Here is a 52,150-nt window from a genome sequence, read left to right as displayed (position 1 = left end):
CGTCAACAACCACGACGCTCACTGCCACCAGCCAGGACTGGACGCAGACACCGCGCAAGCCCGCACGCAAGGCAGCGAGCCCGTCAACAACCACGACGCTCACTGCCACCAGCCAGGACTGGACGCAGACACCGCGCAAGCCCGCACGCAAGGCAGCGAGCCCGTCAACAACCACGACGCTCACTGCCACCAGCCAGGACTGGACGCAGACACCGCGCAAGCCCGCACGCAAGGCAGCGAGCCCGTCAACAACCACGACGCTCACTGCCACCAGCCAGGACTGGACGCAGACACCGCGCAAGCCCGCACGCAGGGCAGGGAGCCCGTCAACAACCACGACGCTCACTGCCACCAGCCAGGACTGGACGCAGACACCGCGCAGGCCCGCACGCAGGGCAGGGAGTTCGTCGACGGCCATGGCGCTCACTCCTACGAGGCAGAGGGCTGGACGGAGGCCGGGCGCAGGCCGGCGCCCGGCGCGCGGCGCGCGCCCAGGTGCCCGGCACCGGGCCGCGCCGCACCACGCACCGCACCCGGGTACGCACCCAGATGCGCGGCCGGGAGCCCGGCCACGTACGCGCCCGGATACGCACCCGCCCCCGGATACGCGCCCGGGTGCGCGGCCGGGTGCGGGGCGGGGTCGGCGCTCTGGGGCGGGCGCAGGCGCGCGTAGCGGCTCTCCTGGACCTGCGAGAGCAGGCACACCGCGTGGGCGATGGACACCAAAGTGGCGTGGTGGTGCCAGCCGCGGAAGGAACGCCCCTCGAAATCGCTGACCCCCACCCTCGCGCTCACCTCACGCTGGTCACGGTGGACCTGCCGGGTCAACTGCGCGGTACGGAACACCTGCGCGGCAGGCTGGTGGACCGCATTGGACAGCCAGAACTCGGTAGGCCGCGCACCGCCCCGATCACTCCACGCCCCCAGCAACAGCAACCCGGGCCCGGTCGCCGGGCCCGCGCCCGCCACCGGCGGCAGGTGCACCGCCACCGCCGCCACCGGCGCCACCCGACGCCGGTGACGGGCCGCGTCCATCCACTCCACCGGCCGCCCCTGACCACGCAGCGAATCGACCAACCGGCGCGCGGAGACCCAACCGCCACCGAACGGCACCTGACGCGGATCGGCCGCCGCCACCGGAAACGACCCACCCACCCGCAAAACGAACGGCACCCCCGACCCGTCCAACACCGCGGCGACCTGCTCCAGGTCACCGTCACCCACATCCATCAGCACCGGACGCGCACGCGCACCCCACGCGCGGGTGACCTCCAACACCTGCGCCAACGCGCCCTGGACCGGCGAACACCCCTCCACATCCTCAGGAATCCCCACCCGGCTGCGCCGCCCCGGATCAGCAGTCCACGCATCCGGCAACGCCAGACCCCACTCCACCGGAAAACTCGCCTCCCGGCACACCATCCACACCCCGTAGGCCTGCTGACAGTTCGACACCCGCCCCAGATGCGGCACGAACTGCCGCTCCACCCCCACCGAACGACCCCCCGCCTTGGGAATGAACAACCTCTCCACCACCCACGCCAACGGCTCCACCCGCTGCTGCAGATACCCGGCCAACGACCGGCGCACCGGCCTCCAGTCCCACGGCGACTTACTGATGAACTGCTGCAGACCCTGCTCCGCACCCACACCCGCACCCGCCGCGATCCGACGCATACTCTTGCGCCCCTCCACCGTCAACAACCCACGCACATACACCTCAGCCCAACGCCGCTGATCACTACGCGCCAACGACCCGAACACCACTTGACACAAGTCACCCAAAATGTCAGGCGAAACCCAACCCGGACCCTCCACCGAAGACCAGCCATCAACCACAACAACCCCCCGGCACCCCAACCCACAACCAACCCCGACCGAACCCACCAACACACTCCATGACACCACCATAGACACCCCCACCACCCCCCAGTCAACTCACAGCAGACAAATTGTCATCCAGACAGTCAACCACGAGAGCGGAACACACCACTCCACCCGGGAACAAGGCCCCGACCCGAAACCGACACCAACAAACACACAAGAACACACCCCCAACAGCCGACCACACGCGCAGCGGCCGGCCGGGCACCAGACCCCGCACCCACCAGCCCCCCAGCGACCCGCCGGCCGGCGGCTGGTCGGCCGGCCGACCGGCCAGCCGCACCGCCACCCAGCCACCCGGCCACGGCACGGCCGCCCACCCGGACACCACCCAGCCGCGCACGACCCAAAAGACCCGGAACCCATGCCCCACAGGTCATTGGGCTATGCAGCGTGAGGGGATGCAGCCACCGCAGGAGCACCACAGGCAGCCGCGGGACCCGCACAACAAGCCCGGCGCCGCGCCCGGCCGCCACCGCGAGAGACGCAGCAGTGCGCGAGTGCCTGCAGGAGACCGGCGTCAACACCGTCCCGCAGCGGCTGACATCCATAGACGCCGCGCCCCCGCCCACCTACCCCAACGGCGATCAGGCCCAGTACCCGCGAACCCGCCCTCCGCAGCCGCGCCACAGGCGGCCAGGCCCGGGCCAACGACGCGGAGGCTGTGGAGGTGGCCTGGCACCCGCTCGCCGATCTGCCTGTGCTGGACGCACCCGATCAGCGCCGGCTCAACCACGCCCCGCCACTGCACCGGCCCAGCAGCCTTTCACTTTCACCCCCACTCCCGGGACTGCGCCCGCTGACTGACTGGCGGTCCGAACCGGCAGAACCCGGTGGTGAGCTGATCGTCGAGGGTGGCACGGGACGGGCGTCGCGGGCACGCGGACGGTCAAGGAGCAGCGGTCGGTGCCGGCGTGCGCATTCGCGTGCCCAGGCCCGCCGATCAGCAGGCGGCGCTCGCGCCGCTGGAGACGGTCGACACGGCAGACCTCGACGCCGTCGCCTTGCCCTCCGCTGTGCTCACGCACAATCGGCGCCTTGATCCGAGGTTCGCGATGAACGGGGCCTGGGTGCCCGAGCACCGCCGTCTCGGGGTGCTCGGACCGGTGATGCCACTCCCCCGCCGAACTGGATCCTCAACACCTCCACGGTCGGCGCCGAGTACCACAGACACCCTGCGGCTCGGCCGCGGATCCCGCTCCGAAGCGTCTCAGTCCTCGCCCCGCACCAGTGGCTGCCGAGGCCACCGGGACGTCCCCACGCGAGCAGTACAGCGCAACAGCGTCCACCTTGAACTGCGGCAGGCAAGTCCCTCCTCGCCCACGAGGACTCCGTACGTCGTCTCAAGATTTTTTTCTTGAGCGTCTCAAATAGCCGGTCAGCGCCTTGAGACAGTGGGACAGGCGACGTGGCATGCGGCCACTCGTTGCGTCGGGGCCGCGCGGTGCACCAGTCTTCTGGAAGACGTCAGCGATCGTGTGCTGCCGCGGACCATCACCGCTGCTCCGGGCCGCCACAACACGCCACGACTCTCCGGCAGCCCGGGACACCGGACGGCGTTCGCCCCCCGCATCACTGCCAGCGTCCGATCAAGCGCCCTCTCCCCTACGCGGGAGAGCGGACCCAAGCCAGATTGCGTCCGACCGGCAGACCCCCCGGTCGATCCCCATGCACCAAGGAGAAACACGTGGGCATCAAGAACAACATCGCCAAGAGCGCGGCGGCCGCTGCCATAGCGGCCACAACCCTGGTCAGCATGACCGGCGCCGCCAACGCCAGCACCAACGCCTCCGACATCGGCGACGGCTACCCCAACAACACCCACGGGGTGTGGTGCCTTCAGGAGAGCCTGAACTGGTTCCAGGCCCACTCGAACGACAAGCACCAGTACCCCTATGCCATCTCGAACCTCGCCCAAGACGGAATCTGGGGCCCCCAGACGAAGCAGGCCGTCACCACCTTCCAGAAGGACCTGAACAGCGGCCCCGGCGGGGGCCTGGCCCTCAGTGAAGACGGAATCGTGGGCCCCCAGACCGGGAACGCCGTCGTCGCCTACGGCGACACCGGCTACACCTTCGGCTACTGCTTCCAGTACCTGCCCACCCTCTACAACTGACATCAAGTCATGCCCCGCACCACTTCCCACACGACCCGGCGAGCCCGGTCACCCCTATCACGCCAACCGCTGCGACCAAAACGAATTCGACGGCCAGGATCGCAAAACCGGCAACAACCCAACGAGGGACAAGACTTGAGCATCAAGTCGAAGACGACCAAAAGCGCCGTGGCCCTGACACCGGCCGGGTCGGCCCTGTTCGTCCAGACGGGACCCGCCAGCGCTTCGAGCAGCGCCCCCTACACCGGCGACGGCCACACGAACAACACCCACGCCGTCTGATGCCTCCAAGAGAGCCTGAACTACTTCGAGAGCCACTAGTCCGACACCCTGGACGGCCCTATGCCGCACATGAACCCGACGCTGTCCCAGGACGGCCTCTGGGGGCCCGACACCAGGGCCGCCGCGGTCGCCTTCCAATACGACGCCAGCAAAGCCCTGCAACTCCAAGGCATCACCATAGACCGCGCAGTGGGCCAACACACAGGCGACGCAATCGTCGAACTCGGCGACTACGGCTACACCAACCCCAACAACGGATACTGCTTCCAGTACCTACCCACCAGCTACAACTGACCCCCCGCACAGCCGGGGACCAGCTACAACTGACCCCCCGCACAGCCGACCGAACCGACACCGCCCCACACCGCAGCCACTGACTCGCCGCTGCCAGGACCACCGCGCCACAAGAGACAAAACACCGCCTCACTACAGCCCCACACCCGGCCCGGACCAGCACCACAACCCCCGACGCCCCGTCACCACACCGCCGACAGGGCGACACCACCCGCAGAGCGCAACACTTGAGCGCGTAGGGCGTCTTGAGCCGTCGAGCCGACCCAAGCAGCCAAGAACCCGCAGCAGCACCGCCCCCTTGCCCCGAACGCGACACACCGACACACCCTGACCCACCACAACACCCGCGCAGCCCCGACCGCACCAGAAATCCCCTACGAGACACACACCACCACCACCACCCACAACGAAACCGGGAACACCACCAGCCGCCCCCCGATGAACCCTCCGAACCAGGCCACCGCCAAACCCAACAACTGCCCGCCCACCGACCACACCACCGCCTCCCGGCCCCATTCGCCCCCAACCCGCACCACACCGTCCGCACCGCCCACACTGCCCCCCCACAGCCCACCAGGACACTCGACTGCGTGGGTGCAACTACGGTGACGGAAGCCCGCTGCCCCTCGTCGCCGCTCAGCGAGCCCAGCGCATCGACGAACCGTTCCCCGGCGGCCGGAGCTACCACCAGATCTTCAGGGCCACCGACACGTTCCTCCACGGCCTCGCCGCCGGATGGGACGGCAGCAGAATCCTGGTGATCGCCCACTGAGCCAACCGACGGGCACTGGAACACCTGCTCACCGGAGGACCGTTGGAAGACGTCCTCGACTCGCCGCCCGCCCAGCACCCAGGCCGGCACTACACACCGCCTGCCGACCGGCCCGCCCCAACCCGGTGAACCTAGCGGTCAGAGCACTACCGTCCCCCCTCGCCGGTCTCACAGGCCTCGTACACCCGCAAAGCTGACGCACCGCCATAATCACAGGCAGCCGAACACCAAGATCCCAGACAGAGTCAAGCTCAGAGTCAAACTTATCGGATCCAGGGGGCCCTGTAGGTGCCGGTGTCGGCCAGGAAGGCGGTGAAGTCCTCGGCGGCCCACTCCTCGGCGATCTTGCCGTGGTCCAGCCGGTAGAGGTCGGTCGCGTCCCAGCGCACCGCTCGCCCGCTGGCGGGGATGCCCAGCAGAGGCCCGGTCTGCGTGCCGGTCACGACCAGTCGGACCACCACCTCGTCGCCCTGGCCGACGATGTCCTGCTGAGCGGCGTGCAGGTCCGGGAGCGAAGTCACCACGGTGGTCATCAGACCGGTGACGTTGTCGCGTCCGGCGACGGTGCCGACCGTGCCGCCGTGCCACTGCATGTCCGCGGTGAAGTACCTCGCCGCATGGTCGCCGTGGTGTCCGTTGAGGACGTCCCGCATGAACGCCTCCACCACTGCCTCGTTGGCCCGGACTTCTCCGGACTCCCGGGCAGGGAATGCTCCGGCCGTCCGTCCGGCGCTCTGGGTGCTGGTCGTCTGTGCGTTCGCCGCGGAGCCCGTGACCGTCAGGCCGCCGACGGCGACCGCGGCCAGGGCCGCTCCCAGGGCGATGCGTTGCCGCTTGTTCATGACGCTCTCCTTGGTCCTGCTCCCCGGTGCCGGGTCGCTGATCCGTGTGGTGCGTTCCATGTGCTCGGCGTGCGGCGGCGTGAAGCCTTCCGGCCCGCAACCGCCTGCCTCGCCGATAACTTTAACACTCAAGTCATATGAGAGCGCAAGAGCTCGACCAAACCCTGACTATCTAGTTCAGCGACGCCATGGCCGCTTGCTTCAACTTGACTGTTCATGTAAATGCAGCTTGCTTCGGTCACCCGGACGACTCTGCGCAGGCAGTGGGAATGACGGGGCCCCGCCGCACGGGGTGCGGCGGGGCCCGATCGGGGCTGTGTCAGCGCGCCGGCGAGTCGATCCGTTGCACGATCCGCTCGGCGTCCTGGCCGAGTCGGCGCAGCCGCTCGGCGGACAGGCTGTTGATCACCAGGTGGCGCACGAACGCCACGTGGCCCGGCGCGGCCTCCTCCAACTTGTGCATCCCGGCCGGCAGCAGGATGGCGTTGGTGAAGCGCCCGTCGGACGGGTCCGGTTCGCGCCGCAGGTAACCGCGCGACTCCAGGCGTTTGACCAGGTGGGACAGGCGCGACAGGGACGCGCTGGTCCTCTCGGCCAGCTCGCTCATCCGCATGGTCCACTCCGGCGCCTCGGCCAGCATCGCCATGGTCATGTATTCGATCATGCTCAGATCGGCGTCGCGCTGGAGTTGGCCGTCGATGGCCCAGGGCAGCCGGGTGATCAGCCGGACCACCGACAGCCATGAGCTGAGCTCGCCCGGCGTGAGCCACAGGTCCCCGTGGTCATCGGTCTGCGACGCGTGCTCGGTCGTGGTCATTTGGCGAGAGTACCAGTCCCTTCTGATGTTCTGCCTCGGGTGGCAACTTTAACCGTCAACCTGAAATCCGCGATCCCCTGCGCTCCTGGGCATTGGTCGCCGGTGGGTGCCTGTTCGTCAGTTGACCCTTCAAGGATACTTGGCCGGACGTCGGCCCGGCCAGCGTACTGTCGGCCGCGACTCTCAGTTCGCGAGATCGGCGTGCATCTCCCAGACGAGGATTCCGGCAGGGGCGAAGGCGCTAACCCGCTGACCGCCGGTCGCCGTGAACCGCGCGGCGTCGCCCGCGGCAAGCGCGCCGGCGCCTTCCAGGTCGACCGAACCGCTGGTGACGAACATGTGCAGGTACGGCACCTCAGGCAACTGCACAGGCTGTCCGGGGTTCAGCCGGGCCGCGTACACGGCCGCACGACGGTTCCCGAAGCGGACGGCGGCGGCACCGTCGTGCTTGGCCATGCCGGAGGCCACGGCGACCAGGCCGAGTGCAGGATGCCGGCGCCGGCGCTCATCCGCTGAGCGAGGCCCGGGTAGATGACGCCGCAGTTGCCGGTCGAGTCCTGATGCACTCGAGCACCCAGGTGACGATCTCCATGTCCTGATGCGGATGGGTCTCGAAGCCGGTCCCCGGCTGAATGACGTCCTCGTTGTGGACCAGCAGCAGGCCGTGGTGGGTGTTGCCCGGATCGTAGGGCTGCCCGCCCACCCAGAAGGAGTGCCTGCCGTGCAGCCAGGAGAGCCTGGCCTCCGATCGGTCGCCGGTGCGGCGCACGTCGACCAGTGGTGTCTGTGTCGTGCTCATGGGGCGCATCCATTCCGATTGCCAGTGGGGGCAGATGGGCCCGGACTGCGGGCAGGGCGGGGCAGATTAACATGAATATTCAAGTTGTCCAATCGATCTTGCATCGGGCTGATTGGCGGTCTGTAGTGCGTGAACCGCGCGTCGACGTAGGACGCTCTGAGTTGACGATTCAAGTCAGATGGGTCTAGGGTCGATTTGTGTGCATGTTGGAACCTCGTCACCAGGTACGTCGGTAAACCGAAGAGCGGGCGCCGCCACGGTCGCCCGCACTGACGATCAAGACAGGAGGCCAGCCGGCCATGAAAATCACACTCACCGGAGCAACAGGGTTCATCGGATCGCACGTCCTCACCGAACTGCTCGACCACGGCCACCAGGTGACCGCGCTCGTTCGCGACGCCGCCCAGGCGGACGCGGTCGCCGCGAAGGGCGCCACCTCGGCCGTGGTCGACCTCTACGATCGGCCAACGCTCGTGCGCCTGCTCGGCGACGCGGACGGGGCCGTCCACACCGCCAGTCCCGGGGACGCCACGAGCGCGGACCTGGACTCCGCCGTGGTCGACGCGGTGATCGACGCCTACGCCGGCACCGGCAAGCCCTACCTGCAGATCAGTGGCCTGTGGGTCTATGGCGCCAATCCCTCGATCAGCGAGGAGTCCGCCTTCAATGCCCCCGCGCTTGTGGCCTGGAAGGAGCCGATCGAGCGGCGGGCGCTCGAGGCGAAGGACCTGCGCACGGCCGTCATCGTCCCCGGCGTCGCCTACGGCGACGGCGGCGGAGGGATCCCCGGGCTGCTGCTCGGCTCGCCGCGGGACGAGGCCGGAAATTTGATCATGGTCGGCACCGGGCGGCAGCGCTGGTCCACCGCGCACGTGGCCGACCTGGCGGAGGTCTTCCGGCGGGTTCTGGAGGACGACTCGGCGCGTGGCTACTACGTGATCGGCGACGGCCGGAACCCGACGGTGGCCGAGCTGACCGAGGCTGCCGCTGTCGCCGTCGGCGCCGCGGGAGCGGTCCCCGGCTCCGACGACGAGGCGCGGGCGCGCCTGGGCGACTACTTCGCCGAAGTCCTCCTGCTCGACCAGGCCGCCGTTGCGACCAGGGCTCGGACCGAGCTGGGCTGGTCTCCGTCGCGTCCGTCGCTCGTCGAGGAGTTCCGCAACGGCAGCTACCGCAGGTGACCACGCCCGGGTCGGGCGCCGATGCGCAGGACCCGCTGCGCGCTCCGATCATGGTGCCCCCGGCAGGCCGGGGGCACCATGATCACTGCGAGGACGGTCGCTCAGTTCACTGCACGACGGATCACCGCACGACGGACCACACGAAGGTGGCCGTACCGGAGACTTGCGCCTGGTCGGTTGCCGTCACGGTCACTGTGTAGGTCCCAAGCGTGCTGCTGGAACCGGAGATCGCGCCGTTGGACGCGATCGCGATGCCCGGTGGCAGCCCGGTCGCGGTGAAGGTGAGGGACGCCGCCGCATTGGAGTCCACGGCCTGCACGGCGAAGGAGACCGCCGCGCCCTTCGGGCTGCTGTAGCCGAACGGGTTGACCACGCCGACTGTCTCCGCGCCCGGCCCGCCCGAGTTCGGCGTGACGTTGGCGCTGACCGCGGTGTTGGCCAGGGAGACCCCCGCGCCCGAGGCACCGGCGGCGATCTGCCCGGTCAGGGTCTGGGCCAGGGTGGTCGAGCTGGTCAGGGGCAGGTTGTCGGACGCGTCCCCGACCTTGATCGAGTACGTGCCCGCCTGGGCCTCCCACTGGTTGTCCGTCGACGACCAGGAGGCCAGGTCGTGGACGGTCAGCGGGAAGGTGACGGTTGTGCTCTGCCCGGGGTTGAGGGTGACCCGCTGGAAGCCGCTGAGCTGCTCCGGTGGGTCCTGGCTGGCAGCAGGGTCGCCGACGTACAGCTGCGGCACGTCCGCGCCGGCCACCGCCCCGGTGTTGGTGATCGTCGCGGTCGCGGTCGCTGTGCCGTTGGCGTTGAAGGCGCCGACGTTGAGGTTGGAGAAGGAGAACTTCGTGTAGGACAGCCCGAACCCGAACGGGAAGGCGGGGGTGATGTTCTGGGACTGGTACCAGCGGTAGCCGATGTTCACGCCCTCGCTGAAGTTCACCCCGGTCGAGGTGCCCGGCCACTGCTCGGTTGTCTGCGCCGGGACCTGGCTCAGGGCGGCCGGGAAGGAGACGGGCAGCTTGCCCGACGGGTTGGCGGTGCCGAAGATCAGCGCGGCCATCGCGGCGCCGGTCTCCTGCCCGCCGTACCAGTTCTCGAACACCCCGGCGACCGAGTTGAGCCACGGCATGACCACCGGCGAACCGCTGTTGATCACCACGATGGTGTGCGGGTTCGCCGCGGCGACGTCCGCGATCATCGTCTCGTCCGTGCTGGACAGGTTGAGCGTGGTCAGGTCGCTCTCCTCGCCCTCCGGCGCGTTGACGTAGATGATCGCGTCGGTGGCGGCCTGGGCCGCGGCCACGGCCTGCGGGATGTCGGTGGTGCCGTTGTCGTTGCCCTGGGTGTAGGTGACCTTGACGTTCGGGCCGGCCGCGTTCTGGATGCCGGTGATCGGCCAGATCGTGTTGGAACTGGTGACCGTGCCGCTGCCGCCGCCGGCGAGCTCCACCCCGGCACCGCCGTCGGTGCCGATCACCGCGATCGACTCGTTGCCGTTCGGGTTGAGCGGCAGCAGGCCGTTGTTCTTCAACAGGACCGAGCCCTCCTCGCCGAGCTGCAGCGCGGTCTGCTGGTGCGCCGCGGAGGTGACGGTGGTGGAGAGCGAGCCGGTCTGCGGATTGTCGAACATCCCGAAGGCGAACATCTCGGTCAGGATCCGGGCGACGTTCGCGTTGAGTGTCGCCTGGCTCAGCGTGCCGGCGGTGAGAGCGGCGGACAGGGCGGCGGCATCGGAGAACGGCATCGCCACGTCCATGCCTGCCTCGGTTGACGGGACGCTGGAGTAGTCCGCGCCCCAGTCCGAGGTGATAAAGCCGCCGAAGTTCGCCTCGCCGTCGAGCCCCTTCTGCTGGATGTCGGCGTTCTGGCAGGAGGCAGCCCCGTTGACCACGGCGTAGGAGCACATGAACGCGGCCGGCGCGGACTTCTCGATGGACGACTCGAACGGCGCCAGGTAGAGCTCCTCGAGTGCCTTCTGACTGACGGTCTCCTTGTTGCTGCCGTTGGGGTACTGCTCCTGGTCGTAGGCCGCGGTGTGCTTGACCATGGCCATCACGTCCTGGCTCTGCAGGCCCTGGACCTCGGCCGAGGTGATCTGGCCGGCCAGGTACGGGTCCTCGCCGTAGGTCTCGTAGGTCCGGCCCCAGCGCGGGTCGCGGACCAGGTTGGTGGTCGGGCCGAGCGAGACGTTCACACCCTTGCCGGCGAACTCGTTCCCGATCGCCGAACCCTCCTGCTGGATCAGCGCCGGGTCCCAGGTCGCGGCGGCGTTCTCACCGTCCGGGAAGGCCGTCACGCCACCGGTCCCGTCACCGACCCCGTTCGGGCCGTCCTGCATGTTGGTCGGCGCGATGCACAGATTGGGGATGCCGGGGATATGGCCGATGTAGGACGAGGTGCCGTCGCCGGCGACCAGGCTGAGTTCCTCCGACTGGTCCATGGTGTTGAGTACCTGCTGGACCCGCTGGGCGACCGGCGCGGTGGAGCCGACCCACGAGCAGGTGCCATTGCCGCCGTTGCCGTTGCCACCGGTGACCGGGGCCACGGTGGTCAGGCCGTAGACATCGAACTCGAAGATCGAGTAGCCGAACTGGGTGGCCCGCGCCGTACCGTACACGCGGATGTAGCGGTCGGTCGCCAAGACGGATATCGACTGCTTGCCGCCGGTGCCGGTCGTGGTGGAGTAGACCGAGGTCCAGTTCGAGTTGTCGTTGGACACCTGGACCTGGAACGCCGAGGCGTACGCGTCCTCCCACAGCAGGTTCACGCTGCAGATCTGCTGCGGGGAACCGAGGTCGACCTCCAGCCACTGCGGGTCACTGGCCGCGCTGGACCAGCGGGTGCCGGGGTCGCCGTCGGTGGCGTCGGCCGCCGGGTAGTTGGTGGCGTCCTGGGTCGAGGAGGCCGTGGTCGGCTGGTCCAGCGCGAGGTCCTGCGTGCCGCAGTACTCGGTCGGGCCGCCGCCACCGCCACCCGAGCCCTGGGTGAAGGCGAGGTAGTGGAGGTTCCAGCCGCCGGCGTCCTGGTCGACGGTCAGCGTCTGCTGACCGGCCGTCAGGCTCAGGCTGGCGGTGACCGTAGTCCAGGTCTGGTAGCTCCCGGTGTTCGGCACGGCGACCGAACCGCTCAGATTGGTCCCGGAGGAGTTGGCGATGTGCAGCGCGTCGGTGATCGCGCTCTGCGCGGCCACTCGGAGACTCACCGTGTAGATCCCGGCGGTGGCCACTTGGACGGTGTACTTGAACCACTGTCCTGATGCGGTCCACCCCACGTTGTAGGCGCCACCGGCCGCGCCCGTGTCCTGCGTGTCCGCGGTGGCCTCAAGGTCCACCCCGTCGGAGCGGTAGCTGTTGGCGCTACCGTTGGTGGAGCTGACGTTGTAGGCCACTCCCTGACCGCCGGTGTCGTAGTTCGCCCCCTGGACCGTGCCCGGCACAGGGGCCGGCACCCCGCCGAACGGCTGGTCACCGCCAGTGCCTCCACCGCCGCCGCCCGATCCGAGGGTGAAGGCCAGGTAGTGGAAGTTCCAGCCGTTGGAGTCCTGGTCGACGGTGAGCGTCTGCTGACCGGCCGTCAGGCTCACGCTGGCCGTGACCGTGGCCCAGGTCTCGTAGCCGCCGGTGTTGGGGACGGCGACGGAGCCGCTGAGGTTGGTGCCCGAGGAGTCGGCGATGTGCAGCGCGTCGGTGATCCCGTACGGGGAGGCCACCCGGAAGGCGACGCTGTAGGTTCCGGCCGTGGCGACGTTGACGGTGTACTTGAACCACTGTCCCGCTGTGGTCCAACCCATGTCGTCGGTGCCGCCGGCCGGGGTGGTGTCCTGTGTGTCGGCGGTGACCTCCAGGTCGACCCCGTCGGTTCGGTAGCTGTTGGCGGTGCCGTTGGTGGAGCTGACGTTGTAGGCGACTCCCTGGCCGCCGGTGTCGTAGTTGGCTGCCTGGACCGTGCCCGGCACTGCGGCTGCGGTACCGCCGAAGGGGGCGCTGCCGGCGGCGTAGGCCGTGGTGTGCGCACCGGCGAGCGACAGGGCCAACAGTGCCACCACGGTCAGTAGCGCGCGGAACGCGGGCCTGCGGCGGGGCGCTCGCATTCTGCCGCGCGCCGGCGGCAACGGGTGGGAGAGAAGCCTCATGCCTGTCCGTACCTTCCTCTGTGGATCGATTCGGTCATGGGTGGGACCGGGGCACTCAAGGGCTCGCCAGGTGGTTGGCCGTCATGGAGCCGTTGGTGGGAAGCAGGGATCGACTGCGGGAAGGGAGTCCGTTCCCTTCGTCCAAGGGCTCGGTCGGTGGGCATGCGTGTGGGCGGGCGGGCCGAGCCGATGGAACTGGGCGCGTTTGACGACCCTGACTGAGAGAGCGCTCTCTCACTCAGTGGTTTATGACAAGCCTCCGTACATGTCAAGCGATGCAACGGTCGGAATGCTTTTACGTGCCCCGTGTCCTTGGGCCACTGCCGTCCCTGACGCGCAGTCAAGTCCCAAACGACGAAGGGGCAGGGCGGTGGCGGGCGTTCCGGACGGTGATCCACCGCCGGCACATGTGCGCCGTCGTCGTCCGACCTGTGCATGCCGTGCGCACCGCATGCGCCGGCGACTTCGGACCGAATGACCCTCATTGGTCCAGACCTATTGACGAGCCCTTGCCGCCCCTTCTACGCTCCGGTCCGGCACAGCCCCACATGTCCCCATCTCACCCAGGGCCGGGCGTCACGCCCCCACGCGTCTGTCATGTCTATGGCGCTCGGCGCGAAGGGAGCACAGCATGTTCCGTCGGAGGTCGCGTACTTCACGTCTGTCGGGTGATTTCCGCCCTTGCCCGGATCCCGGCCGCCTCGAAGCAGACCAGGCCGCGAGCGAGCCGCTCCGAGCTCCTCGCCCGCAGAGGGCGACCGTGGAACGCGCATCGCAGGTGAACCGGACCAGCCGCGCCAAGCACCAACCAACCGTCCTGAGGCGCTCCCTCGCCGGAGCGAGCGCCGTCGCCGTCATCGGTGCCGGCATCCTCGTGGCCGGCTCCGGCGCGGCCGGGGCTGCCACCGCCAACCTGGTGGCCAACCCCGGATTCGAGAGCGGACTCTCCGGCTGGACCTGCTCCAGCGGCTCCGGCGCGGCCGTCAGCAGCCCGGTCCACTCCGGCGCCTCCGCGCTCAAGGCCACGCCGACCGGCCAGGACGACGCCCAGTGCACCCAGACCATCAGCGTGCAGCCCAACTCCCAGTACACGTTGAGCGCCTACGTCCAGGGAAGCTACGTCTACCTGGGCGCGACCGGCACCGGCGGCACCAGTGACCCGTCCATCTGGACGCCGAACAGCCCGTCGTACAGCCAGCTCAGCGTCGGCTTCACCACCGGGGCAAACACCACCACGGTGACCGTCTACCTGCACGGCTGGTACGCGCAGCCCGCGTACTACGCGGACGACGTGTCGCTCACCGGCCCCGGCGGCAGCAGCCCCACGCCGACCACCGCGCCGCCGACCACGGCCCCGCCCACTACGACCCCGCCCACCACCGCTCCGCCGACAACCACTCCGCCCACCACCGCCCCGCCGACCACAGCGCCGCCCTCCACCACGCCGCCGGGCGCGACCTGCGCCACGAAGCCCAGGCCGTCGGGCAAGGTCCTGCAGGGCTACTGGGAGAACTGGGACGGCGCCCTCAACGGGGTCCACCCCGGCCTGGGCTGGATACCCATCACGGACAGCCGGATCGCCGCGCACGGCTACAACGTCATCAACGCCGCCTTCCCGGTGATCCTCTCGGACGGCACCGTCGAGTGGCAGGACGGCATGGACACGAACGTCAAGGTCCCGACCCCCGCCGAGATGTGCCAGGCCAAGGCGGCCGGGGCGACGATCCTGATGTCGATCGGTGGTGCCGCCGCAGGCATCGACCTGAGCTCCAGTGCCGTCGCCGACCGGTTCGTGGCAACCGTCGTCCCGATCCTCAAGACATACAACTTCGACGGAATCGACATCGACATCGAGACCGGCCTGACCGGAAGCGGCAACATCAACACGCTCTCCGCCGCCCAGGCCAACCTGGAGCGCATCATCGACGGTGTGCTGGCACAGATGCCTGCGGGGTTCGGCCTGACGATGGCCCCCGAAACCGCGTACGTCACCGGCGGAAGCATCACCTACGGGTCAATCTGGGGCGCCTACCTGCCGATCGTCAAGAAGTACGCCGACAACGGGCGACTGTGGTGGCTGAACATGCAGTACTACAACGGCAGCATGTACGGCTGCTCCGGCGACTCCTACCAGGCCGGTACCGTCCAGGGCTTCACCGCACAGACCACGTGCCTGAACAACGGACTGGTCGTCCAGGGCACCACGATCAAGGTGCCGTACGACAAGCAGGTGCCCGGCCTGCCGGCCCAACCCGGCGCGGGCGGTGGCTACATGACGCCGAGCCTGGTCAGTCAGTCGTGGAACGCCTTCGGTGGTGCTCTGAAGGGGCTCATGACCTGGTCGGTCAACTGGGACGGCTCACTGGGCTGGACCTTCGGCAACAACGTCAAGTCCCTCCAAGGCCGTTGATGTCCCGCTGAGCTCCAGCTCCTGAGTACACCGACGCCGCTGCGTTTTGTCTCTGCTGCCCCTCATGCGGCGGTCACTCGGTGTGGGCGGGCAGTTCGGCGATCGCGTGGCGCATCGCGGTCAGGAATGTCCGGATCCGGGGGTGCTCCCCGGATCCTGCGCGTACGGTCGTGAGCACGGTACGGGTGTGGCCTGCGGAGCCGTCGAGGATGAGGCCGGGGGCGCGGTCGAACCACAGCATGTCGGGCAGGAAGGCCACCGCGTGGCCCTGCTCGACAAGCCGTACGTGGACCAGCATGTCCGCGGATACGTAGGCGACGTCCGGCTCGAAGCCGGCGGCGTGACAGACGGCCGTCGTCCATGCCCGGGCGGGCGTGCCTGCGGGTTCCATCACCCAGGCGCGCTCGGCCAGATCAGCGAGCGACATCACGGGTGCGGGGGTGGCCAGCCGCATGGCGTCCTTGCCCAGCAGGTGGTGCTCGAACTCAGAAGCACGGGCCGGCCGCGCGTGGCCGGGGAACATCTCGTCGATCACGAGGTCGAAGTCCCGGGTGAGCAGACCGGGCAGCGAGGTGTTGGGCTCGGCCTGCGTGGCCTCCACCCTGATCCGAGGATGGTTCTCCCGCAGCCAGGTCAACGCGACCGGCAGCAATGCGAGCATCGCGGTCTGGAAGGCCGCCACCCTGATCGTCCCGGACACCTCCTGCAGCGAGGCCGCGATCTCCGCCTCGGCGCGCTCCAGTTCCCGCAGTACCTTCTCTGTGCGGGCGACCAGGATCTCCGCCTGCGGGGTCAGCCGGACCCCCCGGCCTTCCCGTTCCAGCAGCGGTGCGCCGACTTCGGACTCCAGCAGCGTCAACTGCTGGGAGACGGCCGAGGGGCTGTAGGACATGGCCGACGCGACAGCGGCCAGCGTGCCGCGGTACTTCAACTCCCGCAGGACCTCCAGGCGACGCAGGTTGTACACGCCCCGACTCCATTCATCAGATTCTGTGGCCTGTCTCATCCAGAAACATTCACTTTACTGAAGAGATGCCCTTTGGCACTGTGTGAGGGAAGAGCAACGCCGCACACAAGGGAAAAAGGGCATGGACATCGAAGCGCTCCGCCGGGACACCCCGGGCACCGCGAACCGGATCCACCTCAACAACGCTGGTGCGGGTCTGCTGTCGCGGCAGACGCTCAAGGCCGTGACCTCCCACCTGGAGCTGGAGGCCGCGATCGGCGGCTACGAGGCCGCGGACCAGGAACGGGACCGCGTCGACGCCACCTACGGGCACATCGCCCGACTCGTGGGCGGCCAGGCGGACGAGATCGCGCTGTTCGACAACTCCACCCACGCCTGGAACGCCGCGTTCTACTCCATGACGTTCAAGCCGGGCGACCGCATCCTCACAGGCCGGGCCGAGTACGGCAGCAGTGTCCTGGCCTACCTGCAGATAGCCCAGCGCACCGGCGCCGAGGTCGTCGTCGTCCCCAACGACGAGTCCGGCCAGCTCGACACCACCGCCCTGGCGAACCTGATCGACGACCGCACCAAGCTGGTGGGCATCGCCCACGTCCCCACCAGCGGAGGCTTGGTCAACCCGGCCGCCGAGATCGGACGCATCACCCGCGCCGCCGGCGTTCCCTTCCTCCTCGACGCCACCCAGTCCGTCGGCCAGTTCCCCGTGGACGTCGCCGAGCTCGGCTGCGACATGCTCACCGCCACCGGCCGCAAGTTCCTGCGCGGCCCACGCGGCACGGGCTTCCTGTGGGTCCGCCCCGAGGCACTTTCCTACCTGGAGCCGCACGTGACCGAGATAGCCGCCGCCACATGGGACGGCAAGCGCAGCTTCACCTGGCACCACGGCGCGCGGCGTTTCGACACATGGGAGGTCAGCTACGCTAACGCCCTGGGCCTGAGTAGCGCCGTCCAGCAAGCCCTAAACCTCGGCATGGACGCGATCGGCCGGCGCGCCCTGGACCTCGGGGCCTATCTGCGCGACCGGCTGGACGCTGTGTCCGGCGTCACCACCCACGACCTCGGCCGGCGGCGGTGCGCGATCGTGACCTGCAAGGTCGACGGCATGGCGCCTGCCGATGTCGCGGCTGCCCTCGCCGGGAACGGCATCAACGTCAGCACAACCGACCCGGTGCAGACCCAGTTCGACACCGAGGACCGGGACGTCCACCCGCTGGTACGACTCTCGCCGCACTACTACAACACCGAGACCGAGATCGACCGCGCCGTCGAGGTCCTCGCCATACTCACCGCGGCCCTCTAGGAGTGCCTGAGCCGTGCTCGCGGAGCTCATCCCTCGTGCTCCGCTGCCGAGGTCGCCGACATCGCCGAACTCATCGGCGAGGCCGTCCTGGTCCTGTACGTGCACCCGGCTCAAGCACGCACGGATGTCCGCCTCCCGACTGGCACGGCGCAACGCCCAGCGCGCCCTTCCGCCCGGTCCGTAGCTTCGAGGATCGACGGGTTCCACGAGGCGCGGCTGCTCGGCGACGACGGCCCTGCGGACGAACCCGACGGGTCCGTGATACAGCCCAGAACCGAATCCTACGAAGGAATAGTGCACGCTCCGAATAGCTTCGGCTGCCGCGTCGATCCATTGACCTCCGCGGAGGTATCGGTGGTGGCTGTGTTGAGTGCGTCGTCAACCCAACCCGGACGCATGCGCTTGAAGACGGAATCCGCGCGCCTCGGCCCGGCATCCGGGCGCAGGCGTGCTCGCGCCCGCAGATCGGATTCGGTGGCCGGGCGTCTCCCTCTCGGAGTCAGGCCGGCCGGACGGCTCGCAGCGCGAACATCAGCGGCACCTTCGGCTCGTGCTCCGGTAGCCGCCACCAGCCGCCCTCGCCGGGCACCATTGCCGCAAAGCGGCGCCACGGCAGCAGATCCGTCTCGCGCAGTACCTCCACCCGCAGCCCCGCACCCGCCACGGCTTCGACGGCATCGCCGATTCCATGCCGCCACTCGTAACTCACCGTCGCCCGTTCCAGCGGTGGTCCGTCGGTGTACGTGCTGGCGTTGTCGATCCGCAGCGGCCCCCTGCCGCCCAAGTAGTCCCGGCGCAGCCGCAGGTGTCCCGGTTCCTCGTCCGGCTGGGGAGTGGCGCCGAGCGAGTTGAGCAGCGGGTGGAACTCAACCAGGTACAGCACCCCGCCCGGCCGCAGCAGCGCGTGCACGATCTGCGCCCACCGGGCCAGGTCGGGCAGGTAGCACAGCGCGCCCTTGCCGGTGTAGACGACGTCGAAGCGTCGCCCGCCGAGCGCGGTGACGGCGTCGTGCACGTCGGCCTGGACGAACTCCAGGCTCGGCCCCGCCCCGGTTGCCAGCCGCCGGGCCTGCCTGACGGACTCCCGGGAGAAGTCGAGCCCCACCGTGTGCGCAGCACCCTGCTCGGCGAGAGCACGCGTCTCGGTGCCCAGGTGGCACTGCAGATGCAGCACCGTGCGCCCGTGCAGGTCGCCGAGGTCCGCCCACTCGAACGGCGCCATCCAGTCGGCGCAGGAGCGGGAGCCGTCCAGCCCGTAGAAGTCGCTGGCCGCGTGCACGGGCGTACGGGCGTCCCAGTTCCTCTCGTTGGCTGCCAGCATCTCCGGGACGGTCGGCTCACGACCTGTCTGCGTCATGAAAGCAGTCCTACCCGATCCGCCGACACGGTGACACTTGATTGCCGAGGGCGGGTGGCGCACTGCTGCAACTCAGTGCTGCACGACGGTGCACTGCCCGTTGGAGAACATCGGAGTGGTGTCGACCGGAAGTCCGGGATCGGGGTTGACGATGATGTCGGAGCTCTGGGTGATCGACCCCTCGCAGTTGTCGAGGGCGGGCTCAGGCTGCGAGCTCGCCGGACGCATCCGCCGACCGTCAACCTGGCTCTGTTCACGAGGTTCGAACTCGTGAACAGAGCCAGCGCGGACTTTCTCGCGGCAGCGTGTCGTAACGGCGGCGAACCAGGTCGGCGGCGGCGCTCAGCAGCCGCCGTGGGAGTGCGCCCGTGACTCCAGCCAGCCTGAGGCCCACAGCCGGTCTGGCGTGGTCTCCCCGCGGAAGACCGCCGCCGAGCGGTGCGCAAACTGCGCGAAGGTCGTAGGCCGGATGCCGAACCGCTGGAACGCCGCGGTGTCGACGCAGGTCTCGGGTCCGCCTTCGCGCCGCAGCCGGAACAGGTCGTCGAGGTCGTCCGCGAAGCGAGGCGGGATCCCGGAGGCGACGAGCCGGCGGTGCTTCTCCTGGGGGGTGAGGTCGACGTAGCGGATCGGTCGGCCGACGATCTCGGTCAGGATCGCGCAGACCTCGGTCATCGACAGCGCCTGGGGCCCGGTCAGCGTGTGGACGGCGCTCTCGCCGCCCTCAGGCGCGGGCCCGGTGGCGGCGGCGAAGGCGATCTCGGCCACGTCCTCGACGTCGACCGGTGCCAGGCGGGTGTCGCCAAGCGGCTGGGCGAACGTGCCGTCGGCCAGCATCGTCGGCGCCTCGCGGTAGTAGACCTGCATGAACTGGCTCGGCCGCAGCACCGTCGCAGATACGTCGGCCGCACGCAAGTGATGCTCGACCTGCGCGTGGTAACGCCCGAACCGGAACGCGGAGTCCGGGTCGGCGCCGAGGCCGGACACCTTGACGATGTGGCGCACACCCGCCTCAACGGCCGCCTCGATCAGGTTGCCCTGGGCCTCGACCATCCGGTCGTCCGCGCTGGAGATCAGCACGACCGTCTCGATGCCGTCCAGCGCGGGGGCGAGCGTGCCGGGCACCAGCAGGTCCGCCCCGACGGTGGCGAGGCCGGCCGCGTCGCGCTCCGCCCGCCCCTTGGCGGGGTCGCGGACCAGTGCCCGGGCGGTCCGGCCCCGGCGGCCGAACGCGCGGACCAGCGCCGAGCCGGTCAGTCCGGTCGCTCCCGTGATCAGGATCATCACTCACTCCTTCGTCGTGGTACCGGGCCGCCTGGCGCGGCCCTTGCCAGGTGCAGACGAAGCAGGAGAGCGAAACTGACCGCGGCGAGCGGAAATGCCGTGCGACGACGGGCCGTTGTCCCTCACGTGACGTCCACCACCGGCGTCCCGGTAGCCGTCGAGGACTGGGACGCGATCCACGCCCGCCACCACCGCGAGCTGCTCGGCTACTGCTACCGCATGCTCGGCTCGCCCTTCGATGCCGAGGAGGCCGTCCAGGAGACATGGCTGCGCGCCTGGCGCGGCCGTGCGGGCTTCGCCGGGCGCGCCTCGCTGCGGGTGTGGCTGTTCCGGATCGCCACCAACATCTGCCTGGATCTCCTGCGGCAGCGCCCCCGGCGCGAGCGACCCGTCGACGTCACCGGCGCCGGGGACGCGGCCTCGCCGCTCGGCCCGCGCGATCAGGACAGGTGGCTCCTGCCCGCGCCCGACCACTGGCTACTGCCGCCCGACCAGGACCCCGCCCGGACCGCCGTCCTGCGCGACAGCGTCCGCCTCGCCTTCGTCGCCGCGCTGCACCGGCTCCCACCGACGCAGCGTGCCGCGCTTGTGGCCCGCGACATCCTCCTGCTGCCCGCCGAGGAGACAGCCGCGCTCCTGGACGTAACCGTCCCCGCGGCCAACGGGCTGCTGCGCCGCGCCCGCCACCGCCTGGCCGACGGCCGGACCGACCAGAGCCCCCGCGCGGACGAGCTGACGCAACACCAGCGAGCGCTGCTCGACCGGTACGTGGCCGCCTTCGAACGCCATGACATCCCCGCGCTCCTCGCGCTACTCCACGACGACGCGACCCTCGCCATGCCGCCGCATGCGCTCTGGCTGGCTGGGCGCGACCAGATCGAGCGCTGGTTCCGGCGCGAGCCCAATCCGTGCCGCGACGCCCGGGCACTCCCGGTCCAGGCCAACGGCGCGCCCGCCCTCGCGATCCTCCACCGCGACCAGCGAGGGTCGGCCTGGCGGCCCTTCGCCGTCCAACTCCTCACCGTCCGGCAGGACCGCGTGGCCGCACTCGACACCTTCCTGGAGCCGCGCCTGGTCGGGCTTTTCGAACCATGGCGCATTGGTCTGCCGATCCGCTGATCGGCCGCGAAATGGAGCCTCGGGGCTGCCAACCTGGAAGGCGACCGGGAACGAGCACGACGGTCACGTTCGACGTGGTGGGTGCTGGCCGAGCGCCGCAGTGCCAGACGACGCCGGAGCCCCGAAGAACGAACCGGCCCGCACCGCGCTGACGCGGAGCTCGGCGTCGGTAACCGGGAAACCCACGCGACGACTGTCGGCAGGTGATGCGAGACTCGGCCCCATGAAGCCCAACGATCCTAAAGACGACCTGCACCGCTACCTCAAGGCGGCCCGCGAAGCCATCATTTGGAAGCTGGACGGATTGTCCGAGTACGACAGCCGCCGCCCCCTGACGCCGACTGGCACCAACCTCCTCGGCCTCGTCAAGCACCTCGCCAGCGTCGAGCTCGGGTACTTCGGCCCGACTTTCGGCCGCCCGCACAACGAATCCCTCCCCTGGCTCGACGAGGGGGCCGAGCCCAACTCGGACATGTGGGGCCGCGCCGACGAGTCGCGCGAGGACATCCTTGGCCTCTACCGCCGCGCCTGGGCGCACGCGGACGCGACGATCGAGGCGCTGCCGCTCGATGCGATGGGCCACGTCGCATGGTGGGGCGACAACGGCGACGTGACGCTTCAGCGGATCATGCTGCATACGACGGCCGAGACGAACCGTCACGCCGGCCACGCCGACATCGTCCGCGAGCTGATCGACGGCAAGGCCGGCATGCGCGAGACCAACAGCAACATGGGTGGCGGCGACGAGGCCTGGTACCAGGAGTACTGGAACAGGCTGGAGGCCTCCGCCAAGGAGGCCCAGGCCAAGCCGAGCTGAGTTGCCCCGGATGCCACCGTGGCAGCCCAGCGAGTCCCACAGCGTCCGGGCGTAGGAGGTCATCTCGTCGAGCACCCGGTCAGGAAGCTTCGCCGGGAGGCAGGACACGGTGGACTTCATCGTCAGGGCCGCGCCCGGTCGGGTCGAGCTTCGCCGTCTGGTCGTAGAGCTCGGCGGTGTCTACCTGCGTGGCCGGGGGCGGGAAGCACAGGCAGCTTCGCCCGCCCTCGGGGACCACGATCTCCACCTTCGCCTCGTCCCCGGCCTCCTCCAGCCGAGCCGCCATCTGCCGCCACGCCGCGTCCGACCCCCGGGTGGGCTCCGCCAGGTGCTCGCCGACGTCCTCGCACGGCGATGCTGAACCAGACCCTGGCCGACAGGGTCCGGGCGGATGTCGCCACTACCTGGGGTACCAGCGGGTGCGGGCCCCGGACCGGCCGTCGCAAGGTCCGGGAGCCCGCGGCTCGTGGTGTGGCGCGCGTCAGGTCTTCCGCAGCGCGCCGACTGCCGACTCCAGGCGCTTACCCAAGTCCTCGTCGGCCTGCCGGAAGTTGTCGATCGCACGCTCGACAATGTCGTCGCGGTCCTTGGAAACGCCCGCGATGTTCCCCGCCAAGTTGCCGATCAGACGCTCTTTCTGGTCCTCTGACATCAGCCGGTACAGGTTGCCCGGCTGCACGAAGTGGTTGTCCTCGGCATGCAGCGGCTGGGCCTGCGGGCCCGTGCCGCCGGTGACCGGGACCGACGCCCACAGCGGCTCGCCGCTCTGCGTCGGCCCGCCGAAGGAGTTCGGCTCGTAGTTCTTCGCCCGGCCATGGCGACCGTCGTAGTACGAGCCGTCGCGGCCGTTGGTGCGGGCCTCGGTGGCGTGCGGACGGTTCACCGGCAGGTGGTCTGCGTTGGCGCCGACGCGGTAGCGGTGCGCGTCGCCGTAGGCGAACAGGCGGCCTTGGAGCATCTTGTCCGGGGAGGGGCCGATGCCGGGCACGAAGTGCGCCGGACTGAAGATCGACTGCTCGACCTCGGCGAAGATGTTCTCCGGGTTGCGGTTCAGCTCTAGCTTGCCGATTTCGATCGGTGGGTAGTCCTCGTGCGGCCAGACCTTGGTCAGGTCGAACGGGTTGAAGCGGTACGATGCCGCGTCGGCCGGGGGCATGATCTGCACCTGGACCGTCCACGACGGGAAGTCGCCGCGCTCGATCGATTCGCGCAGGTCGCGCTGGTGGGAGTCGGGGTCGGCGCCGGCCAGTACCGCGGCCTGGTGGGCCGTCAGGTTCTTGATGCCCTGGTCCGTCTTGAAGTGGTACTTCACCCAGAAGTACTGGCCCTGGGCGTTCTGCCACTGGTAGGTGTGCGAGCCGTAGCCGTTCATGTGGCGCAGGGTCGCGGGGATGCCGCGGTCGCCGAACAGCCAGGTGACCTGGTGGGTGCTCTCGGGTGAGAGACCCCAGAAGTCCCAGACGTTGTCAGCCTCCTGCGAACCCGTGTAGGGGTCGCGCTTCTGGGTGTGGATGAAGTCGGGGAACTTGCTCGGGTCCTTGATGAAGAACACCGGGGTGTTGTTGCCGACGAGGTCGTAGTTGCCCTCTTCGGTGTAGAACTTCAGCGCGAAGCCGCGCGGGTCGCGGACGGCGTCGGCGGAGCCGAGGTTGCCGGCGACGGTGGAGAAGCGCAGGAAGGTCTCGGTCTGCTTGCCGATCTCGCCGAGGAACTTCGCGCGGGTGTAGGGGGTCACGTCGGCGCTGACCGTGAAGGTCCCGTACGCCCCGGCTCCGCGGGCGTGGACGATGCGCTCCGGGATGCGCTCCCGGTTGAAGTGGGCAAGCTTCTCGAAGAGCAACTGGTCCTGGAACAGGATCGGGCCGCTGGGACCCGCAGTCTCCGAGTTCTGGTTGTCCGCGACGGGGGCACCCGTCTCCGTTGTCAGGTAATTGCTCACCACGTACTACCTTCCATCCATTCGTTGACGGGGCGGCTGAGCGGTTCCCCACTCCGCCGATGGTGTTGTTGTCCGATGTCGGTTACGCGGCGGGCCCGCACCGGTCGGCGCTGTTACTCGGGCCAGGCCGAGCCGAGGATGATCTCCACGAAGTCCTGCCGGGTGAATCCGGGCACGAAGTGTGCGAGGACGTCGTCGTTCATGGTCCCGAAGGTGGTGTCGGGCCGATCCTTCATGCCGTCGGTGAACGCATGCAGGATGTTCTGCTTGAAGTTCGGCCGTTGGTGGACGTCGGTGACCGCCCTGATCTGCCCGTCAGTGATCTCGTCGAGGTCGAGGCCCAGGACGTCGGTCTCCACCCCGGCGGTCACCAGTGCGACTTCGGGTTCCAGGTGTTCGACGATTCCCGGGGTGGTGTGCAGGGCGATGCCCAGCCAGACCGCCCGGGCGTCGGCCTCGCTGCGTCCGTGGGCCAGGAGGAAGTCCCGGGCCAGGTCGGCCCCGTCGACCTCGAAGCGCTGGTCGGTGCGCCGGTAGCGCTCGGTCAGCCCCAGGTCGTGGAACATCGCGCCGACGTAGAGCAGTTCGGGATCCACCTGGAGACCCCGATGAAGGCCCTTGAGGGAGCCGAAGAGGAACACCCGACGGGAGTGGTCGAACAGCAGCGGGCTCGCAGCGGCGCGGACGAGGTCCGTCGCCTCCCGTGCCAGCGCGGTGTCCGGGATCGTGATCCCGGCGATCGTCTCGGTCATCGTCGTCTCCGTGGGTCTTGGCGGCTTGCTGCGGCTGTACCTATAGCGTGGGATGTGCCGAGGTCAGCGCGCTCCGCGTGCTCGGCCAGGCTTCGCACGGATTCGGACAGACGACGCACAGGAGGCCACGTGACCACCACGAGGGGATCCCAGTCGCCGCACCGGGTCGGCGTGGTCGTCTTCGACGGGGTGAAACTGCTCGACGTCGCCGGACCCAGCGAGGTGTTCAGCGAGGCGAACCGGATCGGCACCCACTACGAGCTGGTCCTCTGCTCGGTCGGCGGCGCGGAGGTGACCTCCTCCACCGGCCTGCGGATCCCGGTCGACGAGGACGCCGCCTCCGCGGGTCTTGGCTTTGACACCCTGCTGGTGATGGGAGGTGACCGACTCCCGACCCACCCCATCAGCACCGAGCTGCGCGACGCCGTCAACGCCATGTCCGCGCGCTCGGGCCGGGTGTGCTCCATCTGCACCGGTGCGTTCATCCTGGCCGCAGCCGGCCGGCTGAACGGACGCCGGGCCACCACGCACTGGCGGCACACCCAACTGCTCCGCGACGCCTACCCCGGGGTCACCGTCGAGCCGGACGCCATCTTCGTCCGCGACGGCCGTACCTTCACCTCGGCCGGCGTCACCGCCGGGATCGACCTGGCCTTGGCACTCCTGGAGGACGACCACGGCGAGGCCATCGCCAGACAGGTCGCCCAGTCCCTCGTCGTGTTCCTGCAACGGCCGGGAGGCCAGTCGCAGTTCTCGCCGACCCTGCAGGGCCCCCGCCCGCACACATCGGCTCTGCGGGCGGTCTTCGACGCGGTGGCAGCCGACCCCGCCGCCGAGCACTCCATCCCGACGCTGGCGGCACAGGCAGCCCTGAGTCCTCGTCACCTCACCAGACTGTTCCAGGAGGAACTGGGCACCACACCCGCCAGATACGTCGACGCGGTGCGCTTCGACAGCGCCAAGGCCGCCCTCGATACCGGATACAGCGTCCGGGGAGCCGCCGAACGCGCCGGCTACGGCAGCCCGGAGACACTGCGGCGCGCGTTCGTGTCGCGACTCGGAGTGTCCCCCCGCGCCTACCAGCAACGCTTCCGCTCGGCACAACGACCCGACGCCACGAACACCACGGCCGACTGACGAGCCTCCGCGCGGCCAGCGACGCGCTGCCATCCCCTGTATGGCCCGACAGCCTTGCAGCGGTGGTCCGGGCGCAGCACGCTGAGCCGTGTTGGCTGCTCAGCATCGGGGCCGGGACCCTCCGTTCCCCGCCCCCGGGAGGCGTTCGGCCACCCTGATCAGCAGTAGGGCGCGCCAGCACAGCAGGACGTGGGCGCGGATGCGGCCGTCGCTCCGCAGCTCCCGTCGTGGGCGGCGTACACCAACTCAGCCTGGCTGGCCCTGACGGACAGTCCGCCACCCGCGCGGGCAGCAAACTCAGACTCCACCACCTGGCTTCTGGGCGTCATCCAGCACCCGAACGGACACTGGCAATCAACTACCCATTCACAAAAGGCATCTGATGATCTCTGAGCCCACAAATCGGATCATTAGCTGATACTGTCCTCCCCAGCCAGCTAGTCACGGCCCTGCCAACCACTAAATGGCGGTGGCCGGGCCGAGCCCAACCCGTGGTCGGGTCAGCGTCGGCCGTCATCGTTCCGACCGTCCAAGGAACCGGATGCCAGGCAGAAGCGATCGACGAGTCCCACCCCGTCCCAGGACCCGCGATGTGCTGCGGACCGGGATTGTCCTGGCGGTCGCGCTCCCCAGCGTGCTGCTCAGCTGCTTGTGGGGTTACACCATGGCCACTCAGCTCAGCGACACCCTTGCGCTGCGTGCGCAGACCCAGTTCGCGCAGCGGCTGGGTGCTCCACTGCACACACTGCTCGCCCGTCTTCAGGACGAGCGCCGCCTCACCGCCATCTGGCAGGCTGACCTGCACCCTGCGGACAGAGCCGCCCTCGACGCCGAGCGGCAACAGACAGACACCGCCGCGAAGGGGTTCCGCATGGCGTCCAGCACAGTGGACGGCGCGGACCAGGTAAGCCGCGCGCAGGTCCTGATCCTGAACCGCCAGCTGAGCCAATTAACCGGACAGCGCGCCGTGATCGACAGCAGCCGGCTCACTGCCGCCGAATCGTTCGACTACTACAAGGCGTTCATCGCCCAGGGCATGGTGCAGGCCGACGACCTCGCGCGGATCGGGGACGCGCAGTTCGGCCGCAGCGCCGCCGCCGCGTACATCGTGGTCCAGGTTACTGAACGGCTGGCCCGCGAGGACGCCGAGGTGTCCGCCGCCCTGGCCACAGGACGGATGTCAGCCGCCGTCCACACCAACTTCGCCGCCGTCGCCGCCGCCAGGCGCGACCTCCTCACCTCCGGCAACATCCAGGACCTGCCCACCGCTGCCGCCTTCGCGAAGGTCGTCTCCAGCCCAGCATGGGCCAACCTCGGCTCGATCGAGACAGCCGTCATCGGCGGTGCGAGCACCGGCATCACGAGCACCAGCGCCAAGGCCAGCGTCAAACTACCGTCCGCCGCCGACGGCTGGCGCCAAGCCGAGGACCAGGTCCACACCGGCCTCGTGGGTGTGCTCGACCAGGGCTGGAGCCAGGCGATCGGCGCCGCGTCCAACCGGGTCACCTCCCAGGTGGTCGCCATCGGTGTCAGCAGCGCGTTCTTCCTGGCTACGGCCCTTTGCACGGTCCTGGTGAGCCGACGCCTGGCCCGTCAGATCCTGCGTCGGCTCGCCGACCTGCGGCAGGCCGCGCGAGACCTCGCCGAGCACCGGCTGCCTGACCTCATCGAGCGCGTGAACCGCGGCGAGCCCGTCGATGTCCGCGCCGAGCTGACCCCGCAAGACTACGGCGACGACGAGTTGGGACGCACCGCCACCGAGGTCACCGCAACGCAACTGGCAGCGGTCGCGTCCGCTGTCCAGCGCGCCCGCAACAGTGAGGGCACACGGCAGGTGTTCGTCAACCTCGCACGCCGCACCCAGGTGCTGGTGCACCGTCAGATCGCTGGGCTGGACGACCTGGAGCGCGGAACGGACGACCCCAAGCTGCTCAGCCGGCTCTTCGAGGTGGACCACATCGCCACGCGGATCCGGCGCAACGCCGAGAACCTGGCCATCCTCGGCGGCGCCCCGACCGCCCGCCAGTGGCGCACCGGTGTCCAACTGGTCAACGTGGTACGCAGCGCCGTGTCCGAAGTCGAGGACTACGCCCGGGTGAAGGTGCACCCCGTCCCCCGAACGCTGCTGGCCGGTCCGGCGGTCACCGATGTGATCCACCTGCTGGCAGAGCTGATCGAGAACGGCACCACCTTCTCTCCGCCGCACACCCGGGTGACCGTCACCGTGGAGGAAGTACCGAGCGGTTGCGTGATCGAGATCGAAGACCGCGGCCTGGGCATGGACGACGAGGAGTACGCGCGCTTCAACCAGTTGCTCGCCAATCCGCCCGAACCCGGAATGATACTGACCGGCGATGATCCCCGGCTCGGCCTCTACGTTGTGGCTCGGCTCGCCCACCGGCACGGCGTGGGGGTCTCGCTGCGCAAATCACCGTACGGCGGGAGCTGCGCGATCGTGCTGCTGCCGACGGTGCTGATGGAGGCGATGGAACGGGACCCGTCGGGTCCGCCCGGGCTGTTCGAGTTGCCGCCGGAGAACCGCGTACGGACCCTTCCTCAACAGTCCGCGCGGGCAGAGTCCGCGCGCGCAGAGCCCGTGCACGAGCAGCCCATGCACGAGCAGCCCGTGCCCGAGCGGGACTTGCAGGGCGCCGAAGCCGCGCTCGTGCACGCCTCGTCCGGCCATACGGGCGGCGATCGGCCCGCCTCCGGTGCCCTCGAGCAGGGTGCGTTCAGCGCCGGGCTGGAGCGGGATCGGGGACGCCAGGGACACGCTCCGGACCAGACCGTGGGCGGGCGGCACGCAGCGCCCCGCCGCCCCGTCGAGTTGCCTGGTGGAACACCTGGAACAGGCTCGAGTGAGCGCAAACACGTGGAAGAGGGCGCAAGCCAGGGCCAGGAGCCTGGCGAAAAGGCCGTCCCGCGCGTCCTACCCAAGCGGATCAAGCAGGCCAGCCTCGCCCGGCAGATGCGTGAGACTGCGGACGTCGGCGACAGCCAGACCGACAACGAGTTTGACGGCCCGCTGCCGGAGCGCTCCCGCAGCACCATGGCTTCCATCCAGAGCGGGACCAGGCGGGGCCGGGAGGTCACCGAACCGAAGTCGGACAGCAGCAGCACTGGGACCGCGACGAAGGAACAGAGATGACGCAGCACACCGAAGCCACCGGTCAGCTGAACTGGCTGCTCGACGACCTGGTCGGCCGGATCCCGAAAATGCGGCACGCCATCGTGCTCTCCAGTGACGGCCTGCTGGTCGGGCGGTCCCGCGACTTCGAGCAGTCGGAAGCGGAGCATCTGTCAGCAGTCGCCTCCGGACTACAGAGCTTGGCCAAGGGCGTGGGCAGACGCTTCGACGGCGGGCGCGTCCAGCAGACCGTCATCGAGCTGGACAACCTTTTCCTGTTCGTCACCGCCGCTGGCCAGGGCGCTGTTCTGGCCGCCCTGGCCAGCGCCGAGGTCGACACCGGGATCATGGCGTACGAAATAAACCTCCTGGTCAAGCAGGTGGGGCGCTACCTCGTCGCGGCACCACGCTCCGACCTCGGCGGATTCCACGGTGAGGATGAGTGACCGACTGGCCCGGCGACAGACGGCTGAGCGACCACCAGCCCGGCAACAGGTGGCCGGACAAGCACCCGCTCAACTACGACGCCGGCCTGGTCCGCCCATACACCATCACCGGCGGCCGGACCTCACACCCCGCGCAGGACAAGGCGTTCAGCCTGATCACTCAGGTGCTGACGCGCGACCCCGACGTGGACACCTCCCTCATGGAGCCCGAGCCGGCAGAGATCCTGGATCTCTGCCGGGACCGGCCCATGGGTGTCGCCGACATCGCAGCACGCCTGGACCTGCCGGCGAGCGTGGTGAAGGTGTTACTCGGGGACCTCCTCGACAACTCGATGATCCTGACCCGGGCGCCGGTCGCCATGGCTGGCACCCCGGACGTGCGGCTACTCCAGAAGGTGATCGATGGCATCAAAAGGCTCTGACCCAGCAGACCGGGCCGAACTGGTCCCGACCGCGGTGAAGATCATCGTGGCAGGCGGTTTCGGGGTGGGCAAAACCACCCTGGTGGGGTCGGTGAGCGAGGTGCCGCCGCTGGAGACCGAGGAGTACATGACCCAGGCCAGCGTCGGTGTGGACGACCTGGCGGGGGTGGAGAACAAGCACACCACCACCGTGGCCATGGATTTCGGCCGGATCACCATCAGCGCGGACCTGGTGCTCTACCTCTTCGGCGCGCCCGGGCAGGAACGATTCCTCTTCATGTGGAACGACCTGGTGTACGGGGCGCTGGGCGCGGTGGTGCTGGCCGACACCCGCAGGCTGGAGGACTGTTTCCTCTCAGTGGACTTCTTCGAGCGTTACGACATCCCCTTCGTGGTGGGCGTCAACTGCTTCCATGGCGTTCGTGATTGCGGGATCGAGGACGTCCGCGCCGCCTTGGATCTGGACGATTCGGTGCCGGTGATTCTGTGCGACGTGCGGGAACTGAGCTCCAGCAAGGACCTGCTGCTGGCACTGCTTGAGTCCGTGCAGTCCAAGGCCCGCGCCGACCCGCTGCCGGCGGCTGGGGCACCTGTTGCCTGAACCACGCGCTTGACCAGTTAAATCATAAAAATGCGACAAGGAGCCGTATCAGTGAAACGCAGGGCGAAGCTCATCATGACCGCATCCCTCATCACGGCATTGGCGTTCGGGGGTACCGTGGTCAGTGCCGCGACGACGAACACGGCGACGGGCAGCGCCACGAAGGGCATGGTCTACCTGGCCGTTCCGCCGGCGAACTCGCTCACCCCGCTGACGCCGGCGCAGGACGCGTACGATCAGGCGCACGGGCGGCCGCTCCCCACTCCCGAACTACTGCAGCCCACCGCGGATCAGACCCTGGCGGACTACACACCCAAGCGCGCGGACGCCTTACGCGGCAACTACCACTGTGCAGCCTCCGACGTGCTGGCCGACCTGTCGAAGAAGTGGATCGCAGGATTCCAGAAGTACTATCCGGGGGTCCACATAGCAGTCGCCCCACCATACGCGGGAAGCCTGGGCGCGCTGGAACTCATCAAGGGAAACATTGACTGTGTGTTCGTTTCCCGCGAGCTCAAGCCGACCGACATCCAAGGGTTCCACGATGCCTTCGGCTACGACCCGTTGAGCATCCCCATCTCCGGGGGCAGCTACCGCCACTTCGGGTTCCTCGACTCCATCGGGTTCATCGTGAACAAGGACAATCCGATCGACAAACTGTCCTTCGACCAACTCGACTCGATCCTGTCCACGACCCGCAATCGGGGTGGAGCACCGATCACCACATGGGGCCAGCTGGGCGTGACCGGCGCGTGGGCGGACAAGCCGATACACATCGTCGGAATTCAACCGTGGAACGGATTCGAGGAGTTCGTCCGCGAGCGCGTCCTGAACTACAACGGCAAGCGCGGCGAATGGCGCCCAGGCGCAGCCATCGGTTCGACGCCTGCGGACCCGAACGTGCACTGGGAGAAGACGGTCTTCAACGTGGCCACGGACGTCTCGAACGACCCCTACGCGATCGGCTATACCGGCATGGCCTACGTCGACCAGCCGGTCAAGGTCCTCGCCCTGAGCAACCACGCCCAGGATCCGGCCCACGCACCTACCTATGACAACGTCTCCGCAGCAATCTATCCGCTCAGCCGGGTGACGTATCTGAACATGAACAAGCAGCCGGGACACGCCCTGGACCCCGTCCTGGAGGAACTGACCCGGTTCATCCTCAGCCGGCAGGGCCAGGCGGTCGTCGGGAAACAGGCCGTATTCCTGCCCCTACGCGAATCGCAGGCGGACGCCAGCACTTTCTTGCTCAACTCCGCACCCTGACCTTCAGGTTCGTCCCCGCCGTCGCCACGCGGATCGCTGGTGCGGTCACCGGTCGGGTGGCCCCGGGGGCTCCTCCAACGCCAGCAACTTGGACCGCCGGCAAAGGGTGAGGTCCCTTGTCGGATGAGGATCCGGACGTGAGACAGGCACGGGCCCTGCGTGATCATGGAGTTCTTCCACGCTCAGCGATCACACGCAGGACCCGTGCCTGCGGTGGCATTTTGCCTGCTCGAAGCTGTGCCGCCCGAAAAGTCGTCGCTGCACGTCACGCGGCATATCTGTACTCGTTGCAGCGGGACGTCCTCGCCCAGGTCGCGGAACCTCGCGCCACAGCACATCGCCGGGCTGCTGCCAGTGGTTGAGCATGTTGGTGTCGTGGACCACCGGCAACCCCGAGTAGCCACGGCCGCACCGACGTCCCGGCGTCGAGCGATCAGTCCGTCCGCCGCGCGGCCCAGGTCGTCACCGCCGCCAGCGCCGCGGTGATCACGGCCATCAGGGGCACGGCCGCAGAGGTCCAGGCCGCGGCCGGCACCAGGACCGCGGCCACGGGCGAGGCCGCGACGGCGGGACCGCGCAGCGGCGGGCCAACGCGCAGCCACCAGACCGTCGCGATCCAGGCAGCGAGGGGTACGCCGACAGTCAAGCCCTGCTGCAGGTGTGTGAGGTGTGCATGGCCGGTGAGGGCGTCGACGGCGACGGCGAGTCCGGCGCCGATCGCCGCGGTCGAGGCGAAGACGAGATAGTGGCCGTAGCCCCAGATGATCGTCGTACGCATGGAGCGCAGCATGCGCTGGGTGGTCCGGTCGAAGTAGAGCCACCACAGGCTGAGGACGATCAGCAGACCGCTGCCGGCCAGGACCAGCAGGTCGACATCGGTGCCGTCGCGCGAGTCGGCCGCGGTCTGCACGGCGATGGTCGCGGCCAGCACCGCCTCGCCGAGCACGATCATGGTGAACAGCCCGAACCGCTCGGTGATGTGCTCCGGGTGAAAGGTCGTCACCTGCGCCCGCTCGGCCCAGATCGGGACCAGCAACTCGCCCACGGCCACCGCCAGCCCGACATAGAGGTACGTCGGCTGGTCGAAGGCGAGGCGAGCGACCCATCCGGCCTGTACCAGGGCGTAGCCGACGGCGTACCGCAGGGCGGTCGTGCGCCGTTCCGGATCGGCCCTGGCAGCCCGCAGCCACTGCATGACCATGGCCAGCCGCAGGATCACGTAGCCGAGGGTGATGACGAGATAGTCGCCGGACTCGAAGGCCCGGGGTACGCCGGCAGCCAAGGTCAGCGCCCCGGCGATCTGCACCATGGTCAGCAGTCGATAGGGGTCGTCGTCGTTGTCGTACGCGGAGGCGAACCAGGTGAAGTTCCCCCAGGCCCACCAGATCGCGAAGAACACCCAGAGGTAGTTGCCCACGGCATGGCCGAGGTGCCCGCCGCTCAGGTCGTGATGCAGGTGGGAGGCGGCCTGCGCGACGGCGACGACGAAACAGAGGTCGAAGAACAGTTCCAGCGGTGTGGAGGACCGGTTCGCCTCGTCGGTCCGGCGGGCCGTCATTCTGCGTAGGTTCAGCACCCGCGTGCTGCGGCCTTCCGCGGCCGGTTCCAGGCCGACCGCTTCTCTGGTATCCCCTGGCATGGTTCGGCGATCCGTCCTTGCTGTCTGTGTCAGGTTCCGGTGCCGAGCAGGTCGTGGGCCGCGACCCACAGTGTGTAGGGGTTCGCCAGCTCGGGATGGGCGGCCGTCATTCGGTCGATGAGCTCGCCCGGTGCGGAGCTGTGTTCCAGCGCCGTCTCGAAATCGGCCAGGTAGCGGCGGCTTTCGTCGATCTGGCGGTGGGCGTCGTCGTCGTCGGCCCGTGGATCGCGGTGGCCCGCGATCAGGGTGTCGGCCTCCAGTTCCGCCACGGCGTCCAGCGCCCGCGCCCAGTCGGCCCGGGAGTCCGGTGTCGATCCCGCCAGCCACATGTGCGTCCGGTTGTAGACGACGTCACCGGAGACGACCAGGCTCAGGTCCGGGACATGGACGACGCTGGAATGCCCGGTGTCGGTGGTCCCGACCGGGATCACCGTGGCCGATGAGCCTCCGATCGGGATCGTGCTGCCGGTCAGCGGCCCGGGCGGGACGGGCTCGCCGGTCAACTGGCCGGGGAAGAACCCGCCCCAGACCTGCATGTACCCCGCTGAGATCTGCTCCTGCATCGCGGAGATGGACTCGGCCAGGGCCACCGGCCTCGCCTGCGGGAAAGCCGCCAGGATCTCCGTCAGCCCGAGGAAGTGGTCGGCGTGCGGATGGGTGATGTACACGTACCCGGGCTCGCAGTCGTGGGACTTCACCCACGCCGCCAGCTCCCGGCCCTCCCGCACAGTGATGAGGCAGTCGACCAGCAGGGCACCGTCGTCATCCCTGATCAGCGTCGATGTGGACGGCGGCCAGGTCGCCGGGCCCACCGCCTCCTCGAATCCCGGCACCGCACTCGGGATCGGCTTGGGATCCACCACGAACACGTCAAAGTCAAGGCTCATCGTCTTCTCCGGCATCGCTGACTCAGCTTGACCTCATGGTCACCCTCGGGGACGGCGGCGGAGTATCAGCATGTTGACTGCACTGCGAGTCGCGGCCGGTTGCCGTCATGTTGCTGATACCAGCCCACGGTGCGTTGCCGGATGCTGGTGCTCATGAACCTGAACGCAGCCACATCCGGGGGCGGCGCGCGCCTGCTGGCGGACGGGAGCCAGGTGCCGGTGCTCGGCCTCGGCGTCTGGCAGGTGCCGGCCGGGCGTGAGTGCGTCAACGCCGTGCGCTGGGCGCTACACGCCGGTTACCGGCATATCGACGCGGCTCAGGCATACGGCAACGAGGAAAGTCGGACGCGCCGTCGACGTTCGACAGGTCGCCTGTCGGCAACTCGTGGACCTACGCGTGCAGGTGCTGACCAACGCAGGTGCTCTCGACCGCGGCGACAATAGATCGCGGTGGTGAGCCGGTTCACCGGCATGGTCGCGGAGGCCGTCGGCGACCCGACGCTCGCGGACCGCACCTGGGTGTTGCTGACCGAGGCCGTGCCCGGCGGGTGGGGGCTGGGCGGTCATGCGAACACCAACGACGAACTCGTCGCCGCGGCGCGCAAGCAGATCGCGGAGCTGCGGGAGATGGCCGGGGACCAGTGATGTAGGCGACGGTCACGCCTGTTCGTGGATCCAGGCCTTCGCCAGCGTGGTCCATATCGCAGCCTCTCCGGCGTTCCGGGCGAGGCCGAGGCTGTGCGGGCCGTGGGCGAACACGTGCACGGCGTGCGGGACTTGGCCGGCCGCGAGCGCCGCGGCAAGGCGGTAGGCGTGTTCGGCGGGGACATAGGGGTCCTCCGCGGTGTGCCAGACGAAGAACGGCGGCGACTGGGGCGTGACCAGCGAATCCAGCGATGTCGCCCGGCGCAGCTCGGGGCCGGCGTCCTCGCCGAGAAGGATCACTCGGGCCGGACGGTAGGTCTCGGTCTCCATCGAGGTGATGGCGTAACCGAGCACGGCGAAGTCCACCGCCTCATCGGGCGAGGCGCCCGGCGCGAGGGCGGCCAGCCCGGCCAGATGACCTCCCGCGGAGAACCCGATGAGACCGATGCGCTGTGCGCCGGCCGCCCTCCGACGGCGGATCTCGGCGCGCAGCGCGTTGAGCGGCTCCGGGTGCCGGGCGCGGAGCGGATAGCGGAACACGCTCGCCCGCACACCTGTGTCGCCAAGCCAGTCCACCACCGGCTCCGCCTCGTGCGAAGCGTGTTCTACGTACCCGCCGCCGGGCAGGACGATCACGTGGGTGCCGGTCATCGAGGGCCGCCGAGAAAGGTGTCGACGTCCGCGGCGAATTCCGCGTGGTGCTGGAACAGGAACCCGTGCGCCGAGTCGGGATAGATCTTCACGCGAGCCTGCGGGATCAGACCCGCGAGCAGGTGGGAGTAGTGCGGCAGGATCATCGGGTCGCTGTCCCCGTTCGCCACGAACACGGGCATCCTCAGGCAGCCGAGCCGCTGGAGCTTCGCGTGATCGGGGATCCCCCAAGTGCACACCGCGTCGTACTGCGCCTCGCGGGTCGCCCAATTGGTCGCCGTGTCCCGGCCTGCGCTCCGGGCGCCGTAGATCCGCTGCAGGGTTTGCCGGCCGGCCCGCAGGCTTGCCGGGGATCCGGTGAAGAAGACGCTCAGGTATTCCTCGGGGCTGGTTTCAAGGTTGCCGACAGCGTCGATGACCTCAGGGGCCCAGCCGTGCATGCCGACGGCGCCCTGCGGCGCCGACGAGGCGAGGACCAGCCTTCTGACGAGCGCCGGCCGCGTCAGGGCGATCTGCTGCGCGACGAAGCTGCCGAGGGAGAATCCCAGGACATCGACCTGGCCGAGGCCCAGGGCCCCGACCGCCTCGATGAAGGCGATGGCGTCGTGTGCCATCTGGTCCGCGGTGTTCGGAGTCGTCCCGGTGGAGCCGCCGACTCCGGCGTTGTCGAAGGCGATGACACGCCGGGCCGGTGCCAGCGCGTCGATCAGCGCCGGATCCCAGTTGTCGAGGTTTCCACGGAAGTGCTGGAGAAGGACCAGCGGCACACCGGCGCCGTCGTCCGTCGGGCCGGTGTCGCGGTACGCGTAGTCGATGCCGTTCGCGGCCTTGACCCGCTCGTTCGGCAGACCTGAGTACGAGTTGAGCTCCATGACCCGAGCGAATCAACCGCGACGCGGCGGCGGAATCCGCATGTTGACTGCACTGGGCCGCCGCAGGGGACATGCAGTCAGGTTGCGGATACCGAGGTTGGCCCGAGCCCGGGCCTGGGACGCCTCCTTCGAGGTCGCGGTAACAGCGTCGCCGTTCGTCACCTACGCGTGCGTCGACTCCTGGCTGACCGACTTCCGCGACGACCTGCCGAAGATCGACGTCCCAGTGCCGGCGATCCACGGCACCGCCGACCGGATCCTGGCTCTGCTGGAGTTCCTCGCCGCCTGCCGTACGCGTCACAGGGCTTGCAGAAAGCCGACGAGCAGCTGGTTGACCTGGGCGGCGTGCGTCCAGATGATCGCGTGACCGCCGTCCGGTATCACCGCGAGGCGGGCGTCGGCCAGCATCACGGCCAGGCGGTTCCCGGTCGCGCCGGGCGGCATGACCCTGTCGTGAGCGCCCTGCACGATCAGGACGGGGATCGTGATGCGGGCGACGTCGTCCCGGAAGTCCTCCCGCCACGCGACCGCGCAGCCCAGGGCCGCGACCGCGGACACCCGGAGCGCGACGTGGAAGCTGTTCTGCCACGCCTGGTCGCTCACCCGGCTTCCGCCGATCAGGTCGGTGCTGCGGTAGTCGGTGTCGTAGTAGTCGATGTTGTAGTACCGGTCCAGGTATGCCTTGATCGCCGCCGGACGGTCGGCGGACAGCTCGCCGAGGAAGGCGTCGAGGACGCCCGGGGCGATGCCCTCCGGGTTGGCGCCGGACCGGGGCAGAAAAGGCGGCAGAGGCGCCAGCAGTGCCGCGCCGCGGACCCGCCGCTGCCCGTACGTTCCCAGGTACCGGGTCAGTTCCCCCGTGCCGGAGCAGCAGCCGACGAGCACCGCATCCAGCAGATCCAGGACTTCCAGCAGTATGTTCAGGTCCGCGGCCAGCGTGTCGTAGTCGTAGCCCACCGTCGGCCGGCCGGAGTCGCCGCCGCCGCGCCGGTCGTAGCTGATGACGCGGTACCCGGCCATGAGCAGAGCCGCTTCCTGCTTCTCCCACGAGCGCCCGTCGGCGAGGTAGCCGTGGACCAGGACGACGGGCGGGCCCGCGCCGTGGTCCTCGTAGTGGATCCGGATGTCACCGGTGTTCTCCCGGCCGACCATGACATACGGCATCACGAACCCGCGTTCCATCGCGCGCAGAGGACAGCATCCATACACTCAACCCTGTGCCGCGCAGCGGCCGTCCGGTATCCGCAACCTGACTGCACACGGCTTTGCACGACCGGATCACCTTGGCTGTGTGCGGGCCGTATTCGGCCGAGTGAGGGTGGCGTTTCCGCGATGACCCGTAAGGACACCAACGTGATCGGGCGGCGGGAGGAGCTGTCCCTGCTGCGGGAACTGATCGCCCCGCCCCACAAGGAAAGCCACGTTCTGCTGCTCCTGGGCGATCCGGGTCTGGGCAAGACCGTCCTGCTGGCCGAAGCCACGCGCGAGGCCAAGGCGGCGGGGATGCGGGTGCTGGCGACCACCGGCAGGGAGTCGGAGCAGGACCTGGCGTTCGCCGGGCTGCACCAGCTGCTGCGCCCGGTGCTGGACCGCGTGGCCCGCCTGCCGACCCGCCAGGCCGAGGCGCTGCGCGGCGCGTTCGGGCTCTCCGACGACCCTGCGCCGCCCGACGCCCTGCTCACCGGGATCGCCGTACTCACCCTGCTGTCCGAGCTGTCCGACGAGCAGCCGCTGCTGGTGGCAGCCGACGACGCGCAATGGCTGGACCGTGCCTCCCTGGACGCGCTCGCCTTCGCCGCCCGGCGCCTCGAATCGGAGCAGCTCGTGCTGCTGGTCGGCGCCCGCGGGAACGTACCTCCCGCCGGTTTCGAGCGGGACCTGCCGCAGCTCCTGCTGCGACCGCTCACCCGGCCGGACGCAAGCCTGCTCCTGGACGCGCAACCGCGCCCGCCGCACGGTCGGCTGCGTGAACAGGTGCTGGCCCAGGCGGTCGGCAACCCACTGGCACTGATCGAGCTGGCCAGGGTGATCGCAACGGATCCCGACGCGGGGCGCCGATGGAACGCCGAACCGCTGCCCTTGACCGGGCAGCTGACCGCCCTCATGGCTGCCCAGTACGCCACTCTGCCCCCGGCGGCCCGATCCGCGCTGCTGCTCGCCGCGGCCGCCGACAGCCCGGACCTGACCACGGCGGTTACAGGTCTTTCCGCCGCCGCGCTCGCCCCGGCGGAAGCGGCGGGCCTGATCCGCTTGGACACGGCGGGCCTGCGGTTCGCCCATCCGCTCACCCGGTCGGCCATCTACCATGCCGCGCCCTTCGCCGAGCGGGCCGCGGCGCACCGACAGGTCGCCGACGCGCTCCGCGACCAGCCCGACCGCCACGCCTGGCACCTGGCGGCCGCCGCACTGGAACCCGAAGAGCACCTGGCAGCACTGCTCGAAGACAGCGCGGCCCAGGCACAGCGCCGCGGCGGTGCCGCCGCGGCGGCACGCGCCCTCGAACGCGCCGCCGAGCTCAGCCCCGGCGAACCCGACAAGGCCCGGCGACTACTGGCCGCCGCCGAACTCGCCCTGCCCACCGGACAGGCCGACTGGGTACGGGAACTGGCGGGCAAGGTACTCACGCTGACCTCCGCCCCGGACCTGCGCATCGCCGCCCGGCTGGACATCGGCTGGTCGCTGCTGTGGTCCAACCGCAACGCCGACGCGTTCGACACACTCCTGTCCGTCGCTGCCGAGGCATCCCCGAGGCTACCGGCAATCGCTTGGCAGGCTGTCTGGATGGCCGCCACGGTCGCCCACCAGACCGGACTCCCCGAGGTCTGCGCCAAGGCCCGTGCCGCCCTCGACTTGCTCGACTCCCGGGACGGGCCACCGCCGTCGGCCCAGGACCGGCCCTCCGGCCGCGCCGACGAGTACCGGATCTGGATCCGGGCCTGCACGGACCCGTTCGGTGAAAGAGCCGACATCGTCCCCCGCCTGCGGCGCACAGCGGCAGGACCCCTCGCGGACCCGGGAACGTTCGGCGCGGCGGCCTGGGTCCTGGACGAAACCGAACTGGCGGTCAGGGTGCTGCGCGAAGCCCTCAGCCGACTGCGCGCCCCGGGCGTCCGCGGCGCCAGCGGCGGCGTGCTGTCGGCACTGCAATGGGCATGCGTCGACAGCGGGCGCTGGGACGACGCACTCGCCGCCGCCCGAGAGGCGGGCGACATCGCCGCCGCCTACAAGATGGAAACCGTCGCGGGCTCGGCCGACCTCACCACGGCCATCGTGGCGGCCATGCGCGGCGAACACGACCAGGTGGCACCGCTGCTGGCCCGCGTGCGCGCCACCGTGGACACCTCCGAATACCGCGGGTTCGCCGCCAGGATCTGGCAGACGGCAGGTCTCGCCGCGCTGGCCCAGGGCAACTACGTGACCGCGTACGCGCAGCTCAGCCAACTCTTCGCCGCCGACGGCACACCCCTGCACCATCACTTCTCGTACCTCGCCGTCGCCGACCTCACCACTGCGGCGGTGCGCGCCGAACGGCACCTCGAAGCGCGTACGTTGCTGGAGCGCGCGCTGGCTCGCGTGGACCCCGCGCCCGGGCCGCGGCTGGAACAACTCACGGCCCGCGCCCGCGGACTGCTCGCCGAGCCCGACAGCGCCGAAGCCCACTTCGCCGCGCCCCTGGCCGATCCCACCGGAGACACGTGGCCGTTCGAACGGGCCCAGCTTCAGCTGGACTACGGGGAATGGATGCGCCGGCAGCGACGGATCAACGATGCCAAGCCCGTCCTCGTGACCGCCCTGGAAACGTTCCGCCGTCTGGGCGCGGCACCGTGGACCCACCGCGCGGAATCCGAGCTGCGTGCCTGCGGCGTAACGGTGCAAGCCCCGCAGGGCGCCCCGGGCGCGCTGGACGGCCTCACTGCTCAACAGCGCGAGATCGTCATCCTCGCCGGACACGGCCTGACCAACGGCGAGATCGCCGACCGATTGTTCCTGTCCCCCCGCACTGTCGCCTCACACTTGTACCGCTCCTATCCCAAGCTCGGCATCACCGGCCGTCACCAACTCCGCGACATCATCGACCAGCAGATCACACCACAAGCCAGCCGCTGAGCGGTCTCGGGAAGTCAACTCCCCATTGGGCAAGGGCTTCGGTGGGCCGAGGACCGGCCGGTGCCGGTCCTCGGCGCGGTGCCCGGCTCGGTGGTGCCGACGTGGCATCAGGGCCTCAGCCGGTGGCATTCCCGCCGCTGGTGGCCGCACGACAGCCCGGTTCAGCAAGTGGTCACCGCGCCGCGTAGGCGCCGCCGTTGACGTGGATCACCTGGCCGGTCAGGTGGCCGGAATCGGGCCGGCCGAGGAAGAAGATCGCCTCCGCGATCTCGTTCGGGGTGCCAGGCCGCCGGTTGAACGCGGCGGACACCCGTGCCGCGACCCACTCCTCGGACACCGTGCCGGCGAAGAACTCGGTGTCCAGAGTGACCCCCGGTGCCACAATGTTGGCAGTGATCCCGCGGGAACCCAGCGTCCTCGCGGTCTCGACGTTCCACGCCTCCAGGGCGGCCTTGGCCGCGCCGTACGAACCGGATCCCTGCTTGGCAGCCACCGAACCGACGGTGACTATACGTGCTCCGTCCGCCAACCGCGGCTTGAGCGCCTCAGTGACCAGGACCGTGGTGAGCACGTTGGCCTCGAAGTTCGCCCGCCACGCGTCGGCCACGCCGGCAAGGTCGCCTGCGGCGACGGGCGGACGGCGACGGTCGGCGTTGCCGCCGGCATTGTTGACCAACACGTCGATGGTGGTCGGCAACTGGTCGAGCGCCATCCGAACGGCGGCCGGGTCGGCGGCGTCGAACGCGGCGTGGGTCACCCCCAACCGCTTGGCGGTGGTGGCCAACACGTCACTACGTCGACCTGTGATCGTGACGTCGTGCCCGGTCTTGGCGAACAGTTCTGCGGTGGCGGCGCCGATGCCCGTCCCGCCACCAGTGATGATGACGCTGCGCCTCGTCGTAGGGGTCATGGGTCAGAAGTCTCGACTCTTCATGTTCGAGATGTCAACGGATATTCGAATATCCGGACTCATGTCGAAGTTGTGTATCCTGCCGTCCATGTCAACCAGTGCGAGGACCCGCACGGACGAGGTGCACGCTCGGCTGCGGGCCGACATCCTCGGCGGGCGCTTCGCGCCGGGCCAGCGGCTGAAGTTCACGCCGCTGTGCCAGGCCTACGAAGCCAGCGTCGGGCTGATCCGGGAGGTGCTCAGTCGGCTGGCCGAACAGGGACTGGTGCTGGCCAACCCGCAGGTTGGTTTCCAGGTCACGCCGATTTCCGTCGATGACCTACTCGATCTGACCCGGACGCGGACGGATATCGAGTGCCTGGCCCTGCGGCGTGGCACAGAGCGAGGCGACATGGCCTGGCGTACCCGGCTCGTTGCGACCCATTTCATCCTTGCCGACACGCCTCGCCGCGACGTGTCCGCTCCAACCCGCGTCGCCCCGGCATGGGAAGCCGCCCACGCGAACTTCCACGACGCCCTGCTCGCCGGGTGCGGCAGCCCTCGGCTCTACGCGATCGCGACGGCACTGCGGGACAGCGCCTGCCTCTACCGCCGCTGGTCGGAAGCGATCGACCCGTCCGACGCCGCGCGCGATCCGGCCCAGGAGCACGCCACCATCCTTCAGCACGCGATCAACGGCGACGCCGACTCCGCCGTTGCCGCGCTGACTGCGCACATCGAGCTGACCACCACGTTGATCGTGGCCTCGCGCGCCCCGTTGTGAGCCGGACTGCGGGGTTCCAGGTGATCTTCCTGACTAACGCACCGGAATGCGGCACCCTTGTCCCGCAGTCGTCACCCGTCTTAGCGTGGCAGATCGCTGCTCATGTTGCCCACACTCAGTGAGAACGCGCTCGTCTGACCGTTCGCGACGTCGGTCCCGGCTATCACAGAGTCCTGTTGTCTGCCGTCGCTGGCGATCGACCAGAACGTGAGTGTCGCTGTGGAATCGGTGAGCTCGCAGGTCTGAACGGCAGGCTGGAGTTCGGCGGTGTTGCCCTGGACCCGCAGATTCCATGTGCAGCCGTCCGGCGTGCGAGCGGCGACGGTCCCGTCACCGATCTTGGCGAACGCAACCGTTCCGGTCTCGGCCGAATACGTCACGCTCCCGCCGGGGCCGTATGTCGCCACGATGTTCTGCAACGTCTGTGGGTTCGCCGGGGCATACGTCCAGCCGCCGACGAACCGCTGCGTCGAGTCGTCGTCCCTCCCGGTCTTCGTGCGTGCGCCGTCCTGCAACACGAAGTCCCGATCTCCGGTGGGAAGGTGGCTGATCGCGGTGAGCGACTCGTTTTCGTGGTGCCCCGACACCCGCACCGTCCAGTCGGTGATCGTGTAGGCCGATCCGACGACATGGTTGAAGCAGCTCTGGGAGCCGGCCAGGTCCAGGGAGTCGGCCCGTACCTCGAAGTTCCAGGTGCAGCCCTGATCGGTGCGCCCCGTCACGCTTCCGTCGGCGTTGTCGGAGAACACGATCCAGCCGATCTGAGGTATCTCAACCGTCGGCTGGCCGCTGATCACGGCGATGTTGCGCATGGTCGTCCGGTTCGGCAGGTCGTAGTTCCAAGTGCCCAAGTACTTCGCCGGGTTGGAGCCGACTGGCGTGACCGCGTTCGCCTGGCTTGTCATGACGGCGCCGGGAACGGCGCCGACCAGCAGAGCGACGGCGAGCGAGGCGCGACGCAATGTACTGCGACGTCGCCTTTCCGGCTTCCGGGTGTATTGCACTTCGATACCTCCGGTCGATCTCAGTTCAGCTGATTTCTTCTAGAACAGGGCACGGCCCGCGACGGCTACCGTGCCGGGGTCGCCGGCGACGTCGATCTTCGTGATCAGGCCGTTCTCGACAGTCAGGACCATGACGGCGAACAGCTCCCGGCCGGCAAACGCGAGCATCGTCGCCTCGCCGCCGAGCGGGTGCGTCACCAGCGTGATCCGGTGCGCGTAGTGGCGGACCAGGAGTTCAGCAACGAGTCCGGCGCCGTGGTTGTCCTGGCGTGGGATCGGCGAATCGGTCCCGAAGTCGGCGACTCCCCACACTTGTGGATGGAGCACGACCAGCAGTGCCTCGATGTCGCCGTTTCCGCAGGCGGTGATGAACCGCTCGGTGACGAGCCGGTGTTCCGCCGACGCGACTGAGTCGAACACGGCGGCCGAGGCCGTGCGCGGCGGAACGGCGCCGATCTTCTGTCGGGCGCGGCGTGCCAGCTGGCGGCACGTCGGCGCAGGGCTGCCGAGGACTTCGGCGATATCGGCGAACGGCGTCTGGAAGACGTCGTGGAGGATGAACGCGACACGCTCGGCCGGGCTGAGCCGTTGCAGCACAAGCAGCAGCGCGAGCCGGACTTCGTCGTCGAGCGTGATCCGATCGGCAGGATCCACCGGTCGCGCACCGTCTTGCCGCCTGGCCGTTTCCACGACGTCGCCGTCGACCCGCTCGTGCCGCGACCGAGCTGAGCGGATCCGGTCCAGACACAGGCGACTGGTGACGACGGTCAACCACCCGCGTTCGTCGTCGATCGCTGCCGGCGATGTCTCCGCCAACCGGGAAAAGGCCTCCTGGACCGCGTCCTCGGACTCGCCGATGTCGCGGAGTATCCGGAACGCCAGGTCGATCAGGTAGCCGCGGTTGGCATGCCAGGCCTGGGTGAAGCGGTCTTCGGCGTTCGGTCGGGTCTCCGGAACGGCCATGGTCGCGATTCCTTCCTCGTTGCGGGGCGCTAGCGGATCGCCACTGGAGACAGGACGAGACGGGCGCCGGGAAAGTGACAGGATCGGCCAGCGCTGTCCGACAACCCAGGAAAGGGGCAGACCCAGGGAGGTTGGGGCTGGCGCCTGGAGCGTGGCCGGCATCTACGTGAAGCTGCGGTGGAGTCCAGTTGAGTGGTGTAACTGACGGCCACTCGGTGGTCCGTTAACAGGCTATGCAGTGAGGGCTGTTGGAGCGGTTTCGTCTCGGTTTCTCCCTCGACAAGGTCGAGACGGCGAACACGGGCATCGCCCGAGGCAATACCGCTAACCCAGATGCGGTACCCAGGCCTCTCCGAGATCGTCGCCGCGCTGACGAAGTGGGGGCCGGAGCGCGGTTTCGCCATGGAGAGCCTCGCAGCCGTCTACGTCATTTACCGTTTCCTGTCGTCGATCGCGGCACACCACCGGCGACGCGGTGCCACTGCCCCGCCCTTGGTCGTCCGGTGGGCCTCCCAGGGCGCGCTGTTACCCGGTGGAGCCGCGACGGCCGCGGTGCCGGGGGCAGCATGCGGACAGTGCGCATGACGCCGACGCCGGTGCGCTCCGCACCGGTCACTGAGCCTGGGGCAGTCCGGCGAAGTCGCGGGAGTCGGCGTCCAGGTCGGCGCGGGATGAGGTGATGATCCGGACCTCGCCGTCGGTGCGGGCCCGCAACACGGCACGAATTCGCTCGGCCCGCAGCGGCCCCATGTAGCGGAGCAGGTTCCCGGGGGCGACCCAGGCGGCTTCGGCGACCTCATCGTTCTGCAGGACCAGGGCGGCGCCGGTGGGCACGGTGCCCATGTCGAAGACGAACTGCACCCCGGGCATGTCGGTCACGCTGGTGCCGCCTGCGGTGATCCAGGAGATCGCGAGTAGTCGACCGGGCGGCAGGTGCAGGCCGGTCTCCTCCGCCAGCTCGCGGCGCACAGCGTCCTGCGGGCTCTCCCCGGCCTCGATCACCCCGCCGGGCGGACCGAACGGAGCCCGGTTGTGGCACTTGACCAGCAGCACCCTGTCCATGGAGTCGGTGACCACCGCGCACGCGGCCGAGAAGGCCCGCGGGAGCTCCGCCAGGAAGCTTGCCCGCTGGGCTGGCATCTGCACCCGGGCCAGGGCTCGGCGTACGCCCTCGCGCAGCCGCTCGTCCTCCACGGTCTCCAGGGGGCGCCAATCGGTGCCGTGGACTTCGTCGGCCTGCAGGCGGAAGTCGGTGCGCTCGGTGGTCAGCAGGAAGCAGAAGTCCAGGTGCAGGTGGTCGAGCTCGCCCCGGGTCTCGCGGCCCGGGATCGAGAACACGTCGATGTGCACCGGGACGTCCAGCAGCCACACCAGGTCCTCGGGCGCCAGGCCGAGCTCCTCGTCCAGCTCCCGCAGCACCGCCCCGGCCAGCGACTCGTCCTGCGGCTCCAGATGTCCGCCGGCAGCCGGCAGCCACTTGCCGCTGGCGACGTGCGCGATGTAGAGGACCTGACCGTCCGGGTTCAGTACCACGGCGCTGGCCGTCGCATGCCCGCGCCACTCGCGGCGGTCCGTCAGGTCCACGCCCTGGTCCAGCAGTTCCAGCAGCGGCCCCACGAACTCGCGCTGGTCGGGGCGGGACGCGAGGTAGCGGGACGCCGTCCGGCGCAGGTGATCCGCAGTGATGGTCACGGGCGAACTCTCCTTGCTGTCTGTGGTGGGACCGAGACTTTCAGGTACCGCTGACACAGCGTCACCCGTCCGTGTCACCGGCCAGTCCCGAAGGGCCCGCCGGTTGTCATGCTGTGCGTCCGAGCGCATTCGGGGCGGTCTTGGTACTCGGGGGCGTGATGGTCGGCAGCCTGGGCGGCGCGCTCCTGGCAGGCGCGGCGGTGGGCGTAGGCGTTCCGGCCCTGCTTCGCCTCTCCCCGCCCGGGGCAGGACCGGAGTCGAGGGGGCCGGTGACCTGGGCCTGAGCCTCCACGCGTAGCATTCGTGATCATGGTCTATGCGAACAATGGCGTTCGATTGCCTCGGGGGCGGATGTCCTCGCGCGGATTCGCGTGGGAGGCGCGGCTGTCATGAGGCTCATATCCGCTTTCCTTCCGATCTGGTTGCTGGCCACGGCCGGCTACGGTGCCCGGCGTCACGGCCTCCTTGGGGACGACGCGGCGCCGGTCCTGGGCCGCTTCGTCTTCCATATGGCGATGCCGGCCGCGCTCTTCCTCACGATGTCCGCGACACCGCTGTCGCGCATGTCCGTCCTGCCGCTGCTGGCCTTCACCGCCAGCACTGCTGCCGTGGTCGGGCTGAGCTGGCTGGCTGTCAGCCGCTGGTTCGGCCGCCCGGCCGCGGAGCGGCCCATCTGGGGCATGACCGCGGGGTATGTGAACTCCGCGAACCTCGGGATCCCGGTGGCCCAGCAGGTGCTGGGATCGGTGTCGTTCCTCGCCGAGGTTGTGCTGGTACAGAACCTCCTCGTCACTCCCGTCATCCTGATCGCCCTGGACCGGGCGGGCGACCCGCAGGGGCGGATCCGGATGCGCCGTATCGCCTCCCTGCCGCTGCGCAACCCGGTCATCCTGGGCTCGGCGCTGGGTGTGGTTTGGTCGGTCTGGAGGCTGCCGGTCCCACCGACGGCCCACGCCACGCTGGCCCTGCTGGGAGCGGCCGCCGTGCCCGTCGGACTGGTCGCGCTCGGCGCGTCGCTGCACGGCGCGCCGCCCGACGGGCAGCCCCAGCCGCTGCCCGAAGCGGCACGGTCGGCCGACCGGGAGCTGGCGGCGGTGGCGGCGCTCAAACTGGTCGGGCAGCCGCTGCTGGCCCTGGTCATCGGACTGGCCCTGCACCTGACCCATGTCCAACTGCTGACGGTGGTGGTGTGCGCGGGACTGCCGACAGCGCAGAACACCTTCGTATTCGCCCAGGAGTACGGCGTGGGTCAGGCCCTGGCCAACCGCGGCGTGGCCGTCACCACCGCACTGTCCCTGGCCACCCTGGCCGCTGCGGCCGCTCTGCTTGGCCGCTGATCCCCAGTCGGGAGCAATGGCGTTCCCGGGCTTGCCGTTTGCGCTCCTATCCGCAGCTCACAGCTGCAGCCGTAGATGCGGCCGGCTGGCTGGTCCGGCGGGGTCTGGTGCCGCCCGCGACATCGTCGTCGGAGCGGCGGCCGATACGGTGGGTCGCGGCGCCCGCCCGCCCGATGTCGAGGAAGTCACGGCTGACGCCGACCGGGAGTCCGTCCATGACGGGGCTCACAGGACCGCGACCGGGTTGACGGGCGAGCCGGTGCCGCCGGGGACGTTCAGCAGCGAAGCCGCGTCCCGCAGCTGAGTGATCCGATCGGTCGGCCACGCCGCCCCGGACTGCCGATCAGTGTGGCAGGGCGCCCGCCTGCCACGATAGTTTCGTACCGTGCATCGGACGGTCGGCGTGGGAAGCCGAGGGTCCTCGCCGAGACGGAGGAGTCGGTCATGCGCGAGCCTGTGGACCCCGAGCTCTACGCGCGGATGCGCGCCATCGCGACAGAGCTATGGCCCCTGGCCGACCATCTGGAGGGATTCTGGGGCGTGGAGATCGGCGCAGCCGGCCCCTTCGTCATGATGAGCCCCGTCGGGCGGCACGAGTCGATCGTGTACCGCGTCGTGCGCCAGCTGGAGGAGCAGATCCCGCGCACCCATCCCGCAACCGATGTCATCGCCCAGTCCGGCGCCGAGATCGAAGACCCCTCGATCGGTCGAATGCGCAGGCCGGACGCGGTCGTCGTACCTCTCCGCATCCTGGACGAGTCGGAAGGGACCGTCGACGCTGCACAGATCCTGGCCGTCGTGGAAGTGGTCTCAAAGAACAATCCGGACAACGACTACATCGAGAAGGTCTCCGACTACCCGGCGATGGGCATCCCGCTGTACCTGCTCGTCGACCCCCGCAAAGGCGTGATCTTCACCTACGAGAACATCCTGCCCGGCCCCGACGGCCCCCGGTACGACCGCATCAAGGAATACGCGTTCGGAGACGACGTACCACTGGGCCCGTGGCTCATCACCACCTCGGACTTCAAACGCTACGCGTGACACTGACACGGTCAATGTCACGCGTTCGGCCGGGCTGGGTGTGGCAGTGGCCAGCAGGTCGTCGATGCGCCGTGCCAGTGCATTCAGTATTTATCGGCGAACCAGGGCAATCCAGGCGGGATTTGTCGGCGAACCAGGGCAATCCAGGCGGGCCAAGCAAGATCTTCGGCAGTCTCCTAGCCGACCTGGCCGGGGTGACCGGACCAGCGGGCCGCAGAGCGGCGCAGCGCCGCGAGGATGGCGGCGAGCACGGGGTCGGCCTCGGAGCCGGTTCTGACCGCGGCGAAGATGTTGCGGGTCGGGGCCGGGCCGGCGGTCCGACCCAGGACCAAGCCGGGGCGGTGCAGCGGCTGGACGATGCGGGGGATCAGAGCGATGCCGACCCCCGCCCCGACGAGCGCGGCCACCGACCGCCAGTCGCAGCCACCTGCTCGGCCCACGGGCGCAGCACCACCAGCGCCACCCCGCCCGGCGCCGGGTGCGGGCCCAGCACCCGGCGCGGGGCGCGGTGCTCGCCGGCCAGCAGCGCGCGCACCTGGGCCGGGTGCGGGGCGCCGGCCGGCCGGCTCACGCCGGGGCCGTGGCGGTGAGCAGATGCGCGACGTGAACCGCCGGGTCCAGCCGCACATAGTTGTGCTCGCCCCAGGTGAACACCTGCCCGGACAAGGCGTCGTGGACCTGGACCTGGCTGCCCGGCTCAAGGCCCAGCGCGGCCAGGTCCAGGCGGACCCAGCCCTCCTGGGTACCGGACGGGTCCAAGTTGATGACCGCCACCACCCAATCCGCGCCCCCGGGCCCCAAGGTGTGTTTGGACAAACACAGCAGGGCGTCGTTGTCGGTGGGGTGCAGGGCCAGGTTGCGCAGCTGCTGCAGCGCCGGATGCGCGCGCCGCAGCCGGTTCAGGTCCCCGATCAGCGGCGCCAAACTCGCCCCGCTCGCCTCGGCCCTGCGCCAGTCGCGGGGCCGGTACTGGTACTTCTCGGACTGCGCGTAGTCCTGCGAACCGGCCGCGGCCGCAGTGTTCTCGCACAGCTCGAAGCCCGCGTAGACCCCCCAACTGGGGCCGGCGGTGGCGGCCAGAACAGCGCGGATCGCGAACGCGGCCCGCGGAGCATCGCGCAGATGGTCGGGCAGGATGTCCGGGGTGTTCACGAACAGGTTCGGCCGCAGGTACGCCGCACTGGCCGCGCCCGCGGTACCCGGGCTGCCGTCGGCCTGCTGGGGGCCCGGCAGCCCGGCCAGCTCGGCCAGGTACCCGGTCAGCTCCGCCTTGGTCTCGCGCCAGGTGAAATAGCTGTAGGACTGGTGGAACCCGGCCCGGGCCAGGGCCAGCATCATCGCCGGGCGGGTGAACGCCTCGGCCAGGAACAGCACGTCCGGGTCGGTGGCGTGGACCGCGGCGATCAACTGCTCCCAGAAGAACACCGGCTTGGTGTGGGGATTGTCCACCCGGAAGATCCGCACCCCGTGGTCCATCCAGTGCCGCAGCACCCGCAGGCTCTCGGCCAACAGCCCGGCCGGGTCGGCTTCGAAGTCGATGGGGTAGATGTCCTCGTACTTCTTCGGCGGATTCTGCGCATAGGCGATGGTGCCGTCCAACTGCTGGTGGAACCACTGCGGATGTGCGGTCACCCACGGGTGGTCCGGGGAGCACTGCAGGGCGAAGTCCAGCGCCACCTCCAGCCCCAACGCGTCGGCGGTGGCCACGAAGTAGTCGAAGTCCTCCACCGTGCCCAAGTCCGGGTGCACCGCGTCGTGCCCGCCCGCCGCGGCGCCGATCGCCCACGGCGAGCCCGGGTCGCCGGGCGCGGCGGTGGTGGTGTTGCCCGGGCCCTTGCGCCCGCTCGTGCCGATCGGATGGATCGGCGGCAGGTAGACAACGTCGAAACCCATCTCGGCGACCGCCGCCAGGCGAGCGGCGGCGGTGCGCAGCGTGCCTGAACGCGCCGGACCGCCGTCGGCAGGCTCCAGCACCGCACCCTCGGAACGGGGAAAGAACTCGTACCACGACCCGTACAGGGCCCGCGGGCGGTCCACCCGCAACGGCAGCGGCGCCGAAGCGGTGCGCTGCTCACGCAGCGGGTGCGCGGCCAAAGCGGCGGTCACCGGCGGGTCCAAAGCCGCGGCCAGCCGTGCGGCCGGAGCCAACGCCCGGTCTCCCAACGCCGCCCGCACGCGCGCCAATACCGTGCGCTGCGGACCAGTCAACGGCCCCTCACCCCCCGCCTCCCCCACCCCATCCACCCACACACCGGAATCAGCACCGCCAACGCCAACGGCACCGGCATCGAGGTGGGCGTCGGGGTCGGCGTCGGCGTCGGCGTGGGGGTAGGGAGCGGCGTGGGCGGTGACGCGGTCCAGCAGAGCCACGCCCTCGGCGAAGACCAGTTCCAGATCCACTCCGGCCGGGACCTTGGCCACCGCCGCACGGCGCCAGGTGGCCACCGGATCGCTCCACGCCTCGATCCAGTAGGTGAAGTCGCCCTGATCGCCCACCGCCAGCCGCGCGGTAAACCAGTCGGTACCCGGGCCGCTCTCGGCCATCGCGATACGCCGCGCCCCGGTGCCGTCCCGGCGCACCAGCACCAGGTCGGCAGCCACCGTCTGGTGCCCCTCGCGGAACACCGTCGCGGACACCTCGAAACCCTCGCCGGGCACCGCACGCGCCGGACGCGTCCCACCCGCCACCACCGGACACACATCGCTGATCTGCAACCGCCCCGACCACACGGGCTCAGGCCACCCCCCTCCCCCACCCAGCCCACCCACAACCCCAACCGGGGACGCAGCGGCGGGCGGAGTGGGGGGCGCAGTAGTGGGGGGCATCGGGGGCGTAGCAGTCGTGGGGGGCGCGGCGGCGGCTGAGGCGGTGCGGCCGGCGCTGGACGAGTGGGTCGCGGTGCTCTTCACGGGCCTTGCCTCCAGGGATGCGGACGTGACGGACAGACAAAGACCGGCCCCCGGAACGGCTGGGACCGGAGCGCTCAGTCCCGGCGCCGGCGGCTGGCCGGAACCACCGGAGAGCGCCCCGGTATCCCCGGGGTCGCACGGCCGGGTCCGGCTCTCAGGTCCCCCGCCCGCCCCGCCAGGTCTCGGGTGGCCCGGGGGCGGGGGTGGGGTGGTGGGGGGTCAGGTGGCGGTGGGCAGGCGGTTCAGGGCGCGGGCGGTGAGGACGGCGGTCAGGTGGGCCAGGTACTCCGCCGAGGCCCCGGGCCGGGCCACGAAGGTGTCCGCGGGCAGGGCCCGCATCGCAGCGCGGATCTGCTGGACGGTACCCGCGCTGCCTTCCAGCGCGGCCTCGGCCTCCGCCAGCCGCAGCGCGGTCGCGGTCGATCCGCAGGCCGCGATCCGCAGCCCGAACACGGTGCCCTCGCCGTGGCGGCGGCCGTGGACGGCCACCGCGCACAGCGGGTAGCGCGTCGCGCGTACCGGGATCTTCTCGAATGCGGAGGAGGCGCCACGGTCGGGGGCCGGCACTTCCAGATGGGTCACCAGCAGCCGCCGCGCGCTGGTGTCGGCGACCATGCGGGCGAAGTCAGCGGCCGGCACGGTCCGCGCCCCGGCCGCGTCGCGGAC

General features: G+C 69.6%; 45 protein-coding genes and 3 pseudogenes (1 of these 48 running past the window's edge). 21 read left to right on the top strand and 27 right to left on the bottom strand.

Going from position 1 to position 52,150, the window contains the following annotated elements:
• Window positions 1-418 (bottom strand): hypothetical protein (locus ABIA33_RS12275; RefSeq protein ID WP_370080391.1); only part of this gene is annotated, 418 nt, incomplete at its 3' end.
• Between the two features lie 11 nt (window positions 419-429).
• Window positions 430-1,911 carry an IS701 family transposase gene (locus ABIA33_RS12270; protein WP_370080389.1) on the bottom strand — a complete coding sequence of 494 codons (1,482 nt, stop codon included), beginning with the start codon at window positions 1,909-1,911 and terminating at the stop codon, window positions 430-432.
• A 1,660-nt stretch (window positions 1,912-3,571) separates the two neighbouring features.
• Between ABIA33_RS12270 and ABIA33_RS12265 the strand changes: the two genes are divergently transcribed.
• From ABIA33_RS12265 to ABIA33_RS12255, 3 genes are all read left to right on the top strand, one after another.
• Window positions 3,572-4,000, top strand: coding sequence for a peptidoglycan-binding protein (locus tag ABIA33_RS12265; RefSeq protein WP_370080387.1), 429 nt, complete (start codon window positions 3,572-3,574; stop codon window positions 3,998-4,000).
• A gap of 135 nt (window positions 4,001-4,135) precedes the next feature.
• Window positions 4,136-4,282 carry a hypothetical protein gene (locus ABIA33_RS12260; RefSeq protein WP_370080385.1) on the top strand — a complete coding sequence of 49 codons (147 nt, stop codon included), beginning with the start codon at window positions 4,136-4,138 and terminating at the stop codon, window positions 4,280-4,282.
• Window positions 4,283-4,351: 69 nt separating this feature from the next.
• Complete coding sequence (locus ABIA33_RS12255) at window positions 4,352-4,576, top strand: hypothetical protein (protein WP_370080383.1); 225 nt, start codon at window positions 4,352-4,354, stop codon at window positions 4,574-4,576.
• Between the two features lie 1,035 nt (window positions 4,577-5,611).
• Here the strand turns inward: ABIA33_RS12255 and ABIA33_RS12250 are convergent.
• From ABIA33_RS12250 to ABIA33_RS12235, 4 genes and pseudogenes are all read right to left on the bottom strand, one after another.
• Window positions 5,612-6,250: an ester cyclase gene (locus ABIA33_RS12250; protein WP_370080381.1), complete on the bottom strand. Its 639-nt coding sequence runs from the start codon at window positions 6,248-6,250 to the stop codon at window positions 5,612-5,614.
• Between the two features lie 259 nt (window positions 6,251-6,509).
• Entirely contained in the window at window positions 6,510-7,007 is a 498-nt protein-coding gene (locus ABIA33_RS12245) for a MarR family winged helix-turn-helix transcriptional regulator (protein ID WP_370080379.1), read from the bottom strand.
• Between the two features lie 183 nt (window positions 7,008-7,190).
• The gene (locus ABIA33_RS12240) at window positions 7,191-7,463 is read right to left on the bottom strand and encodes a hypothetical protein (RefSeq protein WP_370080420.1); all 273 of its coding nucleotides are present in this window, start codon (window positions 7,461-7,463) and stop codon (window positions 7,191-7,193) included.
• A pseudogene (locus ABIA33_RS12235) lies at window positions 7,391-7,806 on the bottom strand (pirin family protein). The gene ABIA33_RS12240 and the pseudogene ABIA33_RS12235 overlap by 73 nt, the downstream one beginning before the upstream one ends.
• A 299-nt stretch (window positions 7,807-8,105) precedes the next feature.
• On the opposite strand from ABIA33_RS12235, the gene ABIA33_RS12230 reads away from it, so the two are divergent.
• Window positions 8,106-8,987, top strand: coding sequence for an NAD(P)H-binding protein (locus ABIA33_RS12230; RefSeq protein WP_370080377.1), 882 nt, complete (start codon window positions 8,106-8,108; stop codon window positions 8,985-8,987).
• Window positions 8,988-9,108: 121 nt separating this feature from the next.
• On the opposite strand, the gene ABIA33_RS12225 is transcribed toward ABIA33_RS12230, so the two are convergent.
• Entirely contained in the window at window positions 9,109-13,113 is a 4,005-nt protein-coding gene (locus ABIA33_RS12225) for a glycoside hydrolase family 3 C-terminal domain-containing protein (protein WP_370080375.1), read from the bottom strand.
• 631 nt (window positions 13,114-13,744) lie between these two features.
• Between ABIA33_RS12225 and ABIA33_RS12220 the strand changes: the two are divergent.
• Both ABIA33_RS12220 and ABIA33_RS12215 read left to right on the top strand, forming a co-directional pair.
• Window positions 13,745-14,365 (top strand): annotated as a pseudogene (locus tag ABIA33_RS12220) (carbohydrate binding domain-containing protein); the annotation flags it as partial.
• A gap of 198 nt (window positions 14,366-14,563) precedes the next feature.
• A pseudogene (locus tag ABIA33_RS12215) lies at window positions 14,564-15,523 on the top strand (chitinase); the annotation flags it as partial.
• Between the two features lie 73 nt (window positions 15,524-15,596).
• Here ABIA33_RS12215 and ABIA33_RS12210 read toward each other — a convergent pair.
• A complete protein-coding gene (locus tag ABIA33_RS12210; protein ID WP_370080373.1) occupies window positions 15,597-16,490 on the bottom strand; it encodes a LysR family transcriptional regulator in 894 nt (297 codons plus the stop codon).
• Window positions 16,491-16,611: 121 nt separating this feature from the next.
• Between ABIA33_RS12210 and ABIA33_RS12205 the strand changes: the two genes are divergently transcribed.
• Window positions 16,612-17,790, top strand: a complete 1,179-nt coding sequence (locus tag ABIA33_RS12205; RefSeq protein ID WP_370080371.1) for an aminotransferase class V-fold PLP-dependent enzyme — start codon at window positions 16,612-16,614, stop codon at window positions 17,788-17,790.
• Between the two features lie 499 nt (window positions 17,791-18,289).
• Here ABIA33_RS12205 and ABIA33_RS12200 read toward each other — a convergent pair whose 3' ends face one another.
• The 3 genes from ABIA33_RS12200 to ABIA33_RS12190 all read right to left on the bottom strand — a co-directional run bounded on the left by ABIA33_RS12200 (window position 18,290) and on the right by ABIA33_RS12190 (window position 20,431).
• Window positions 18,290-19,147, bottom strand: coding sequence for a class I SAM-dependent methyltransferase (locus tag ABIA33_RS12200; RefSeq protein WP_370080369.1), 858 nt, complete (start codon window positions 19,145-19,147; stop codon window positions 18,290-18,292).
• A 72-nt stretch (window positions 19,148-19,219) separates the two neighbouring features.
• A complete protein-coding gene (locus ABIA33_RS12195) occupies window positions 19,220-19,375 on the bottom strand; it encodes a hypothetical protein (RefSeq protein ID WP_370080367.1) in 156 nt (51 codons plus the stop codon).
• 114 nt (window positions 19,376-19,489) lie between these two features.
• Window positions 19,490-20,431 carry an SDR family oxidoreductase gene (locus ABIA33_RS12190; RefSeq protein ID WP_370080365.1) on the bottom strand — a complete coding sequence of 314 codons (942 nt, stop codon included), beginning with the start codon at window positions 20,429-20,431 and terminating at the stop codon, window positions 19,490-19,492.
• Window positions 20,432-20,557: 126 nt separating this feature from the next.
• Here ABIA33_RS12190 and ABIA33_RS12185 point away from each other — a divergent pair, with 126 nt between their 5' ends.
• Window positions 20,558-21,550, top strand: a complete 993-nt coding sequence (locus ABIA33_RS12185; protein ID WP_370080362.1) for an RNA polymerase subunit sigma-70 — start codon at window positions 20,558-20,560, stop codon at window positions 21,548-21,550.
• A 223-nt stretch (window positions 21,551-21,773) separates the two neighbouring features.
• Complete coding sequence (locus tag ABIA33_RS12180) at window positions 21,774-22,367, top strand: DinB family protein (RefSeq protein ID WP_370080360.1); 594 nt, start codon at window positions 21,774-21,776, stop codon at window positions 22,365-22,367.
• A gap of 79 nt (window positions 22,368-22,446) precedes the next feature.
• On the opposite strand, the gene ABIA33_RS12175 is transcribed toward ABIA33_RS12180, so the two are convergent.
• The 3 genes from ABIA33_RS12175 to ABIA33_RS12165 all read right to left on the bottom strand — a co-directional run bounded on the left by ABIA33_RS12175 (window position 22,447) and on the right by ABIA33_RS12165 (window position 25,058).
• The gene (locus tag ABIA33_RS12175) at window positions 22,447-22,653 is read right to left on the bottom strand and encodes a hypothetical protein (RefSeq protein WP_370080358.1); all 207 of its coding nucleotides are present in this window, start codon (window positions 22,651-22,653) and stop codon (window positions 22,447-22,449) included.
• Between the two features lie 195 nt (window positions 22,654-22,848).
• Window positions 22,849-24,309 (bottom strand): catalase, encoded by a 1,461-nt coding sequence (locus ABIA33_RS12170; RefSeq protein ID WP_370080356.1) that lies wholly within the window; start codon window positions 24,307-24,309, stop codon window positions 22,849-22,851.
• Between the two features lie 110 nt (window positions 24,310-24,419).
• Window positions 24,420-25,058 carry an HD domain-containing protein gene (locus tag ABIA33_RS12165; RefSeq protein ID WP_370080354.1) on the bottom strand — a complete coding sequence of 213 codons (639 nt, stop codon included), beginning with the start codon at window positions 25,056-25,058 and terminating at the stop codon, window positions 24,420-24,422.
• Between the two features lie 129 nt (window positions 25,059-25,187).
• On the opposite strand from ABIA33_RS12165, the gene ABIA33_RS12160 reads away from it, so the two are divergent.
• The 6 genes from ABIA33_RS12160 (at window position 25,188) to ABIA33_RS12135 (ending at window position 32,060) form a co-directional block, all read left to right on the top strand.
• Window positions 25,188-26,195 (top strand): GlxA family transcriptional regulator, encoded by a 1,008-nt coding sequence (locus tag ABIA33_RS12160; protein ID WP_370080352.1) that lies wholly within the window; start codon window positions 25,188-25,190, stop codon window positions 26,193-26,195.
• Window positions 26,196-26,787: 592 nt separating this feature from the next.
• Window positions 26,788-29,343: a nitrate- and nitrite sensing domain-containing protein gene (locus ABIA33_RS12155; RefSeq protein WP_370080350.1), complete on the top strand. Its 2,556-nt coding sequence runs from the start codon at window positions 26,788-26,790 to the stop codon at window positions 29,341-29,343.
• Window positions 29,340-29,768 carry a roadblock/LC7 domain-containing protein gene (locus tag ABIA33_RS12150; RefSeq protein ID WP_370080348.1) on the top strand — a complete coding sequence of 143 codons (429 nt, stop codon included), beginning with the start codon at window positions 29,340-29,342 and terminating at the stop codon, window positions 29,766-29,768. The genes ABIA33_RS12155 and ABIA33_RS12150 overlap by 4 nt, the downstream gene beginning before the upstream one ends.
• Window positions 29,765-30,190, top strand: coding sequence for a DUF742 domain-containing protein (locus ABIA33_RS12145; RefSeq protein WP_370080346.1), 426 nt, complete (start codon window positions 29,765-29,767; stop codon window positions 30,188-30,190). Before ABIA33_RS12150 ends, ABIA33_RS12145 begins: the two co-directional genes overlap by 4 nt.
• On the top strand, window positions 30,171-30,791 hold the full coding sequence (locus ABIA33_RS12140; RefSeq protein ID WP_370080344.1) for an ATP/GTP-binding protein: 621 nt from the start codon (window positions 30,171-30,173) through the stop codon (window positions 30,789-30,791). Before ABIA33_RS12145 ends, ABIA33_RS12140 begins: the two co-directional genes overlap by 20 nt.
• A 75-nt stretch (window positions 30,792-30,866) precedes the next feature.
• Window positions 30,867-32,060: a PstS family phosphate ABC transporter substrate-binding protein gene (locus ABIA33_RS12135; protein WP_370080342.1), complete on the top strand. Its 1,194-nt coding sequence runs from the start codon at window positions 30,867-30,869 to the stop codon at window positions 32,058-32,060.
• Window positions 32,061-32,493: 433 nt separating this feature from the next.
• Here the strand turns inward: ABIA33_RS12135 and ABIA33_RS12130 are convergent, their stop codons facing one another.
• Both ABIA33_RS12130 and ABIA33_RS12125 read right to left on the bottom strand, forming a co-directional pair.
• Complete coding sequence (locus ABIA33_RS12130; RefSeq protein WP_370080340.1) at window positions 32,494-33,618, bottom strand: low temperature requirement protein A; 1,125 nt, start codon at window positions 33,616-33,618, stop codon at window positions 32,494-32,496.
• 110 nt (window positions 33,619-33,728) lie between these two features.
• Window positions 33,729-34,586 carry an MBL fold metallo-hydrolase gene (locus ABIA33_RS12125; RefSeq protein ID WP_370080338.1) on the bottom strand — a complete coding sequence of 286 codons (858 nt, stop codon included), beginning with the start codon at window positions 34,584-34,586 and terminating at the stop codon, window positions 33,729-33,731.
• A gap of 453 nt (window positions 34,587-35,039) precedes the next feature.
• Between ABIA33_RS12125 and ABIA33_RS12120 the strand changes: the two genes are divergently transcribed.
• Entirely contained in the window at window positions 35,040-35,231 is a 192-nt protein-coding gene (locus ABIA33_RS12120; protein ID WP_370080336.1) for a hypothetical protein, read from the top strand.
• A gap of 12 nt (window positions 35,232-35,243) precedes the next feature.
• On the opposite strand, the gene ABIA33_RS12115 is transcribed toward ABIA33_RS12120, so the two are convergent.
• Window positions 35,244-35,882: a prolyl oligopeptidase family serine peptidase gene (locus tag ABIA33_RS12115; protein WP_370080334.1), complete on the bottom strand. Its 639-nt coding sequence runs from the start codon at window positions 35,880-35,882 to the stop codon at window positions 35,244-35,246.
• The gene (locus ABIA33_RS12110) at window positions 35,879-36,754 is read right to left on the bottom strand and encodes an alpha/beta fold hydrolase (protein WP_370080332.1); all 876 of its coding nucleotides are present in this window, start codon (window positions 36,752-36,754) and stop codon (window positions 35,879-35,881) included. The genes ABIA33_RS12115 and ABIA33_RS12110 overlap by 4 nt, the downstream gene beginning before the upstream one ends.
• A 40-nt stretch (window positions 36,755-36,794) precedes the next feature.
• Here ABIA33_RS12110 and ABIA33_RS12105 point away from each other — a divergent pair, with 40 nt between their 5' ends.
• Window positions 36,795-37,121, top strand: a complete 327-nt coding sequence (locus tag ABIA33_RS12105) for a hypothetical protein (protein WP_370080330.1) — start codon at window positions 36,795-36,797, stop codon at window positions 37,119-37,121.
• Here the strand turns inward: ABIA33_RS12105 and ABIA33_RS12100 are convergent.
• Window positions 37,052-37,936 (bottom strand): alpha/beta fold hydrolase, encoded by an 885-nt coding sequence (locus tag ABIA33_RS12100; RefSeq protein ID WP_370080328.1) that lies wholly within the window; start codon window positions 37,934-37,936, stop codon window positions 37,052-37,054. The genes ABIA33_RS12105 and ABIA33_RS12100 overlap by 70 nt on opposite strands.
• A gap of 150 nt (window positions 37,937-38,086) precedes the next feature.
• On the opposite strand from ABIA33_RS12100, the gene ABIA33_RS12095 reads away from it, so the two are divergent.
• On the top strand, window positions 38,087-40,861 hold the full coding sequence (locus tag ABIA33_RS12095; protein ID WP_370080326.1) for an AAA family ATPase: 2,775 nt from the start codon (window positions 38,087-38,089) through the stop codon (window positions 40,859-40,861).
• A 172-nt stretch (window positions 40,862-41,033) separates the two neighbouring features.
• Here ABIA33_RS12095 and ABIA33_RS12090 read toward each other — a convergent pair whose 3' ends face one another.
• Window positions 41,034-41,771 (bottom strand): SDR family NAD(P)-dependent oxidoreductase, encoded by a 738-nt coding sequence (locus ABIA33_RS12090; protein WP_370080324.1) that lies wholly within the window; start codon window positions 41,769-41,771, stop codon window positions 41,034-41,036.
• A 22-nt stretch (window positions 41,772-41,793) separates the two neighbouring features.
• Between ABIA33_RS12090 and ABIA33_RS12085 the strand changes: the two genes are divergently transcribed.
• Window positions 41,794-42,534, top strand: a complete 741-nt coding sequence (locus ABIA33_RS12085) for a GntR family transcriptional regulator (protein WP_370080322.1) — start codon at window positions 41,794-41,796, stop codon at window positions 42,532-42,534.
• 80 nt (window positions 42,535-42,614) lie between these two features.
• Here ABIA33_RS12085 and ABIA33_RS12080 read toward each other — a convergent pair whose 3' ends face one another.
• The 3 genes from ABIA33_RS12080 to ABIA33_RS12070 form a co-directional block, all read right to left on the bottom strand.
• On the bottom strand, window positions 42,615-43,496 hold the full coding sequence (locus ABIA33_RS12080) for a hypothetical protein (protein WP_370080320.1): 882 nt from the start codon (window positions 43,494-43,496) through the stop codon (window positions 42,615-42,617).
• An 81-nt stretch (window positions 43,497-43,577) separates the two neighbouring features.
• Window positions 43,578-44,663, bottom strand: coding sequence for an RNA polymerase sigma factor SigI (sigI, locus tag ABIA33_RS12075; protein ID WP_370080318.1), 1,086 nt, complete (start codon window positions 44,661-44,663; stop codon window positions 43,578-43,580).
• A 450-nt stretch (window positions 44,664-45,113) separates the two neighbouring features.
• On the bottom strand, window positions 45,114-46,193 hold the full coding sequence (locus ABIA33_RS12070) for an NUDIX domain-containing protein (RefSeq protein ID WP_370080315.1): 1,080 nt from the start codon (window positions 46,191-46,193) through the stop codon (window positions 45,114-45,116).
• 389 nt (window positions 46,194-46,582) lie between these two features.
• Here ABIA33_RS12070 and ABIA33_RS12065 point away from each other — a divergent pair, with 389 nt between their 5' ends.
• Together ABIA33_RS12065 and ABIA33_RS12060 are read left to right on the top strand one after the other, a co-directional pair.
• Window positions 46,583-47,530 (top strand): AEC family transporter, encoded by a 948-nt coding sequence (locus ABIA33_RS12065; RefSeq protein WP_370080313.1) that lies wholly within the window; start codon window positions 46,583-46,585, stop codon window positions 47,528-47,530.
• A gap of 444 nt (window positions 47,531-47,974) precedes the next feature.
• Window positions 47,975-48,574, top strand: a complete 600-nt coding sequence (locus tag ABIA33_RS12060) for a Uma2 family endonuclease (RefSeq protein WP_370080311.1) — start codon at window positions 47,975-47,977, stop codon at window positions 48,572-48,574.
• Between the two features lie 176 nt (window positions 48,575-48,750).
• Here ABIA33_RS12060 and ABIA33_RS12055 read toward each other — a convergent pair whose 3' ends face one another.
• The 4 genes from ABIA33_RS12055 to ABIA33_RS12040 form a co-directional block, all read right to left on the bottom strand.
• Entirely contained in the window at window positions 48,751-48,981 is a 231-nt protein-coding gene (locus ABIA33_RS12055) for a LysR substrate-binding domain-containing protein (RefSeq protein WP_370080309.1), read from the bottom strand.
• On the bottom strand, window positions 48,942-49,145 hold the full coding sequence (locus tag ABIA33_RS12050) for a hypothetical protein (RefSeq protein ID WP_370080307.1): 204 nt from the start codon (window positions 49,143-49,145) through the stop codon (window positions 48,942-48,944). The genes ABIA33_RS12055 and ABIA33_RS12050 overlap by 40 nt, the downstream gene beginning before the upstream one ends.
• Window positions 49,142-51,484 (bottom strand): maltotransferase domain-containing protein, encoded by a 2,343-nt coding sequence (locus tag ABIA33_RS12045; protein WP_370080305.1) that lies wholly within the window; start codon window positions 51,482-51,484, stop codon window positions 49,142-49,144. Before ABIA33_RS12045 ends, ABIA33_RS12050 begins: the two co-directional genes overlap by 4 nt.
• Window positions 51,485-51,703: 219 nt before the next feature.
• Window positions 51,704-52,150, bottom strand: partial view of a xanthine dehydrogenase family protein subunit M gene (locus ABIA33_RS12040; protein WP_370080303.1) — the 3' portion only. Its footprint extends 411 nt past the window's final position; only the last 447 of its 858 coding nucleotides appear in the window; its start codon lies beyond the right edge, outside the window; the stop codon is at window positions 51,704-51,706.

It is taken from the genome of Streptacidiphilus sp. MAP12-16 (assembly GCF_041262165.1).
In the GTDB taxonomy this organism is placed as follows: Bacteria; Actinomycetota; Actinomycetes; order Streptomycetales; family Streptomycetaceae; genus Streptacidiphilus.
The sequence above is the reverse complement of the archived record's forward strand: the minus strand, read 5'-3'. Positions and strand labels throughout refer to the sequence as shown.

Excerpts from the sequence above, each read along its gene's own strand:
- ABIA33_RS12270 (WP_370080389.1), bottom strand. The coding sequence starts at position 1,911 with ATGGTGGTGTCATGGAGTGTGTTGGTGGGTTCGGTCGGGGTTGGTTGT.
- ABIA33_RS12255 (WP_370080383.1), top strand. The coding sequence starts at position 4,352 with ATGAACCCGACGCTGTCCCAGGACGGCCTCTGGGGGCCCGACACCAGG.
- ABIA33_RS12250 (WP_370080381.1), bottom strand. The coding sequence starts at position 6,250 with ATGGAACGCACCACACGGATCAGCGACCCGGCACCGGGGAGCAGGACC.
- ABIA33_RS12245 (WP_370080379.1), bottom strand. The coding sequence starts at position 7,007 with ATGACCACGACCGAGCACGCGTCGCAGACCGATGACCACGGGGACCTG.
- ABIA33_RS12240 (WP_370080420.1), bottom strand. The coding sequence starts at position 7,463 with ATGGCCAAGCACGACGGTGCCGCCGCCGTCCGCTTCGGGAACCGTCGT.
- ABIA33_RS12230 (WP_370080377.1), top strand. The coding sequence starts at position 8,106 with ATGAAAATCACACTCACCGGAGCAACAGGGTTCATCGGATCGCACGTC.
- ABIA33_RS12225 (WP_370080375.1), bottom strand. The coding sequence starts at position 13,113 with ATGAGGCTTCTCTCCCACCCGTTGCCGCCGGCGCGCGGCAGAATGCGA.
- ABIA33_RS12205 (WP_370080371.1), top strand. The coding sequence starts at position 16,612 with ATGGACATCGAAGCGCTCCGCCGGGACACCCCGGGCACCGCGAACCGG.
- ABIA33_RS12200 (WP_370080369.1), bottom strand. The coding sequence starts at position 19,147 with ATGACGCAGACAGGTCGTGAGCCGACCGTCCCGGAGATGCTGGCAGCC.
- ABIA33_RS12195 (WP_370080367.1), bottom strand. The coding sequence starts at position 19,375 with ATGCGTCCGGCGAGCTCGCAGCCTGAGCCCGCCCTCGACAACTGCGAG.
- ABIA33_RS12190 (WP_370080365.1), bottom strand. The coding sequence starts at position 20,431 with ATGATCCTGATCACGGGAGCGACCGGACTGACCGGCTCGGCGCTGGTC.
- ABIA33_RS12180 (WP_370080360.1), top strand. The coding sequence starts at position 21,774 with ATGAAGCCCAACGATCCTAAAGACGACCTGCACCGCTACCTCAAGGCG.
- ABIA33_RS12175 (WP_370080358.1), bottom strand. The coding sequence starts at position 22,653 with ATGGCGGCTCGGCTGGAGGAGGCCGGGGACGAGGCGAAGGTGGAGATC.
- ABIA33_RS12165 (WP_370080354.1), bottom strand. The coding sequence starts at position 25,058 with ATGACCGAGACGATCGCCGGGATCACGATCCCGGACACCGCGCTGGCA.
- ABIA33_RS12150 (WP_370080348.1), top strand. The coding sequence starts at position 29,340 with ATGACGCAGCACACCGAAGCCACCGGTCAGCTGAACTGGCTGCTCGAC.
- ABIA33_RS12140 (WP_370080344.1), top strand. The coding sequence starts at position 30,171 with ATGGCATCAAAAGGCTCTGACCCAGCAGACCGGGCCGAACTGGTCCCG.
- ABIA33_RS12135 (WP_370080342.1), top strand. The coding sequence starts at position 30,867 with ATGACCGCATCCCTCATCACGGCATTGGCGTTCGGGGGTACCGTGGTC.
- ABIA33_RS12130 (WP_370080340.1), bottom strand. The coding sequence starts at position 33,618 with ATGACGGCCCGCCGGACCGACGAGGCGAACCGGTCCTCCACACCGCTG.
- ABIA33_RS12125 (WP_370080338.1), bottom strand. The coding sequence starts at position 34,586 with ATGAGCCTTGACTTTGACGTGTTCGTGGTGGATCCCAAGCCGATCCCG.
- ABIA33_RS12115 (WP_370080334.1), bottom strand. The coding sequence starts at position 35,882 with ATGACCGGCACCCACGTGATCGTCCTGCCCGGCGGCGGGTACGTAGAA.
- ABIA33_RS12110 (WP_370080332.1), bottom strand. The coding sequence starts at position 36,754 with ATGGAGCTCAACTCGTACTCAGGTCTGCCGAACGAGCGGGTCAAGGCC.
- ABIA33_RS12105 (WP_370080330.1), top strand. The coding sequence starts at position 36,795 with ATGTTGACTGCACTGGGCCGCCGCAGGGGACATGCAGTCAGGTTGCGG.
- ABIA33_RS12100 (WP_370080328.1), bottom strand. The coding sequence starts at position 37,936 with ATGGAACGCGGGTTCGTGATGCCGTATGTCATGGTCGGCCGGGAGAAC.
- ABIA33_RS12095 (WP_370080326.1), top strand. The coding sequence starts at position 38,087 with ATGACCCGTAAGGACACCAACGTGATCGGGCGGCGGGAGGAGCTGTCC.
- ABIA33_RS12090 (WP_370080324.1), bottom strand. The coding sequence starts at position 41,771 with ATGACCCCTACGACGAGGCGCAGCGTCATCATCACTGGTGGCGGGACG.
- ABIA33_RS12085 (WP_370080322.1), top strand. The coding sequence starts at position 41,794 with ATGTTCGAGATGTCAACGGATATTCGAATATCCGGACTCATGTCGAAG.
- sigI (WP_370080318.1), bottom strand. The coding sequence starts at position 44,663 with ATGCCGGCCACGCTCCAGGCGCCAGCCCCAACCTCCCTGGGTCTGCCC.
- ABIA33_RS12065 (WP_370080313.1), top strand. The coding sequence starts at position 46,583 with ATGAGGCTCATATCCGCTTTCCTTCCGATCTGGTTGCTGGCCACGGCC.
- ABIA33_RS12060 (WP_370080311.1), top strand. The coding sequence starts at position 47,975 with ATGCGCGAGCCTGTGGACCCCGAGCTCTACGCGCGGATGCGCGCCATC.